The sequence below is a fragment of the Pseudomonas sp. RA_105y_Pfl2_P56 genome, assembly GCF_963970845.1.
GTDB lineage: Bacteria > Pseudomonadota > Gammaproteobacteria > Pseudomonadales > Pseudomonadaceae > Aquipseudomonas > Aquipseudomonas baetica_A.
The window spans coordinates 1-46,783 of sequence record NZ_CAXAPL010000046.1 but is presented as its reverse complement, the minus strand read 5'-3'; the positions used below and the strand labels follow the sequence as shown (position 1 = coordinate 46,783).

41 protein-coding genes and 1 pseudogene are annotated in these 46,783 nt (G+C 59.1%); 24 read left to right on the top strand and 18 right to left on the bottom strand.

The features are described from left to right. Positions 1-182: 182 nt before the first annotated feature. On the bottom strand, positions 183-815 hold the full coding sequence (gene ycaC / locus AACY11_RS24260; RefSeq protein WP_339433754.1) for an isochorismate family cysteine hydrolase YcaC: 633 nt from the start codon (positions 813-815) through the stop codon (positions 183-185). A 390-nt stretch (positions 816-1,205) separates the two neighbouring features. Between ycaC and AACY11_RS24255 the strand changes: the two genes are divergently transcribed. From AACY11_RS24255 to katG, 6 genes are all read left to right on the top strand, one after another. Next, positions 1,206-1,811, top strand: coding sequence for an SCO family protein (locus AACY11_RS24255; RefSeq protein WP_339433753.1), 606 nt, complete (start codon positions 1,206-1,208; stop codon positions 1,809-1,811). After that, positions 1,811-2,290, top strand: a complete 480-nt coding sequence (locus AACY11_RS24250; protein ID WP_339466413.1) for a copper chaperone PCu(A)C — start codon at positions 1,811-1,813, stop codon at positions 2,288-2,290. The genes AACY11_RS24255 and AACY11_RS24250 overlap by 1 nt, the downstream gene beginning before the upstream one ends. 149 nt (positions 2,291-2,439) lie before the next feature. After that, positions 2,440-2,814 (top strand): hypothetical protein, encoded by a 375-nt coding sequence (locus AACY11_RS24245; protein WP_339466415.1) that lies wholly within the window; start codon positions 2,440-2,442, stop codon positions 2,812-2,814. Beyond that, entirely contained in the window at positions 2,811-3,005 is a 195-nt protein-coding gene (locus AACY11_RS24240; RefSeq protein WP_339466416.1) for a helix-turn-helix transcriptional regulator, read from the top strand. The genes AACY11_RS24245 and AACY11_RS24240 overlap by 4 nt, the downstream gene beginning before the upstream one ends. Before the next feature lie 337 nt (positions 3,006-3,342). Continuing rightward, a complete protein-coding gene (locus AACY11_RS24235) occupies positions 3,343-5,553 on the top strand; it encodes an LTA synthase family protein (protein ID WP_445261967.1) in 2,211 nt (736 codons plus the stop codon). A 131-nt stretch (positions 5,554-5,684) separates the two neighbouring features. Further along, positions 5,685-7,955, top strand: coding sequence for a catalase/peroxidase HPI (gene katG / locus AACY11_RS24230; RefSeq protein ID WP_339495885.1), 2,271 nt, complete (start codon positions 5,685-5,687; stop codon positions 7,953-7,955). 110 nt (positions 7,956-8,065) lie between these two features. Here katG and pepN read toward each other — a convergent pair whose 3' ends face one another. From pepN to AACY11_RS24200, 6 genes are read right to left on the bottom strand one after another with little or no spacing between them, the layout of a single operon-like run. Further along, positions 8,066-10,723, bottom strand: coding sequence for an aminopeptidase N (pepN, locus tag AACY11_RS24225; protein ID WP_339495884.1), 2,658 nt, complete (start codon positions 10,721-10,723; stop codon positions 8,066-8,068). A 10-nt stretch (positions 10,724-10,733) separates the two neighbouring features. Beyond that, positions 10,734-11,564, bottom strand: coding sequence for a DUF2797 domain-containing protein (locus tag AACY11_RS24220; protein WP_339433748.1), 831 nt, complete (start codon positions 11,562-11,564; stop codon positions 10,734-10,736). Then, positions 11,561-11,821, bottom strand: coding sequence for a YeaC family protein (locus tag AACY11_RS24215; RefSeq protein ID WP_320328438.1), 261 nt, complete (start codon positions 11,819-11,821; stop codon positions 11,561-11,563). The genes AACY11_RS24220 and AACY11_RS24215 overlap by 4 nt, the downstream gene beginning before the upstream one ends. 34 nt (positions 11,822-11,855) lie before the next feature. Beyond that, the gene (locus tag AACY11_RS24210; protein ID WP_339495882.1) at positions 11,856-12,725 is read right to left on the bottom strand and encodes a rhomboid family intramembrane serine protease; all 870 of its coding nucleotides are present in this window, start codon (positions 12,723-12,725) and stop codon (positions 11,856-11,858) included. Next, positions 12,722-13,696, bottom strand: a complete 975-nt coding sequence (locus AACY11_RS24205; protein WP_401159898.1) for a metallophosphoesterase — start codon at positions 13,694-13,696, stop codon at positions 12,722-12,724. Before AACY11_RS24205 ends, AACY11_RS24210 begins: the two co-directional genes overlap by 4 nt. Beyond that, entirely contained in the window at positions 13,693-14,583 is an 891-nt protein-coding gene (locus tag AACY11_RS24200) for an NAD(+) kinase (protein ID WP_221733429.1), read from the bottom strand. The genes AACY11_RS24205 and AACY11_RS24200 overlap by 4 nt, the downstream gene beginning before the upstream one ends. Positions 14,584-14,698: 115 nt before the next feature. Here AACY11_RS24200 and AACY11_RS24195 point away from each other — a divergent pair, with 115 nt between their 5' ends. Beyond that, positions 14,699-15,649 carry a DUF1853 family protein gene (locus AACY11_RS24195; RefSeq protein WP_339495880.1) on the top strand — a complete coding sequence of 317 codons (951 nt, stop codon included), beginning with the start codon at positions 14,699-14,701 and terminating at the stop codon, positions 15,647-15,649. 61 nt (positions 15,650-15,710) lie between these two features. Here AACY11_RS24195 and AACY11_RS24190 read toward each other — a convergent pair whose 3' ends face one another. Beyond that, complete coding sequence (locus AACY11_RS24190; RefSeq protein ID WP_339433744.1) at positions 15,711-16,994, bottom strand: arsenic transporter; 1,284 nt, start codon at positions 16,992-16,994, stop codon at positions 15,711-15,713. A 161-nt stretch (positions 16,995-17,155) separates the two neighbouring features. After that, positions 17,156-17,713: an NADPH-dependent FMN reductase gene (locus AACY11_RS24185; RefSeq protein WP_339495879.1), complete on the bottom strand. Its 558-nt coding sequence runs from the start codon at positions 17,711-17,713 to the stop codon at positions 17,156-17,158. A gap of 183 nt (positions 17,714-17,896) precedes the next feature. On the opposite strand from AACY11_RS24185, the gene AACY11_RS24180 reads away from it, so the two are divergent. Together AACY11_RS24180 and AACY11_RS24175 are read left to right on the top strand one after the other, a co-directional pair. After that, positions 17,897-18,133, top strand: coding sequence for a hypothetical protein (locus AACY11_RS24180; protein ID WP_221733433.1), 237 nt, complete (start codon positions 17,897-17,899; stop codon positions 18,131-18,133). An 85-nt stretch (positions 18,134-18,218) separates the two neighbouring features. Then, the gene (locus AACY11_RS24175; RefSeq protein WP_339495878.1) at positions 18,219-19,112 is read left to right on the top strand and encodes a LysR family transcriptional regulator; all 894 of its coding nucleotides are present in this window, start codon (positions 18,219-18,221) and stop codon (positions 19,110-19,112) included. Here the strand turns inward: AACY11_RS24175 and AACY11_RS24170 are convergent. The 5 genes from AACY11_RS24170 to AACY11_RS24150 form a co-directional block, all read right to left on the bottom strand. Continuing rightward, positions 19,078-19,692: a GNAT family N-acetyltransferase gene (locus AACY11_RS24170; RefSeq protein WP_339433741.1), complete on the bottom strand. Its 615-nt coding sequence runs from the start codon at positions 19,690-19,692 to the stop codon at positions 19,078-19,080. The two genes, AACY11_RS24175 and AACY11_RS24170, sit on opposite strands and share 35 nt — an antisense overlap. Positions 19,693-19,706: 14 nt before the next feature. Continuing rightward, complete coding sequence (locus AACY11_RS24165) at positions 19,707-21,962, bottom strand: Orn/Lys/Arg decarboxylase N-terminal domain-containing protein (RefSeq protein WP_339495876.1); 2,256 nt, start codon at positions 21,960-21,962, stop codon at positions 19,707-19,709. Between the two features lie 125 nt (positions 21,963-22,087). Then, a complete protein-coding gene (gene dnaQ, locus AACY11_RS24160; protein ID WP_339433739.1) occupies positions 22,088-22,846 on the bottom strand; it encodes a DNA polymerase III subunit epsilon in 759 nt (252 codons plus the stop codon). A gap of 90 nt (positions 22,847-22,936) precedes the next feature. Continuing rightward, positions 22,937-23,398, bottom strand: coding sequence for a ribonuclease HI (gene rnhA, locus AACY11_RS24155; protein ID WP_339433738.1), 462 nt, complete (start codon positions 23,396-23,398; stop codon positions 22,937-22,939). 94 nt (positions 23,399-23,492) lie between these two features. Further along, positions 23,493-24,251: a class I SAM-dependent methyltransferase gene (locus AACY11_RS24150; RefSeq protein WP_339433737.1), complete on the bottom strand. Its 759-nt coding sequence runs from the start codon at positions 24,249-24,251 to the stop codon at positions 23,493-23,495. A gap of 66 nt (positions 24,252-24,317) precedes the next feature. Here AACY11_RS24150 and gloB point away from each other — a divergent pair, with 66 nt between their 5' ends. From gloB to AACY11_RS24100, 10 genes are all read left to right on the top strand, one after another. Beyond that, positions 24,318-25,085 (top strand): hydroxyacylglutathione hydrolase, encoded by a 768-nt coding sequence (gene gloB, locus AACY11_RS24145; protein WP_339495874.1) that lies wholly within the window; start codon positions 24,318-24,320, stop codon positions 25,083-25,085. A gap of 99 nt (positions 25,086-25,184) precedes the next feature. Continuing rightward, positions 25,185-26,648, top strand: a complete 1,464-nt coding sequence (locus AACY11_RS24140) for a transglycosylase SLT domain-containing protein (protein ID WP_339495872.1) — start codon at positions 25,185-25,187, stop codon at positions 26,646-26,648. Between the two features lie 175 nt (positions 26,649-26,823). Further along, positions 26,824-28,656, top strand: coding sequence for an extracellular solute-binding protein (locus tag AACY11_RS24135; protein ID WP_339433734.1), 1,833 nt, complete (start codon positions 26,824-26,826; stop codon positions 28,654-28,656). Beyond that, on the top strand, positions 28,653-30,494 hold the full coding sequence (locus AACY11_RS24130; RefSeq protein ID WP_339495870.1) for an extracellular solute-binding protein: 1,842 nt from the start codon (positions 28,653-28,655) through the stop codon (positions 30,492-30,494). Before AACY11_RS24135 ends, AACY11_RS24130 begins: the two co-directional genes overlap by 4 nt. A 4-nt stretch (positions 30,495-30,498) precedes the next feature. Further along, positions 30,499-31,572, top strand: coding sequence for a microcin C ABC transporter permease YejB (locus AACY11_RS24125; RefSeq protein WP_095190979.1), 1,074 nt, complete (start codon positions 30,499-30,501; stop codon positions 31,570-31,572). A gap of 1 nt (position 31,573) precedes the next feature. Next, positions 31,574-32,593, top strand: a complete 1,020-nt coding sequence (locus tag AACY11_RS24120; protein WP_339495869.1) for an ABC transporter permease — start codon at positions 31,574-31,576, stop codon at positions 32,591-32,593. Position 32,594: 1 nt separating this feature from the next. Continuing rightward, the gene (locus AACY11_RS24115) at positions 32,595-34,205 is read left to right on the top strand and encodes an ABC transporter ATP-binding protein (protein ID WP_339495868.1); all 1,611 of its coding nucleotides are present in this window, start codon (positions 32,595-32,597) and stop codon (positions 34,203-34,205) included. 19 nt (positions 34,206-34,224) lie between these two features. Beyond that, positions 34,225-35,019 carry an enoyl-ACP reductase FabI gene (gene fabI, locus AACY11_RS24110; RefSeq protein ID WP_007910591.1) on the top strand — a complete coding sequence of 265 codons (795 nt, stop codon included), beginning with the start codon at positions 34,225-34,227 and terminating at the stop codon, positions 35,017-35,019. A gap of 242 nt (positions 35,020-35,261) precedes the next feature. Continuing rightward, entirely contained in the window at positions 35,262-36,638 is a 1,377-nt protein-coding gene (locus AACY11_RS24105; RefSeq protein ID WP_339433730.1) for a cystathionine beta-synthase, read from the top strand. Beyond that, a complete protein-coding gene (locus AACY11_RS24100) occupies positions 36,635-37,807 on the top strand; it encodes a cystathionine gamma-synthase (protein ID WP_339433729.1) in 1,173 nt (390 codons plus the stop codon). The genes AACY11_RS24105 and AACY11_RS24100 overlap by 4 nt, the downstream gene beginning before the upstream one ends. Before the next feature lie 404 nt (positions 37,808-38,211). Here the strand turns inward: AACY11_RS24100 and AACY11_RS24095 are convergent, their stop codons facing one another. Continuing rightward, positions 38,212-39,210, bottom strand: a complete 999-nt coding sequence (locus tag AACY11_RS24095; RefSeq protein WP_339466437.1) for a bile acid:sodium symporter family protein — start codon at positions 39,208-39,210, stop codon at positions 38,212-38,214. Between the two features lie 84 nt (positions 39,211-39,294). Here AACY11_RS24095 and AACY11_RS24090 point away from each other — a divergent pair, with 84 nt between their 5' ends. After that, a complete protein-coding gene (locus AACY11_RS24090) occupies positions 39,295-40,083 on the top strand; it encodes an AraC family transcriptional regulator (RefSeq protein WP_339495866.1) in 789 nt (262 codons plus the stop codon). A gap of 172 nt (positions 40,084-40,255) precedes the next feature. Beyond that, entirely contained in the window at positions 40,256-41,236 is a 981-nt protein-coding gene (locus AACY11_RS24085; RefSeq protein WP_339433726.1) for a TerC family protein, read from the top strand. A 41-nt stretch (positions 41,237-41,277) separates the two neighbouring features. Here AACY11_RS24085 and AACY11_RS24080 read toward each other — a convergent pair whose 3' ends face one another. After that, entirely contained in the window at positions 41,278-42,378 is a 1,101-nt protein-coding gene (locus AACY11_RS24080; protein ID WP_339495864.1) for a polyamine ABC transporter substrate-binding protein, read from the bottom strand. A gap of 250 nt (positions 42,379-42,628) precedes the next feature. Further along, positions 42,629-43,315: a cytosine permease gene (locus tag AACY11_RS24075; RefSeq protein WP_339433724.1), complete on the bottom strand. Its 687-nt coding sequence runs from the start codon at positions 43,313-43,315 to the stop codon at positions 42,629-42,631. Positions 43,316-43,639: 324 nt separating this feature from the next. On the opposite strand from AACY11_RS24075, the gene AACY11_RS24070 reads away from it, so the two are divergent. From AACY11_RS24070 to AACY11_RS24060, 3 genes are all read left to right on the top strand, one after another. Further along, positions 43,640-44,125: a flavin reductase family protein gene (locus AACY11_RS24070; protein ID WP_339495863.1), complete on the top strand. Its 486-nt coding sequence runs from the start codon at positions 43,640-43,642 to the stop codon at positions 44,123-44,125. A gap of 153 nt (positions 44,126-44,278) precedes the next feature. Continuing rightward, positions 44,279-45,322, top strand: coding sequence for an LLM class flavin-dependent oxidoreductase (locus tag AACY11_RS24065; protein ID WP_339466441.1), 1,044 nt, complete (start codon positions 44,279-44,281; stop codon positions 45,320-45,322). A gap of 101 nt (positions 45,323-45,423) precedes the next feature. Continuing rightward, on the top strand, positions 45,424-45,657 hold the full coding sequence (locus AACY11_RS24060) for a hypothetical protein (RefSeq protein WP_339495862.1): 234 nt from the start codon (positions 45,424-45,426) through the stop codon (positions 45,655-45,657). A gap of 208 nt (positions 45,658-45,865) precedes the next feature. On the opposite strand, the pseudogene AACY11_RS24055 reads toward AACY11_RS24060, so the two are convergent. Continuing rightward, positions 45,866-46,516: pseudogene (locus tag AACY11_RS24055) on the bottom strand (DUF2931 family protein); the annotation flags it as partial. Positions 46,517-46,783 lie beyond the last annotated feature (267 nt).

The following is a 46,783-nucleotide window of genomic DNA, read 5'->3' as shown; positions in this document are numbered from 1 at the left end:
TCTACTTGGTCGACAACTGACAATTTAAAAGTCAGCGTGTAATCGCGCTGACTACGTTTTGCGCCCGTATCCATTGCACCCTCCTGATAAGAAGCCAGAAGGTGTAAACCTTATTCAGGACGAGACATTGCGACGTAAAAAGCCTGCTTTTCAGGGCAGGCTTTTCGTGTGACGCGGCTCGCTTACTTCTGTTGAGCCGTCAGCGCCGCATAGCCATTCATCAAATTGCGGTAGTTCGGAATCCGCTGCGACAGCAAATGACCCAGGCCTTCAATGTCGTTGCGCCAGTCGCGGTGAAGCTCACAGGCCACCGAGAACCAGTTCATCATCTGCGCGCCGGCCTGGGTCATGCGACTCCACGCGGCTTGTTGCACGGTGGTGTTGAACGTGCCGGACGCATCAGTCACCACGAACACATCAAACCCCTCCGCCAGCGCCGACAGGGTCGGAAACGCTACGCACACATCCGTCACGACACCGGCGATGATGATCTGTTTGCGACCGGTGGCTTTGATTGCTTTGACGAAGTCTTCGTTGTCCCAGGCGTTGATCTGCCCTGGACGAGCGATGTAAGGCGCATCAGGGAACATCTCTTTCAACTCCGGTACCAGCGGACCGTTCGGGCCTTGCTCGAAACTGGTGGTGAGGATGGTCGGCAACTGGAAGAACTTCGCCAGATCGGCCAGCGCCAGCACGTTGTTCTTGAACTCGTTCGGCGAGAAGTCCTGCACCAGAGAAATCAAACCGGTCTGGTGATCAACCAGTAGCACTACGGCGTCGTCTTTGTTGAGGCGGTTGTAGGTTGGAGTGTTCATCTGTGCATTCCTTTTTAGTTGTGGGGGGTCTTGTTGCGTTCAAGATGGGCACAGATTACTGACGCACCGCGGCGAGATAAATCGGCTGAAAAGCGTTTAACTGTCAACTCAGAAAGGACAATTGGCATTGGATAAAGGGCGGTGACTACAGAGCCAATCTATTCGAACTCCTGTCACGGACCCGTCCTCAGCGACGACCTCGCAACGTCAAATCTGCAGGAGGCTATCGCGCTATCTCTCGTCACTTTTTCTTACACCTTTTGTCACCCTGCGACACCCTGTCCGCCGATCCGCAGCCGGCGTCTGCCTTCAGTTTGGTATGATGCGCCGCTTTTACGGTTAACCCCCCGCCAGTCCTGCCGACTGACGGGCTGCAAAAGGCGGTATTAGATGACGGCTTTGTTGACTCGCCGCAAGGTGCTTGCGGGAATGGGCGTGCTCGGGCTTGGCCTGCTCGCCGGCTGCGACACCCGCGGCCAATTGTCGTACAAGTACGGCAAGGATCTGAGTAACAAGATCATGGGACGCACCTTCAAACTGAAGAACACCGACGGCGAAACCATGACCCTGTCGAGCTTTCGCGGCCTGATGCCAATGGTGTTCTTCGGTTTCACCCAGTGCCCGGCAGTCTGCCCGACGACCTTGGCCCGTGCGGCAAAAATCAAAAAACTCATGGGCCGGGACGGCGATCGCTTGCAGGTGATCTTCATCAGCCTCGACCCCGAGCGCGACACGCCAGAGATTCTCGATGCCTACATGAAGGCCTTCGACCCGACCTTCGTCGCGCTGTACGGCACGCTTGAAGAAACCAAGGCCACGGCCAAGGAATTCGACGTGTTCTTCGAGAAGGTGCCGGCCGGCGACACCTACACCATCTCGCACACCGCCACCAGTTATGTCTACGACTCGCGCGGCGAACTGCGCCTGGGACTGTCCACCTCACTTTCGGCAGAAGAATGCACGGAAGATTTGCTAACTGTTATGGAGGTTTGCTGATGCACCCCGTTCTGAACAACATCAAACGCACCGTTTTCGCCCTTTCGTTGATGGGTCTGGCGTTTCAGGTCTCGGCGCAGACCAAGGTCGACGACGCCTGGGTACGTGCGACCGTGCCAACCCAGACCGCCAGTGGCGCGTTCATGACCCTCACCGCCGACAGCGACAGCAAGCTGCTCAGCGTCGCAACGCCCGTGGCCAACGACGTGCAGATCCACGAAATGACCATGAAGAACGACGTCATGAGCATGGGCCCGGTGAAGTTCGTCGAACTGCCGGCCGGCAAAGCCGTCAAGCTTGATCCGAACGGCTACCACGTAATGCTGATGGGCCTGAACGGCCAGCTCAAAGAAGGCGAAAGCGTGCCGCTGACCCTGACCGTTGAGAACGCCAAGGGCGAGAAAGAAACCATCGAGGTTAAAGCGCCGGTACGCGCGCTGACCAACATGGAAGGTCACGATCACAGCAAGATGCATTGATCTGACTTTACGGCAATAAAAAACGGGGCGGCATGATAGACGATCATGCCGCCCATTTTTTTGCGGATGTAAAGTTTATGGAAAGCGTGCTTTACACCAAAGAATTCATCAGAGAGGATGTAAAGGGTCTTTTACACAGGAAGTGAAGCATGAAGAGTTTTAATCGCGAAATGGCCGCTGCGATGGCGCTGTACATATTGGTATTGCTGACATCGCAATTTGCCTTGCTGTATTTCGCCGACGCCAGCTTTTGGCTGCGTACCGTCATCACCCTGTTGCCCATTATTCCGGTCGGTCTGTTCTGCTGGACTATCGTGCGTGACATGCGCCGTCTCGACGAAATGTACCTGCGCATCCAGTTCGAAGCCCTGGGCTTTTCTTTCGCCGCCTCAGCCCTGCTGACCTTTACCTACGGCTTTCTGGAGACCGTCGGTGCACCGCACATCCCTTGGTTGTGGGTCTGGCCGGTGATGGGCCTGATGTGGATGATCGGTTTGCGCTTCGCCAAGCGTCGCTACCAATGAAAAACCGCCTCAAGCAATTACGCGCCCAGCGCAAATGGTCCCAAGTCGATCTGGCGGAGCGCCTGAACGTGTCGCGTCAGACGATCAACGCCATCGAGAATGAACGCTACGACCCGAGCCTGCCGCTGGCGTTTCAGATTGCCCGGGCGTTCGAGATGACGATTGAAAGCATCTTTGATGATGAAGCTTGAGCCGATAACTCGCACAAAAGACAGGCACTCTGCAGAACGGCGTGGCAACCACCACGCCGAAGTGGTCGTGTGAATCGCAGCGTTTAACACATGCTGTCATGCCGGTTCTAAGGCGCACTAAATAAGATGAAACAATAAATCTGCTGCCGAGATACTGCATCAACATCGCCGATTGCCAGCCAACACCAACGTCAGCTAGAGCTTATGGCGTTTCGCGTAACCCCAAACGGCTCCGAAAACCAATCAACTGCACGTTTAAAACAACGATCAGACCGCCCACCCTTGCTATCATCACCCACACTTTTTTTACGATTTGATGACTGGAAGGTCTTTTTTTGTGAGCGCTCTTTTGAACGGGTTTCGACACCCACACGCCCGCCTCTTTTCCCTGATCGTTCTGGTGCTGATCGTGCCAGTGTGCCTGCGCGCGGCACTCGGCTGGTCGACTCCGCTGGGTTATTTGTCGGATCTGGCGATCGGCAGTTCGCTGGTGATTTTGTTGCATCGTCGCGCGTGGTGGCTGGCATTGCCGCTGCTGCTGTTCTGGGGCTTGCTCGCGGTGGCGACCGCCGAACTGGTCAGTGCCGTCGGTCGCCTGCCCAATCCTTCCGATCTGCATTACCTGTTCGATCCGCAGTTTGTCGAGAACTCCAGTGGCGCAGGACTGGCGCATCCGGCGGTGGGCATTTCGTTGCTGCTGGCACTGTTGCTTTGGCTGCTGGCGCAGTTTGCCGCACGCGGCATTGTCCGTCCTGCCCTGCCCCGTGCGTTCTGGAGTGTGCCGCTGGTGCTGTTCGCTGTGCACTGGGGCGCACAGAACCTGTGGCCGAGCGAGGCCGATCCTTGGCGTTTGTACAGCCTTTCGCACCATTTGCTAGCCACTGAGGTCGCCGATGTGCAGATCCGGGCCGAGCAATGGCTGGACGGCGATGTTGTGGAAACCACACCGGTCATGACCGGACTCACCGACGTCGACCTCAACGGGCAGAAACTGCTGAATGCACCGGGTCGGGCACGCAACGTGCTGATCATCACCCTGGAAGGCATTCCCGGCGCTTACATCCGCGCCAACCGCGAGGCCATTGGCAGCCATTATCAGGAAGACCTGATGCCCAATCTCAGTCGCTGGGCCGAGCGCGGCATGAACACACCTGACTACGTTGTGCACACACACCAGACCATTCGCGGTCTGTACGCCATGCTCTGCGGCGATTACGACAAGCTCAACAACGGCACGCCCAAAGGCGTGGAAATGCTCACCCTGAACGAGCGCAATCAGGCTTGTCTGCCGGCGCAACTGCGCGCGCACGGTTTCAGCACCCACTATCTGCAAGGCGCCGGCCTGCGTTTCATGGCCAAAGACAAGATCATGCCGCACATCGGTTTCGATGCGACCCATGGCCTGGAGTGGTTCACCAACGCCAACTATGTGGAATTTCCGTGGGGCAAGGATGACAAGGCATTCTTCGAGGGCGCGCTGAGTTATGTCGGCCAACTGGAAAAGCAAAAAAAGCCGTGGATGCTGACATTGCTGACCGTAGGCACGCACCAGCCCTACTCCGCACCGGAAGAATATCGGGAGCGCTACGAAACGCCGAAGCAGGCGGCGGTCGGTTATCTCGACGATGCACTGGAGCAGTTCCTCAGTGGCCTCGAACGCCAGGGCGTGTTGAAAGACACGCTGGTGGTGATCACCTCCGATGAGTCCCACGGCATTGATGGCGTGCGCCTGGCTTCGTCATGGGGTTTCAATCTGACGTTGGCACCCGAGCAGGAGCAACTCCCGCGCCTCAAGGCCGGGGTGTATGGCCATGTTGATTTGAGCACCTCGATCCTCGACTACTTCGCCCTGCCAGTACCTCACTCATTGAGCGGCCGTTCGCTGTTTCGCGATTACGATTCCGGTCGTGAAATGATGTCGTTCACCAACGGCAAGCTGCGCTATCACGATGGCCACGGTATGTTCTCCGAATGTGACATGCCGCGCCGCTGCCGCTATTACGAAAGCGCCGGTTTCATAGCCGACAGTGCCACGTTCAAGGGCACCTACAGTGGCCATCGCGCCCGACAGATCGCGGCGCGCGCCGATGCGCTGGACCTGTCCCTGCTGCGCACGCCGCTCAATCACCGCTATCAGTTCGGCAGCACCAACGTCATCGCGCTGCAGGCACAGATCAATAATGACTGGGCCGACAATCTGATCGGCGCGCAATACCTGGAAATGCCCAAGGGCTCGTACACCCGCGTACGCATGACTGTCCGTTCGCTTGATCCGCACCAGGTCGCGTACATTCAGCTCAAAGCCAAGGAATTCGAAAAAGAGGTGCAGATCGGGTTGCCGCCAGAAATGGTCGCCACGGCGGATCAGCCGCTGGAGATGGATTTCAGCTTCGATAATCCGCAAGACCGCAAGGCTTTCTCCTTCCATTTGCTGGGTTATGGCTCGGGCGCTGTTGAAGTCACGGATTTCAGTGTGATCACCGAGCTGCCAGGGCAAGAGGATCTGCTGGATGAAGTGCCGGAGGATGAGGCCGCACAGTCGAGTTGACACCGCGTTAAGAGGTTCTGCCTATCAGCGTCCAATAGTCGGGCTATTAGCCGACTCGTCAAGTCGGGTCTAGCCTTACAAGTCCGAAGTCGGCACGAGCCGGCCGTAGACGACCTGATAAGGACCCGAACATGGCAAACGAATCGAAATGCCCGTTCAACCACGCCGCTGGTGGTGGTACGACGAACCGTGACTGGTGGCCGAATCAACTCAACCTGAAGATCCTGAGTCAGCACTCGCCCAAGTCCGACCCACTGGGCAAGGACTTCGACTACGCCAAAGCCTTCAAGAGCCTGGACTTCCAGGCGCTGAAACAAGACCTCAATGCGTTGATGACCGACTCCCAGGACTGGTGGCCGGCGGACTTCGGCCACTATGGCCCGCTCTTCATCCGCATGGCCTGGCACAGCGCCGGCACCTATCGCACCGCGGATGGCCGCGGTGGTGCCGGATCGGGCCAGCAGCGTTTCGCCCCGCTCAACAGTTGGCCGGATAACGTCAGCCTCGACAAGGCCCGCCGCCTGCTTTGGCCGATCAAACAGAAATATGGCCGCAACATTTCCTGGGCCGACCTGATTGTCCTCACCGGTAACGTCGCGCTTGAATCCATGGGCTTCAAGACTTTCGGTTTCTCCGGTGGCCGCCCTGATGTGTGGGAACCGGACGAAGACGTGTACTGGGGTTCGGAAAATGAATGGCTGGGCGGTGATAGCCGTTATGGCAAGGACAAGGCCGCCATGCAGGAACCCGGTGACGGCACGCTGGTAGCCGAACCGGATCTGCACGGCAAAGAAGAGAGCCGCACGGATCAGGGCGAGCGCACTCTGGAAAACCCGCTTGCAGCGGTGCAGATGGGCCTGATCTACGTCAACCCGGAAGGTCCTGAAGGCAACCCTGACCCCGTGGCCTCGGCCCACGACATTCGCGAAACCTTCGCCCGCATGGCCATGAACGATGAAGAAACCGTGGCCCTGATTGCTGGCGGTCACGCCTTTGGCAAAACCCACGGTGCCGGCCCTGCCGATAATGTCGGCCCGGAACCGGAAGCCGCCGGACTAGAAGAACAAGGCCTCGGTTGGCGCAACGCGTTCGGCACCGGCAAGGGCGGCGACACCATCACCAGCGGCCTCGAAGTGACCTGGACCACCACGCCGACCCGGTGGAGTAACAACTACCTGGAAAACCTGTTCGGTTTCGAGTGGGAACTGACCAAAAGCCCGGCCGGTGCGCATCAGTGGATTCCGAAAAACGGCGCGGGTGCAGGCACCGTTCCCCATGCCCATGACCCGAGCAAAAAACTCTCGCCAACCATGCTCACCTCTGATCTGGCGTTGCGCTTCGACCCGGCTTACGAGCAGATCTCCCGGCGTTTTCTGGCCAATCCCGATCAATTGGCCGACGCCTTCGCCCGCGCCTGGTACAAACTGATCCACCGCGACATGGGTCCCCTCTCTCGCTATCTCGGCCCGGAACTGCCCAACGAAGAACTGCTGTGGCAAGACCCGATCCCCGATGCCACTCACCCACTGATCGATGAAAACGACGCTGGCGCATTGAAGAGCAAAGTGCTGGCATCCGGTCTGTCGGTTTCGCAACTGGTCTCGACGGCCTGGGCTGCCGCTTCGACGTTCCGTGGCTCGGACAAGCGCGGCGGCGCCAACGGTGGCCGTCTGCGCCTGGAGCCGCAGAAGTCCTGGCACGCCAACCAGCCGGAACAACTGGCCAGCGTGCTGAAAACCCTTGAGGGCATTCAGAACGCGTTCAATGGTGGTGCATCGGGCAAGAAAGTCTCGCTGGCAGACCTGATCGTGCTGGCCGGCAATGCCGGGGTCGAGCAAGCGGCGAAAAATGCCGGGCACTCCGTCACCGTCCCATTCACACCGGGGCGTACGGACGCCTCGCAAGAGCAAACCGATGTGGATTCATTCGGTTTTCTCGAACCAATCGCCGATGGCTTCCGCAACTACAGCAAAGGCAAATACACGGTGTCGGCCGAGGCGCTGCTGATCGACAAGGCACAACTGCTCACCCTCACCGCGCCGGAAATGACCGTGCTGCTGGGTGGGTTGCGGGTGTTGAACACTAACGTCGGGGGAAGCCGTCATGGCGTGTTCACCCACCAGACCGAAGCGTTGACCAACGACTTCTTCACCCACCTGCTGGACATGGGCGTTGAGTGGAAACCAACGTCAAAAGCGGCGGACGAGTTCGAGGGCCGCGACCGTAAAACCGGCAGCGTGAAATGGACGGCGACGCGGGTTGATCTGGTGTTCGGCTCCAACGCAATATTGCGGGCGCTGGCGGAGGTGTATGCCAGTTCGGATGCGAAGGAACAGTTCGTCAAAGACTTTGTCGCCGCCTGGACAAAGGTGATGAACCTCGACCGGTTTGATCTGAAGTAACGCAAAAACTATGGGAGCGGGCTTGCTCGCGAAGGCGGTGTGTCAGGTAACAACTCTGTGCCTGACACACTCTCTTCGCGAGCAAGCCCGCTGCCACATTTAGATCCGCGTTAAGCCAGGCTTTTGCTGACCACCTCATAGACGTCGCTGGACAACTGACCTGAAGCCAGAATCCGCTCCAGTTCGGTTTTCATCAGCGCCTGCCGCGCGCTGTCGTATTTGCGCCAGCGCGTCAGTGGCGCCAATTGCCGCGAGGCGATCTGCGGGTTGAAGCCGTTCAGTTCGATCACCAGATCCGCCAGGAAGCGATAACCCGAGCCATCCGCCGCGTGGAAGTTGATCAGGTTCTGTCCGGCAAACGCGCCGACCAGCGCACGCACCTTGTTCGGGTTTTTGATGTTGAACGCTGGGTGCTGCATCAACGCCTTCACGCGCTCCAGACCGCCCGGCAACGCGCTGCCGGCCTGCACACTGAACCACTGATCCATGACCAACGGATTGTCCTTGAAATGCTCGGCGAAACTCGCCAGCGCCACGGCTTTCTGTTCTTCGAACGGCGAGTTGACCAACACTGCCAGCGCCGTCAGGCGCTCGGTCATGTTATCGCTGGTGTCGAACTGTTCCAGCGCCGCCGCCAACACTTCTGGCTTGCCGCTGAGCATCAGGTACGACAGCGCGATGTTCTGCAACGCACGACGGGCGAAATGCTCGGCCTCGGCCACATACGGGGTGTTCTTCGACAGGTCGCGGTTGGCCTGATAACGCAGCCACAGCGCTTCGAACAGGTTGTCCGCCAGTTGTTTGCGGGCAAATTCGCGCGCGATATGGATAGCTTCGACATCCGCTATTTCGCTGATTTCGGTGAGATACGCCTCACCCGGCAGCGAGAGCATTTCCGCGACCATCGCCTGATCCAGCGATTCGTCGCACAGCACTGTGCGCAACGCGGTAATCAAGCGCGGGTCAAGCACCAGGCTTTCGCCCTTCTGCTGTTGAGTGATCAGCTCTTGCAGCACCTGCACCGACAGTTGCTGGCCGGCATCCCAGCGGTTGAAGCCGTCGCTGTCGTGCTGCATCAGGAACATCAGTTGATCGCGGCTGTACGGGAAGCTCAGTTTCACCGGCGCCGAGAAACCACGCAGCAGTGACGGCAACGGCTGTTCGCTGATGTCGATGAAAGTGAAGGTCTGCTCGGCTTCGGTCACGGAAATGACGCGAGTGGAGCCTTGGGCAGCGGCTTCACCAGCCAGCCGCAGGGCAATCGCGTTGCCCTTGCTGTCGAGCAGGCCCAGCTCCACGGGAATCAGGAACGGCAGTTTTTCCACCTTGTCCGGTGTTTCCGGGCAGCTCTGCCGGAACGTCAGGCTGTAGGTTTTCGCGGCGGCGTCGTAAGACTCGCTCACCGCCAGACGCGGTGTGCCGGCCTGGCTGTACCAGCGCTTGAACTGGGTCAGGTCGACGCCATTGGCATCTTCCATGGCTTTGATGAAGTCGTCGCAAGTCACGGCCTGGCCGTCGTGGCGTTCGAAGTACAGATCGCTGCCCTTACGGAAGCCTTCGGCGCCGAGCAAGGTGTGGATCATGCCGACCACTTCCGAGCCCTTTTCGTACACGGTCAAGGTGTAGAAGTTGGAAATTTCGATGAAGCTGTCCGGACGCACCGCGTGGGCCATCGGGCCGGCATCCTCGGCGAACTGATGGGTACGCAGGTACGCCACGTCCTGTATGCGCTTGACCGTGGCGGAGTTCATGTCGGCGGAGAAACCGGAATCACGGAACACGGTGAAGCCTTCCTTGAGCGACAGCTGGAACCAGTCGCGGCAGGTCACGCGGTTGCCCGACCAGTTGTGGAAGTATTCGTGCGCGACAATCGCCTCGACCCGCTGGTGCGCGGCGTCGGTGGCGGTTTCGGCGCGGGCCAGTACGGCGCTGGAGTTGAAGATGTTGAGGCCTTTGTTCTCCATCGCGCCCATGTTGAAGTCGTTCACGGCGACGATCATGAAGATGTCCAGATCGTACTCGCGACCGTAAACCTCTTCGTCCCAGCGCATCGACTTCTTCAGGCTGTTCATCGCGTGCTGGCACTTGTCGATGTTTTCCGGCTCGACGTAAATGCGCAGCGCCACATTGCGCTCGGTCATGGTGGTGAACGTGTCTTCAACGCACCACAAGTCACCGGCCACCAGCGCGAACAGGTACGCCGGCTTCATGAACGGGTCTTCCCAGGTCGCCCAATGCCGGCCGTCTTCGCCCGGGCCGGAAGCAATCGGATTGCCGTTGGACAGCAGCACCGGATAGCTGTGCTGTTCGGCGACCACCGTGGTGGTGAACTTGCTCATCACGTCCGGGCGGTCGAGGTAATAGGTGATCTTGCGGAAACCTTCGGCCTCGCACTGGGTGCAGAACATCGTGCCGGACTTGTACAGGCCTTCCAGCGCGGTGTTGGTTTCCGGATGGATCTTGACGCTGGTGTCGAGCGTGAAGGTTTCGCTGGTCGGTTGCAGGGTCAGTTCGTTTTCACTGAGCTGATAGTCCGCAGCGCTCAGTTCCTGATCGGCCAAGGTCACCGACAGCAATTCCAGTTGCTGGCCATCGAGCACCAGCGGCGGCAGGCCCGGGCCACGCGCCGGATTGCGGCGCATCACCAATTGCGCGTGGACCAGGCTGTGATCCTCGAACAACTCGAAGGTCAGGTGCGTTTCGTCGATCAGGTACTCGGGCGCCTGATAGTCCTTCAGGTAAATCATCTTCGGTTGTTCGGTGCGCATGCTGGAGTCCTTACTGATGCACGGCGAGCTGATAAGCCGTGTACTTACGAATGTTGATCACGCCGGTGTCGAAGATCAGGTACTGGCCCTTGATCCCCAGCAGCGTGCCTTCGGCAATCGGGTTCTTGTCCAGGTTGAAGCTGACGATTTTGGCCGGGTATTGCACGACCGGATAGCGGATTTCCAGCGGTTCGACATCGGGAATCGTCTGAATGGCCTGTAGGCCGAATCGCTCCTGCAAGCCTTGCAGGCCCTCGGCGCAGGTGTCGAGCAACTGATCACGCACCTGTGCCAGATCCACGGCGACGGCATCGCCCTTGAGCAGTGCACGCCAATTGGTCTTGTCAGCCACTTGGCTACGCAACAGATCTTCGACGAAGCCCGATTGCTGCCGCGTGGCGACGCGGATGATCGGCAACGCCTGACTGGCCCCCTGATCGAGCCAGCGCGTCGGCAATTGGGTAGCACGAGTGATGCCAACCTTGATCCCCGACGAATTGGCCAGGTAAACCACATGGTCCGTCATGCAGAACTGCTCGCCCCACGCCGGATCCCGGCAGGTGCCGGCATCATAGTGGCAGCGCTCCGGGCTCATGATGCAGATATCGCACTGCGCCAGCTTGGTCATGCACGGATAGCAATAGCCCTGACTGAAACTGGTTTTGGTCTTGCGCCCGCAATGGGTGCAATGGATCGCCCCCAGGTATTCAAGACGCACCGTGGTGCCGATCATGGGATTGACCGGCACCTCGACGTCATCCAGACGAAACGCGTATTGCACGTTCGGCCCGTCCAGGCGCGCCGACATTTTGCTGATTGCACCGCGGCCAATCTCGATCAATGGATGGCATCCGACTTGAACAGAATATTCGGCACTTCGATCGACTTCGACGCACATTCCTGCGGGCCCATGTAACCGGTGCGCTGTTCTTCAGGCAGGTTCTGGATTTCCCAGGCGATCATCGCCTGCAGCGACAGTTCGCGCTGTTCGGCGGTGAGTTTGCCACCGTCCGACCACTTGCCGATTTCCACGGCCAGCTTCAGGCTCTCGTAGATGTCCGGGGTAATGTTGTTGATCATGTCGTTAAAAGAGGACATCAGGGTCTCCGTGCTCTTTATCTACAGAAAAATTTCAGGCGGCCAGTTTACGGCGGTTATACAAACCACCCAACAAACCGGTGAAGCATCCGATGAGTAACCCGCCGACGTGGGCGGCGTTGGCGATTTCGCCGAAACCGATCATCGAGATCAGCCCGGACATGCACACCAGCAACCACACCAGCATCATCACCAGCACGCCACGCGGCAGACGATAGGCCGGGTTCGGCGCCAGCAACTGGAAGATCCAGCAATGCCCGAGCAAGCCGTACAGCACGCCGGACAGGCCGCCGAACAGGGTCGCGCCGCTCCAGGCAAATTGCGCGTAGTTGGAGACAAGGCTGAACAGCAGCGTCAGGCCGATCAGGTTGATGCTGCCCTGACGCGACTCGATACGCCGGCCCAGCTCCCAGTACCACATACCGTTCATGGCCAGGTGGAGAATGCCGAAGTGAATCAGCATTGGCGTAAACAAGCGCCACCACTGCCCCGCCGCCAAGCTATCAGCCAGCGGCGTGAAATGGATGTAATCGCCGACCACCCGAAAATCGAGAAAGGTGAGCCAGCGCAAGGTCTGCAGGTTTTCGCCCAGGTAAGTCAGGCCGCCCACAATCAGGCACAGCAGCAGGATAAACCCCGTGGCTTTGGCATATTTCAACTGTTCGACGAAGCTTGGACGCTTGAGTGTCTGGGCCACGGGAATGTCCAGTTGCTGATCTGGATCGCCGGCCGGGAAGCGTTCGTAAAGCGAGCGCACGTCTTCGCTGATTTCCGCAGGCGCCCACAGCACTTGCTCGCCCGCCTCTTCGCTGACTCGATGTGGCACTTGCATCCGTTGCAGCAACTGGACAAAACCACTCAAATCCACCGCCAGTGGCAAACGCAATACCGCTATCGCACTCATTGCAGCACCTCCGGCCGCTCGACATCGACCCAGACGAATTTAGCCGGATCGAGGCGGGTTTCCTGATCCAGACGATAGGCGACGAGTTTGCCGTAGAGCACCGCGCTGTAATCCAGACACGCGAGGTTGGGGCGGATCGGCGCCGGTTTGCCGCTGCGCCAGTAGTGGCCGACGAACAGCAACGGCTCGTCGACGCCATAGCGCAGCAGGGAGTTTTTTTCGGTAGAGGTCAGCGGCGTCCGTGCCACCGGTTCCGGCAGCGCATCAGGCTGGAAGACGATGTCGCCGTAGGTTTTCGGATCGTCTTCCCAGAACTTGGTGCGGAAGAACGAACGCACCAGACCGTCGCCACTGGTCATGGTCTGGCCCCCGGGCAGGCGCATGTCGGTGCCACGCAGGAGGCGGTCGAACACCGTGCAGGCAAAGCTGCCGGGCACCGCCGAAGCCTGGAGGAAATGCTCATCGATACGCGCATCGGGAAACAGGCCGCGCAACGGTTCGATCAGGCCGGCGTCCCAGCAGGCATGCACGACACGGAAACGCCCGGCGTCCACCACCAGCGGCAGTTCATAGAACCACTGCTGAAAGTCGTGCCAGTCGCCGGGATGATCTTCGAACTGAGTCAGGGTTTCATGAAGCAAACGCGCATGACGCGGCGTGTGCTCACGCACGAACTGCTTGCCGCTGCCCGGAGGCGCCGGGGTGCTCCAGCCCAGCGCATTGAATTCGTGGTTGCCCATGATGCACAACGCCTGACCGGCCTCGACCATGTCATGAACGATGTGCAGCGCCTCGCGAATCCGCGGGCCACGGTCGATGATGTCGCCGACGAACACGGCCATGCGCGATGGATGCCGCCAGACCCCGCCCTGCTTGTGATAACCGAGTCGGTCAAGCAAGTGTTCCAGGGTCAGGGCGCATCCGTGCACGTCACCAATCAGGTCATAACTGCGCGCGGGATCGAGCATCAGTCGCCTCCACCACCCAGCTTGCTGCCCCAGCCGAGCTTGGTGCGGCAGACTTCGTAGTAGTTGTGGTCGAGCGGGTGAATCAGTCGCAGCTTCTGCGCTTTCTTGCTGACGGTGATGGTGTCGCCCGGCGCGCAGGTGAAGTGGTTCTGCCCATCGCAGGAGACCTGCGGGTAGATCTGCATGTTTTTCGACACGACGATTTTCAGCTCACTGTTGCCATCGACCACAATTGGCCTGCTCGACAACATATGGGGGTACATCGGCACGATCACAATGGCATCGAGTTTGGGATGCATGATCGGTCCGCCGGCAGACAGCGCATAGGCGGTAGAACCGGTGGGCGTGGCGACGATCAGGCCGTCAGCCTTCTGGCTGCAGACGAACTGGCCGTCGATGTACAGCTCGAACTCGATCATCCGCGTCGACTTGCCAGGGTGCAACACCACGTCGTTCAGCGCATCGCCCTGGCCGATGGCTTCGGCATGGCGGCGGACTTCGGCTTGCAGCAAAAAGCGGTTTTCCACCAGGTAATGGCCGTCGAGCACCTTGGCGACTTCGACTTCCAGCTCATCGGGGCGAATGTCGGTGAGGAACCCGAGGCTGCCACGGTTGATCCCGAGCACCGGAATGTTGTGCCGCGCCAGCGCCCGGGCAGCGCCGAGCAGGCTGCCGTCGCCGCCGACGACGATGACCATGTCGCAGACTTCGCCGAGCATCTTGCGCGACGAAGTTTGCAGGCCGTGGCCGGGCAGAACTTCAGCAATGGTGTCTTCGAGGATCACATGCAGGTGACGATCGAGCAGAAACCGTTTCAGTCGGCGGACGGTATCCAGCACCTGGGAACTGCCCAGGCGACCGATGATGCCGATATTGCGAAATTGCTCCATGGGACCTCTGCGGACAATCGAAAACGCGAAAAGCACGATTATGGGCGAAAGCCTGCGATAGACAAAATCCTTTCAGCCTCAAGGGTGTGCCCGTGTTTAAGGCTATGCTCGCAAGATGATCCTATTTCCTGACTTGCTCCAGTTGCCCCACCAGTTACGCCATCCCGAAGTGCGCGATCTGGCGTGGGTGATCCTCGCCCCGCCGATGCTGGCCACAACGCCATGGCCGCAGCGTCATCCGCTGGCCGGCAGCGATTGGGTCGCCGATCCCGAGCGCCTGGAACACTGGCTGCGTCAGCTCGACCGTGACAGTTACGGATTGCTGCACTGGCTGTCCCAGGCACGCACGCGGCGGTTGGGCCTTTATTACGAGCGGTTGTGGCAGTTTGCTGTGCAACATGCACCGGGTATCGAACTGATCGCCGCCAACCTGCCGATTCGCCGGGGTGGCCATACCCTCGGCGAACTGGACATGTTGCTGCGTGACCGCGACGGCGTGCATCACCTGGAGCTGGCAATCAAGCTCTACCTCGGCCCGCAAAACGGCGATGGTCATGATCCGGCGCAATGGCTGGGGCCCGGTTGCCATGATCGACTGGATCGCAAGCTGGCGCATCTGGCCGAGCATCAACTGCCGATTTCCACGCGCCCGGAAAGTCGCGAAGTCCTGGCAGCGCTGGATATCGAGGTGTTCAGTGCGCAGCTGTGGCTCGGTGGTTATCTGTTGTATCCGTGGCCGGGGCAAGCGCAATCGCCGCGGGGTGCCCACCCACAACATTTGCGCGGCAGTTGGTTGCATCAGAAGGATTGGCCGGCGTTCGTCGCGCAACGCCCGGCCGGACGCTGGCAACCCCTGCCCCGCCATGCCTGGCTGGCACCGGCGCACTACCCGGTGGAACAGACCTGGAAGGAAGAACACTTGCAAATGTGGCTGGAGGGTTTGGAACCGCTAGCCCCGGCGCAGTTGATGGTGCGGCTGATTGAGAATGCGCGCGGGGAATGGGAGGAAGCGGAGCGGTTGTTTCTGGTCTCGGATCTTTGGCCGAATGTGCCTGGCCAAGCCTGAAAATTTGCAGTGCCTGTTCGCCACCCATCGCTGGCAAACCAGCGATGGGTGCCGACTCGGTCTAAAGGGATAACCGCACAGCCAAAGCCGCCAACGTCACCAATAAAACCGGTGCCGTCAGCACAATCCCCACCTTGAAGTAATACCCCCAGCCAATCCTGATCCCCTTGCGTTCCAGCACGTGCAGCCACAGCAACGTCGCCAGACTGCCAATCGGCGTGATCTTCGGCCCCAGATCACTGCCGATCACGTTGGCATAGATCATCGCCTCCTTGACCACCCCGCTCGCCTGACTGGCATCAATCGAGAGCAGCCCGATCAAAACGGTCGGCAGATTGTTCATGATCGAGGACAACAACGCGGTCAGCACACCGGTGCCCATTGCCGCACCCCATACGCCATGACCGCCGAAAACATCCAGCCAACCCGCCAGATACCCGGTCAACCCGGCATTGCGCAGGCCGTAGACAACCAGATACATGCCTAGCGAGAAAATCACGATCTGCCACGGTGCTTCTTTCAGCACCTTGCGCGTTGAAATCTTGTGACCACGGGCGGCGATACCCAGTAACAGCGCGGCGCAGACCGCCGATATCGCGCTGATCGGGATGCCCAGTTGTTCGAGGAAGAAGCAGCCGATCAACAGGATCACCAACACCCCCCAACCGGCGTAGAACGTCGCTTTGTCGTGAATCGCAGTGTGCGGCAGTTCAAGCTGTTCGGGGGCGTACGCCTTGGGAATGTCACGACGGAAAAACCACAGCAACATCGCCAGCGTCGCGGCGACGCTGACAACGTTCACCGGCACCATGACCGCCGCATAGCGATTGAAGCCGATATTGAAAAAGTCTGCCGAAACGATGTTGACCAGATTCGACACCACCAGCGGCAGGCTCGCGGTATCGGCAATGAACCCGGCACCCATGACGAACGCAAGGGTGGCCGCCGGAGAAAAGCGCAGCGCCAGCAACATCGAAATCACAATCGGCGTGAGGATCAGTGCGGCACCGTCATTGGCAAACAATGCCGACACCAGCGCACCGAGCAACACCATAAAGGCAAACAGCTTGCGCCCGCTGCCCCGCCCCCATCGCGCCACATGCAGCGCGGCCCAGGCAAAAAACCCGGCCTCATCGAGTAACAGGCTGATGATGATCAGCGCGACGAAGGTGCCGGTGGCGTTCCAGATGATTTGCCATACCAGGGGGATGTCGCTCAGATGCACCACGCCGAAGATCAGCGCCAGCACGGCGCCCAACGTCGCACTCCAGCCGACGCCAAGACCTTTGGGTTGCCAGATGACAAGGGTGATGGTCAGCAGGAAAATCAGTGACGCAGCGAGCATTCTCGACAGCCTTCAACAATCAAATGGTTAGGGATCCACATGTGGGAGCGGGCTTGCTCGCGAAGGCCGCAGGTCAGACAAAAAGTTGCTATCTGACACTACGCTTTCGCGAGCAAGCCCGCTCCCACAGTTTCCGGTGTACATCCGGAGAAACGATTAACTCATTTCTTGTGTTGTGCCACAAAGAGCCCGTACGCATCGATGAACTTCTGCAGAAACGGTTTCACCGTCTCACTCAGCTTGCCCGCCTCATCAAACGCCGACCCCGCACCGCCCAGATAGGCCTCTGGCTGCTGCATGCAGGGCACGTCGAGAAACACAAACGACTGACGCAGATGCTGGTTCGCGCCGAAACCGCCGATCGCACCTGGCGAAACACTGATCACCGCGCCCGGCTTGCCGCCCCAGACGCTCTTGCCGTAAGGCCGCGAGCCAACGTCGATCGCATTTTTCAACGGTGCAGGCACCGAGCGGTTGTACTCCGGCGTCACAAACAGCACCGCGTCGGATGAACCCACCTTTTGTCGAAAAGTGCTGTAGGCTGCCGGCGGTGAATCACCGTCAATGTCTTCGTTATAGAGTGGCAGATCGCCGATTTCGACAATCTCAAGCTTGAGGTTAGCCGGAGCCAGCTCGGCCAGTGCAAGGGCGACTTTACGGTTGATCGACGCTTTGCGAAGACTACCGACCACTACGGCGACGTTGTAGACATTGCTCATGGAAGACTCTCGATTGTCAGTGGAAGAAGCCAGTAGTTATAGATGATTCGATGACAGTTTCACCAGCGGACTCGGGAAATACCCGCGTGCTGATTATTTTTCTCCTGTAGGAAAACTTACAGGCCTTGATGACGGTCTACCAAGCCGCAAATCAAGCGTTTTATCTCCAGAGGTTCTAAGCAGATGGCAGCAGTACTGGTCGGTCAGTTCCATGCAAGAGATGCGGAAGGCCGCGTTTATTCGGTGCATGAGTTCCAGGAATCCACTCCGTCAGCGGACGGTTTTACCGGCTCGGAGCCTGTCACCACATACAAACTGGCCATTGGCGATCGCGTCAACAAGGTCAGTGACAACGAGTTTTTGCTGGTTCAATCGGGTGTCACCCTGACTCGCGAACCTGAACCAACCGTCGCTTCATAACTGACTGTTATGAGCAGAAGTCATATGCGCAGACTTGGGGTAGGATTCAGCCACTGACCCCACCTGCTGAACATGGACTTCACGCATGCGTTTACGTCATATCGAAGTGATTCAGGCGCTTTTGCAGGCCGGTCATATGGGCACTGCCGCCGAATGGTTGCAGTTGCCGCTGGCCGAGGTCGAAGAGCGTTTGCGCGAGGCCGAGAGTCATTTGGGGTTCATGCTGTTCGCCAGCGTTCGCGGGCGCCTGCAACCGACGCCCGAGGCTCGGGCGTTGCAGGTGGAAATCGCTCACGTCTATGAAGCGCTGGAACCTGTGCAACGCCTGGCCAGCAGCCTCAAACAATACCTCGCCCCGCCGGTGCGCATCATCGGCACCCCTGCGCTGGCCCAGCAATTATTGCCACAAAGCCTCGCCTCACTGCGTCGACGCCTGCCGGATGCACCTTGCAGCCTGTTGAGTGCCCCGACCCGGGACATCGTCCGCAGCCTTTTGCTGCGTGAATGTGATCTGGGTTTGAGCCTGCACGATCCCGACCATCCCGACATTCATTGCCAGCCATTGGCCCAAGGCAAGCTGCAATTGCTTGCGCCTCATGGCTGGCTGCAACCGAAGCAGAAGTACATTTCCCTGCAGGACCTGGCGGGACAGGCGATGATCGGCCTCGAACGTGAGGATCCGCTGAGCCCGGCACTGGAAAACAAACTCCAGGCCTTACGCCCGGCGCCGAGCATCCAGACCCGCGTGCAAACCCATCAAATGATGCGCAGCATGGTCGAGGCCGGCGAAGGTCTGGCCATTGTCGATCCGTTCACCGCATTGGGCGCACGCTCCGCCGGGCTTGATACCTGCCCGCTATCGCCCGCCATAACGATCAGCCTCTACGCCTTGACCTTCAAGCACGCCGCGCCGTCATCGGCGATCCAGACCTTACTGGCCATCGTCACGGAACAAGCCGAGGCGATGCTGACGAGCTAACTGAATTTTCCAGCGGATTATCGAACAGTCGATACCAGAACAGCGCCACCTCGGCGGTGTTCGGGTCGATGCCGCGATAGCGTAACTGGTCGACACCACCGATCACATACCCACAGCGCTCATAAAGCCGACAAGCACCGAGGTTATTGTTCTGGGTTTCCAGCATGATCCCCGGCAGCTTCTTTTTGCGACTCCAGAATTGCGCCACATCCAGCAACGCCTTCGCTACACCGTGGCGACGGGCCGGCGCGTGCACCGCCAACTCATCGATATGGGCAAAGCCATTCCAGTTGGTGCTGATGACCAGATGGCCGACCGGTTCGTCGTCGAGGTATGCCATGAAAATCGCGCTGTCCGCCGCATCGCGGTAGCTGCTGAACTCCTCCGGATCAATGCCGTAACACTTGCGGTAAGGGACAATCGTCGTCATCGACCACTGCTCCACCGGCTTGCCGATCACCGCGGCGCCATACGCTGCGACCTCAAAGCTGAAGTCGCTGCCCCAGATATAAGCTGCAAAGCCTTCATCGGCGACACGCACCGACAGCCCTGGGTATTTCGGATTCATGACCGGTTGCATACTGGGAAAAGTCCTCATTCCTTGACGCAATCGACGGTGTAGTGCCGTCCATTGCCTTGGTCTTCATGTTGCAGTCCATGCACATCGGCGACAAAACCGGGAAAGCTGCTATCGAACGTGCGGGCAAATTTCAGGTAATCGATGATCGAGCGAGTCGACTCGCTAAAACGCTCGCCGGGCATGATCAACGGGATTCCCGGTGGATACGGTACCAGCATCACCGCAGCAATCCGCCCTTCCAGCTCGTCGATCGGTACGGCCTCGACTTCACCGCGCACCAGATGATCATAGGCATGGGCAGGCTTCATGGCGATTTGCGGCATTACGGTGTACATGCGCTTGAGGTGTTTGGCAGTGGCATTGCTGCGATAGCAGGCATGCAATTGATCGCACAAGTCACGCAGGCCCATACCGCGATAGCATGCGGTGTCCTCCTGTGCAACGCACGGCAGGCACGTTGCCAGACCGACATTAGCGTCGTAACTGCGCTTGAACTCCAGCAACTCGGTGATCAGCGTGCTCCATTTGCCTTTGGTGATGCCCATGGAGAACAGCACCAGAAACGAGTACAGACCGGTCTTCTCCACCACCAGCCCGCGCTCCCAGAGGAACTTGCTGACCACGGCGGCCGGAATCCCCCTCTCGCTCAACGCGCCACCGGCATTCAACCCCGGCATCACCAACGTGACCTTGATCGGGTCAAGCAGTACATAGTCGTCGCTGACCTCGCCGAAACCGTGCCAGTCAGCATCCGGTTGCAGCAACCAGTCTTCGGTTTGCACACGGTCGATGCCCTCGACACCTGGCGGCTGCCAGATCGAGAACCACCAGTCATCAGCAGCGATGTGCTGACGCAGATTGGCCAGCGCCCGACGGAAACTCAGCGCTTCGTCGAAGGTTTCCTGCAACAGCGAGCGCCCGGCCGGGCCTTCCATCATGGCCGACGCCACGTCGAGCGAGGCAATGATGCTGTACTGCGGCGAAGTGGAGATGTGCATCATGAACGCTTCGTTGAAGCGGTCGCGATCCAGTTGCCGCGCACCGCCGTCCTGCACATGAATCATCGAAGCCTGACTGAACGCAGCGAGCAGCTTATGGGTGGAGTGGGTGGTGAACACCAATGGGCTGTCGGCGCTACGCGAAGTGGCCATGCCGTAACGTCCGGCGAAGAATTCGTGAAACGCTGCATAGGCGTACCACGCCTCGTCGAAATGCAGTACTTCGACGCTGTTGCCAAGGCTTTGCTTGATCAATTCGGCGTTGTAACAGAGGCCGTCGTAGGTCGAATTGGTCACCACTGCCAGTTTGACTTTCGGCGCACGACCCTGGGTCAGCGGGCTGGCGTCGATCTTCGCCTGAATCGATTCGCGACTGAACTCGCTCAGCGGAATCGGACCGATGATCCCCAGTTCGTTGCGCTCCGGACACAGGTACAACGGGATCGCGCCGGTCATGATGATCGCGTGCAGCACCGACTTGTGGCAGTTGCGATCCACCAGCACCAGATCGTCGCGCGCCACCATCGAATGCCAGACAATCTTGTTGGCCGTCGAGGTGCCATTGATCACGAAAAAGGTGTGATCAGCGCCGAAATTGCGTGCTGCACGCTCTTCCGCTTCAGCGAGCGGCCCCGTGTGATCAAGCAATGAACCGAGCTCTGGCACCGAAACCGACAAATCCGAACGCAGGGTATTTTCGCCAAAGAACTGGTGAAACGCCTGCCCTACCGGACTCTTGTGATACGCCACGCCGCCGCCATGACCGGGGGTGTGCCAGGAATAATTGGAATCGGCGGTGTGCTGCACCAGCGCCTTGAAAAACGGCGGTAGCAAACCGTCGAGATACTTGCGCGCCGCCCGTGCGACTTGTCGGGCCAGGAACGGCACCGTGTCTTCAAACAGGTAAAGGATGCCGCGCAATTGATTGAGTTCGGCCATGGCATCGGCCGGGGCGTTTTCCAGCGTGACCTGTTCACCCAGGGCAAAGATCGGCAGGTCCGGCGCGCGCACCCGGGCCAGGCCGATCAGTTCGGCCATGTTCTGCAACAGATGTGAATTGGTGCTGGCGTCTTCGGCGGCGATCAGCATGCACGCCAGACCATGATGAGTCGATGCCACCAGGCGCCCTTCGGCATAGTCGGTGGCCGAAACGATATTGAAACCTTCCTGTTCCAATTCCCGGGCGATACCGCGAATACGCTCGCCGGCGACCGTATCGGCCTTGATGTCGCGATGGACGATCAACACCGGAAACTTCAAATCTTTGTACATGAGGCTCAGTGTCCTGAGGCGGCGGATTTGAATCCACCCATGCACTCAGGGTAGAGGGTTGCAGCGAAAGTGGCGAGGGTGGCGAGGGTGGCCACTTGTCAGTACTTCCACGAGGCGATGATCTTTCAGCCCTGTGCGTCCGCTTCTGCGATTTGCGTCCAAAGCGCCGGGCCACCGGCCGACTTGGCGATGATCTCCAGGCGTACCTGGTGTGCCGCCAGTTCATCTTCCGTCGCACGAATGATTCGTGCCGGCTGACGATCGGCCGGCAGCCGACGGATTTCCGTGGCGGAGTTGTCCGCGCCATCACCCGTACCATTACCGTCGGAAGCATTGCCGGCCAGCGACAGGCTGGTCTGGCCACCGGTCATGGTCAGGTAAACGTCGGCGAGAATCTCCGAGTCGAGCAAGGCGCCGTGCAGTTCACGACCGGAGTTGTCGACGCCATAACGTTTGCACAACGCATCGAGGCTGTTGCGCTGCCCCGGGTGACGCTCCCGGGCCATCATCAGGGTATCGAGGATCGAACAATGCTGCGTGATGTCGGCACGATCCTGCTGACCCATTAAGGCAAATTCGTTGTTGATGAAGCCAACGTCGAACGCCGCGTTATGGATGATCAGTTGTGCGCCTTTGATGAACTCGAAGAACTCATCAGCGACTTCGGCAAACCGCGGTTTGCCCACCAGAAATTCATTGGTGATGCCGTGGACGCCGATGGCGCCTTCGTCACTCTCGCGATCCGGTTGCAGGTAAACGTGAAAGTGCCGGCCCGTCAGGCGCCGACCGATCAGTTCGACACAACCGATTTCGATAATCCGGTGACCATCGGTCACCGGCATGCCGGTGGTTTCGGTATCGAGTACAACGGATCTGGTGGCCATCAGTGTTCAGCTCTCAACGGGGGCAATCGTGCAAAAGCGGCGATGTTAACACGCTCACCAAGGTGTTTCAGGTACACCGTTTCGGTGGAATCAGGTCTGCTTGTAGCCGCGCACGTCGTCTACACCACGGTTGGCCAACTGGTCAGCCCGTTCGTTGCCGTGATGGCCGATGTGCCCACGCACCCACTTCCAGGTGACCTTGTGGCGATTGACTTGTTCATCCAGCTCTTTCCACAGATCGGCGTTCTTTACCGGCTCTTTCGCAGCGGTTTTCCAGCCGCGCTTTTTCCAGTTGGCCATCCACTCGTTGATGCCCTTCATCACGTATTGCGAGTCGGTCACCAGCAGCACTTCGCACGGACGCTTCAATGCTTCGAGGCCACGGATGGCACCAAGCAGCTCCATGCGGTTGTTGGTGGTATTGGCTTCGCCGCCCCACAGTTCCTTTTCGACGCCCTTGCATACCAGCAACGCGCCCCAGCCGCCCGGTCCGGGGTTGCCCTTGCAGGCGCCGTCAGTGAAAAGTTCTACGCTATCGACGCTTTCGCTCATACCAATCTATCCAGAAAAAAATGCGTGGCCCCACCCATCGTGGATCGATGATGGCCGCGGCCGGAGCGAGTCCGGCCACTTAGAAAAAGAAGGTTTACGGTTCGATACGGCGACGATTGACCTTGGCCATCGGCAGCGGAATCAGCTTGCCCATCGGTTCGCGACGTTGCTGGCGCACCGGCCGCAGACCGACCACAATCTTGCGCGCCACCAACAAGTAGAAGCCGCCGCCCGACAGCTGCCAGTCACCGGCCTTGCGTTCCCAACCCGCCAGACGGGCCTGCCACTTGGGCGACGCGAGCGGCGGACGATAGCACCCGAAGCGGCGTTTCTCCAGCGCAAAGCCGAGCAGATTGAGCCAGTCGGCAACCCGTGAGGGCGAGATGCAGCGAGCCTGGCGCAAGGCGTCATGGGCGAATACGTGACGCAAACCCCAAGAGCTCCAGGGATTGATGCCGATGATCAGCAGATGCCCGCCGGGGCGCACGCTGCTCGCCGCTTCACGCAACAGGCCGTGGGGCGACAGACAGAAATCCAGCCCATGCTGCATCACCACCACGTCGGCGGCATGCTCGCTCAGCGGCCAGGCTTGCTCTTCGCAGACGATCTCGACACCGGGCAATGGCGCACCAAGACGGACGTTGCGCTGCACCTGCGGTGCCGAGGGCGGATTGTCGGCGGACGGGCCGTAATGCACCAGGTAGCCCCCAAAAAAGCGACCCAACTCGTCTTCGAGCATGCGCCGCTCTTCATCCAGCAGAAATTGCCCGATCGGGCTCGACAGCCATTCACGGGCGGCGCTGATCAACGCCAGCCAGTCCGGATCAGCCTGAGCGAACGCTTTATCGGTCATGTCATTCTCCAACGCGCCAGGAACCACTAAGATGCGCCAATGTTTTCCGCTTGGCGAATTCCGACGATGATACAGATCAGTGCCCTGCCCGCCTTCACCGACAACTACATCTGGTTGTTACAGGATCACCGTACCCAGCGTTGTGCCGTGGTCGATCCGGGCGATGCCGCGCCGGTCCAGGCGTGGCTTGCTGCCCATCCGGGCTGGGTGTTGAGCGACATTCTGATCACCCACCATCACCACGACCACGTCGGCGGCGTCGAGCGCTTGAAGAACGCCTGCGGCGCAACCGTTTACGGCCCGGCCAGCGAAAACATTCCAGCGCGGGATGTGGCGCTCAATGACAACGACACCGTCAACGTGCTCGGCTGGGACTTCGATGTCTACGCGGTGCCCGGTCACACACTGGGACACATTGCCTATTACCACCACGGTTTGCTGTTCTGCGGCGACACCCTGTTCGCCGCTGGTTGCGGCCGGTTGTTCGAAGGCACGCCGCAGCAGATGCACCACTCGCTGAGCCGCCTCGCCGCTTTACCGGAAGATACGCTGGTCTATTGCACCCATGAATACACCCTGAGCAATCTCAAGTTCGCCGCAGCGGTCGAGCCGAGCAACCCGGACATCGCCGCTCGTCTGGAAAAAGTCATTCAGCAACGGCAGAACAACGTCATGACCCTGCCTTCGACCCTGGCCCTTGAAAAACTCACGAATCCCTTTTTGCGCACCGGAGAAAGATTGGTTACACAAAAAGTGGACGAACGGGAAGGCGCTCAAAACCGGGCGCCGAGTGAGGTTTTTGCGGCTCTGCGGGCCTGGAAAGATAAGTTCTAAGTACCTCACCGCTTGGTACAAAAATTCTGAAAGGTTGACCTCAGGGGGTGTGCTTTCTAGAATCGCCCGACATTTTTGCCCGGAACTTACTTCCAGCCAATGTCGTCATCAATACGTAAGTCCGTCAATTCAGACGCATTGACCCGCTTGGCGCAAGCCATCGCGGTGGCTGTGTCCGCCACGCTGGCGGGCTGCTCCAGCCATGCACCGCAGACTGAAGCGACCCATACGCCGAACATCGCTGCGCGAGCCAAACAGAAGCCGATCTGGCTGACCGAAAAGGCCAGCCAACAGGCGCCTCAGGATGTCTGGGAGCGCATGCGCGAAGGCTTCCAGTTGCAGGATGGCCTGGGCGTGAACCCGCGCATCGAGCAGCAGCGCCTGTGGTTCGCCAGCAATCCCTCTTTCCTCGAAAATGCCGGCGAACGCGGCAGCCTCTACATTCACTACATCGTCGAACGCCTCGAAGAACGCAACATGCCGCTGGAACTGGCCTTGCTGCCAGTGATCGAGAGCGCCTACAACCCAATGGCCTACTCCCGGTCCAATGCGGTGGGCCTCTGGCAATTCATCCCCTCCACCGGGCGTTACTTCAACCTGCGTCAAACCCGCTTCTACGATGGCCGTCGAGACATCACCGCCTCGACCACGGCGGCGCTGGATTATCTGACCCGCCTGCACGACATGTTCAACGGTGACTGGTTGTTGGCCCTCGCGGCCTACAACGCCGGTGAAGGCACGGTCAGCCGCGCGATCGAGCGCAACGAGAAACTCGGCCTGCCAACGGATTACTGGAACCTGCCATTGCCAGCGGAAACCCAGGCGTACGTGCCAAAGCTTCTCGCACTGTCGCAAGTGGTGCTGACGCCGGAAGCCTACGGTGTGAACCTCAACCCGATCGCCAACGAACCCTATTTCCAGGTCGTCGAAATCAACCACCGCATGGACCTGTCCAAGGTCGCTGCCGTTGCCAACATCGACGAAGACGAACTGTTCCAGCTCAACCCGGCCTTCAAGCAGCGCACCACCATCGACGGTCCTCAGCATCTGCTGGTGCCGACGTCCAAGGCGCAACTGCTGACCGCCAGCCTGCAGACCATGCGACCTGAAGAGCTGATGAGTCCTCGTTCGTTGAAGCCGGTATTCGACGGTGCCGACCCTGGCGAAGTGGCCCAGCTCAAGCGCGCCTATCGCGTGAAGCGTGGAGACAACCTCGGTTCCATTGCCAAGGCCAACAAGGTCCAGGTGAAGGACCTGCAACGCTGGAACAAACTGACCGGCCATAACCTCAAGATCGGCCAGACCCTGGTCATGCGGGACACCACCAGGCGCAGCCCTTCGCGCAGCATTGGCCGGGTCAACACCGTTGTCGCCGCCAACAGCAAGACCAAAGGCAAAAACGCCAGCAAGCAGCGGACCCAGTACAAGGTCAAGCAAGGCGACTCGCTGTACAGAGTGGCCAAGCGTTTCAACGTTGAGATGCAGCACCTCAAGCGCTGGAATCCGGGCACTGGCAAGGCCTTGAAGCCTGGGCAGATGCTCACGGTTTATCAGCCGCATTGATTTGATATCAAAAGATCGCAGCCTTCGTCAGCGCCTGCATTGACCCCGACAGGCGCTGACGAAGGCTGCGATCTTTTTTTGTATTAACACAGCATTAAGCCGCTATCTTTTTCCTGTCCATACAAGCTGTTACTGTACGGCCCACAAAGCCCCAGCCGCCTGGATCGGATCTGACTTGAAGCGTCCCCTCCTCCTGCTCCTGATCAGCCTGGCCTTGAGCTCACCCGCAAGCGCGACGATTACCGAAAGTCACGGTTATGCGCAATTCGGCACGCTCAAGTACCCGGCCAGATTTACCCACTTTGACTGGGTCAACCCGCAAGCGCCCAAGGGCGGTACGTTGCGGGTGATGGCGTTCGGCACCTTCGATACGGTCAATCCATACACATTCAAAGGCACCAGCCCGGTCACTACCGCGAATTTTCTCCAATACGGCATCAACGAGCTGAATGAGCCGTTGATGGTCGGTACTGGCCAATACTCGCCGTCCGGTGATGAGCCGGCGTCCAGCTATGGACTGATCGCACAATCGGTGGAGTACAGCGAAGATCGCAGCTGGGTGGTATTCAATCTACGCCCGCAAGCGCGTTTCCACGACGGTACGCCGATCACTGCCTACGACGTGGCGTTCTCCTACCGCTTGTTGCTCAAAGAAGGCCATCCGCTGTATCGCACGGCCCTTCAGGAGGTGTTGCGGGTCGACATCCTCAACTCGCAGCGCATTCGTTTCGTGCTCAAACGCTCCGGCAACCCGCTATTGATTTTGCGCCTCGGTGAATTGCCGGTGCTGGCGCAACATTACTGGAAAGACCGCGACTTCAAGGCCACCACCTTCGAACCACCTCTGGGCAGCGGGCCATACCGAATCACCTCGGTGACGCCGGGTCGGCAGTTGATTTTCGAGCGGGTCAAGGATTACTGGGGCAAGGACCTGGCGGTCAATCGCGGCAAATACAACTTCGATCGCATGGAGGTCGAGTTCTACCGCGACAGCGACGTGGCGTTCGAGGCCTTCAAGGCCGGTGAGTTCGACATCTACATCGAGCATCAGGCGAAGAACTGGGCCAACGGCTACAACTTCCCCGCAGTACGCCGCGGCGACGTGATCAAGGCACAGATCCCGCATCAGATCCCGACCCAGAGCCAGGGCCTGTTCATGAACACCCGGCGCACGACGTTCGCCGACGTCAAAACCCGCGAAGCCCTGGGCTTGATGTTCGACTTCGAATGGACCAACCGCGCCTTGTTCAGCGACGCTTATAAACGCACGGCCAGCTACTACCCCAACAGCGAATTCACCGCCAGCGGCCTGCCGATCGGGCATGAATGGCTGATGCTCAAGCCCTACAAGGATCAACTGCCGGCCAAACTGTTCACCGAGCCGTTCACGCTGCCGCGGACCGACGGGCGTGGTATTCCTCGAGAAACCATGCGTAAAGCCCTGGCACTGCTCGCCGAGGCTGGCTGGAAGCTCAATGGCCAGCGTTTGCAGAACGCCGCCGGGCAGCCACTGAGCTTCGAGCTGTTGCTGGTTAACCCGAATCTGGAACGCATCCTCCAGCCGTACATCGAAAACCTCAACAGCATCGGCATCGACGCCCGCCTGCGCACCGTGGATCGCGCCCAGTACAAACAACGTCTGGATCAGTTCGATTTCGACATGATCCTGATGACGCTCAACCAGACCCTCAGCCCGGGCCTTGAGCAATGGCAGTATTTCCACTCCAGTCAGGCCGGGGTCAAGGGCAGCAAGAATTACGCCGGCATCGCCAACCCGGTGGTCGATCACCTGCTTGAACAATTGCTCGCCGCACGCACCCGCGATGAACAAATCGCCGCCGGCAAGGCACTCGACCGTGTGCTGCTGTGGCAGCACTACAGCATTCCCAACTGGTACCTCAATTATCACCGTTTGGCCTACCGTAGCCGGTTGGCCTTCGTCACCACGCCGCCCTACACCCTGGGCCTGAGCGCGTGGTGGCTGAAATCTTCGGAGAAAGATCAATGAAACCTTTCCGCGCCCTGATCGTGCAGGCCAGCGGCTTGTTGTTTGCCGGGCTGGCCTGCGCTGCGCCGCAACACGCACTGACCCTGTACAATGAGCCGCCCAAATACCCGGCCAATTTCAAGCATTTCGACTATGTGAACCCCGACGCGCCCAAGGGCGGAAGCTTCCGTCAGGCCGGATTCGGCAGCTTCGACAGCCTCAACCCGTTCATCAGCAAAGGTGTGCCGGCCGATGACATCGGCCAGATCTACGACACCCTGACCAAGCACAGCCTCGATGAGCCGTTCACCGAGTACGGGCTGATCGCCGGCAAGATCGAAAAGGCTCCGGACAACAGTTGGGTGCGTTTCTACCTGCGCCCCGAAGCACACTTCAGTGATGGCCACCCGGTGCGCGCCGACGACGTGGTGTTCAGTTTCCAGACCTTGACCAAGGAAGGTTCACCGCTGTTTCGCGGCTACTACAAAGACGTTGCCGAAGTCATTGCCGAGGACCCGCTCAAAGTCCTGTTCAAGTTCAAGGACACCAACAACCGCGAATTGCCGTTGATCCTCGGCCAGTTGCCGGTGCTGCCAAAACACTGGTGGGCCGGTCGCGACTTCACCAAGGGCAATCTGGAAATCCCGCTGGGCAGCGGCCCCTACAAAGTGGCCGAAGTGAACGCTGGCCGTTCCGTGCGTTATGAACGGGACAAGAACTACTGGGGCAAGGACCTGCCAGTCAATCGTGGTTTCTACAACTTCGACTCGATGACCACCGACTACTACCGCGACAACACCGTCGCACTGCAAGCGCTGAAGGCTGGCCAGTTCGATTACTGGCTGGAAATGACCGCGAAGAATTGGGCCAACGCCTACAACGTCCCCGCCGTCATCGAAGGCCGATTGATCAAGGAGCAGATCCCCAACGGCAACCCGACCGGCATGCAAGGCTTCGTCTACAACCTGCGTCGTCCGGTATTCCAGGATATACGGGTACGTCGTGCATTGAGCCTTTTGCTCGATTTCGAATGGACCAACAAGCAATTGTTTAACAGCGCCTACGTGCGCACACGCAGTTATTTCGAGAACTCGGAAATGGCCGCCACCGGCCTGCCCGACGCCGAAGAACGGGCGATTCTTGATCCATTGCGTAGCAAGCTGCCGGCCCAGGTGTTCAGCGAAGCCTTCGAAAACCCCAAGACTGACGCCAGCGGCATGATTCGCGCTCAGCAACGCGAGGCCTATCAACTGCTGCAAGAAGCGGGCTGGAAGGTCGTGGACGACAAAATGGTCGATGCCACCGGAAAACCGGTGGTGATCGAGTTTCTGCTGGCCCAGACCGAATTCGAACGGGTGCTGCTGCCGTTCAAGCGTAATCTCGCCGACCTGGGCATTGATCTGGTGATCCGTCGCGTCGACGTTTCGCAGTACATCACCCGTGTGCGTTCGCGCGACTTCGACATGATCGTCGGCAGCTTCCCACAGTCCAATTCGCCAGGTAACGAACAGCGCGAATTCTGGATGAGCGCCGCCGCCGACCGGCCCAGCAGCCGCAACACCATGGGCTTGAAGGATCCGATCGTCGATCAACTGGTCGAGAGCCTGATCAATGCCGATTCGCGCAAAAGCCTGGTCGCACACGCCCGTGCGCTGGATCGCGTGTTGCAGTGGGGCTACTACGTGATCCCCAACTGGCACATCAAGACCTGGCGCGTGGCGTACTGGAACCACATCGGTCACCCGAAAGTTTCCCCCAAGTACGACATCGGCATTAATACCTGGTGGGTCAAGCCGGAAACGAAGCCAGCCGTAGAAATCGAAACCCAACCGCAAGCCGACCCTGCGGGCACGGAGTAATCAGATGCTGGCGTATATTTTTCGGCGACTGCTGCTGATCATTCCCACCCTGTTCGGCATTTTGCTGATCAACTTCGTGATCATCCAGGCCGCGCCCGGTGGGCCGGTGGAGCAGATGATCGCCAAACTCGAAGGCTTCGAAGGCGCCACCAGCCGCATTGCCGGCGGTGGCGCCGAAGTGTCGGTGGCGGGCTCCTCCTATCGCGGCGCGCAAGGCCTGGACCCGGCGCTGATCAAAGAAATCGAGCACATGTACGGGTTCGATAAATCGGCGCCGGAACGGCTATGGATCATGGTCAAGAACTACGCGTCGCTGGACTTCGGCGACAGTTTTTTCCGCGATGCCAAGGTCATCGACCTGATCAAGGAAAAGATGCCGGTGTCGATCTCCCTGGGGCTGTGGAGCACGTTGATCATGTACCTGGTGTCAATCCCGCTGGGGATCGCCAAGGCCACACGACACGGCAGCCATTTCGACGTCTGGACCAGTTCGGCAATCATCGTCGGCTACGCGATCCCCGCGTTCCTCTTTGCGATTCTGTTGATCGTGGTGTTTGCCGGCGGCAGTTATCTGGACTGGTTTCCGCTCAGGGGGCTGACCTCGAACAACTTTGATGAGCTGAGCCTGGGCGGCAAGATCCTCGATTATTTCTGGCACCTGGCATTGCCGGTGACCGCGCTGGTCATCGGTAACTTCGCGACCATGACCCTGCTGACCAAAAACAGCTTCCTGGACGAGATCAACAAGCAATACGTGGTCACCGCCAAGGCCAAGGGCCTGACCCGCCATCGCGTGCTTTACGGCCATGTGTTCCGTAACGCCATGCTGCTGGTGATTGCCGGTTTCCCGTCGGCGTTCATCGGCATCTTCTTTACCGGCTCGTTGTTGGTGGAAGTGATTTTTTCCCTCGATGGCCTGGGCCTGATGAGTTTTGAAGCGGCGATCAACCGCGATTACCCGGTGGTGTTCGGCACCCTGTTCATCTTCACCCTGCTGGGGCTGGTGGTGAAACTGATCGGCGACCTCACCTACACCCTGGTCGATCCGCGCATCGACTTCGAAAGCCGGGAGCATTGAGATGAACCTGTCCCCTCTCAACCGCCGCCGCTTCGAATTGTTCAAGGCCAACAAACGTGGCTGGTGGTCGCTGTGGCTGTTTCTGATCCTGTTCGGGTTGAGCCTGGGCGCCGAGCTGATCGCCAACGACAAACCGCTGGTGGTGCATTACGACAACAATTGGTATTTCCCGGCAATCAAGCGCTACCCGGAAACCACCTTCGGCGGCGAATTTCCGCTGGAAGCCAACTACAAGAGCCCGTACATCCGCAAACTGCTCGAAGCCAAAAAGGCTTGGGTGCTGTGGGCGCCAATTCCGTATAGCTATCAAAGCATCAACTACGACCTGAAAGTCCCGGCCCCGGCCCCACCGTCGGCGGACAACCTGCTGGGCACTGACGATCAGGGCCGCGATGTGCTGGCGCGGGTGATTTACGGCTTCCGTATCTCGGTGCTGTTTGCCCTGACGTTGACCGTACTCAGCTCGATCATCGGCGTACTTGCCGGGGCCCTGCAGGGCTTCTACGGCGGCTGGGTCGATTTGGCCGGCCAGCGTTTTCTGGAAATCTGGTCGGGTTTACCGGTGCTGTATTTACTGATCATTCTCGCCAGCTTCGTCCAGCCCAATTTCTGGTGGTTGCTGGGGATCATGTTGCTGTTTTCATGGATGAGTCTGGTCGACGTGGTACGTGCCGAGTTCCTCCGTGGCCGCAACCTCGAGTACGTGCGCGCAGCCAGGGCACTGGGCATGCAGAACGGCGCGATCATGTTCCGCCACATCCTGCCCAACGCCATGGTCTCGACCATGACTTTCATGCCGTTCATCCTCACCGGCGCCATCGGCACCCTCACCGCGCTGGACTTCCTGGGTTTCGGCTTGCCGGCCGGCAGTCCGTCGCTGGGTGAACTGGTCGCTCAGGGCAAATCCAACCTGCAAGCGCCGTGGCTGGGCATCAGTGCCTTCGCCGTGTTGGCGCTGATGCTGAGTTTGCTGGTGTTTATCGGCGAGTCCGCTCGCGATGCCTTCGACCCGAGGAAGTGAAATGAGTCAGGACAATCTGATCGAAGTGCGCGACCTCGCCGTCGAATTCGGTTTCGGTGAGCGCGTACACCGGGTCGTCGAAGGTGTGAGTTTCGACATCAAGCGCGGCGAAACCCTGGCCTTGGTCGGCGAATCCGGCTCGGGCAAATCGGTGACAGCGCATTCGATTCTGCGCTTGCTGCCCTACCCGATGGCCCGCCATCCGGCCGGCAGCATCAATTACTCCGGGAAAAATCTGCTGAGCCTGAGCGAAAAGGCCCTGCGTCACATCCGCGGGAACCGCATCGCGATGATCTTTCAGGAGCCGATGACGTCGCTCAACCCACTGCATTCGATTGAGAAGCAGATCAACGAGGTGCTGGGCATCCACAAGGGCCTGACCGGCAAAGTCGCGACCCAGCGCACGCTGCAATTGCTGGAGATGGTTGGCATCCCCGAGCCCCACAAGCGCCTCAAGGCCCTGCCCCACGAATTATCCGGTGGCCAGCGCCAGCGGGTGATGATCGCCATGGCCCTGGCCAATGAGCCGGAACTGCTGATCGCGGACGAACCGACCACCGCCCTGGACGTGACCGTTCAGCTGAAAATCCTCGATTTGCTCAAGGAGCTTCAGGCGCGATTGGGCATGTCGCTGCTACTGATCAGTCACGATTTGAACCTTGTGCGAAGAATTGCGCATCGCGTATGTGTCATGCAGCGCGGTTGCATCGTCGAACAGGCATCGTGCGAAGAGCTGTTCCGTTCGCCGCAGCACCCGTACACTCGGGAATTGCTCGGCGCAGAGCCCAGCGGAGGCCCGGCGACCAATGAAATCGGGGCGCCGCTGCTTGAAGTCGAGAACCTGAAAGTCTGGTTTCCGATCAAGAAAGGCTTGCTCAAGCGCACGGTGGATTACGTCAAGGCAGTCGATGGTATCCATTTCAGCTTGCCTCAGGGGCAGACGCTGGGGATTGTTGGCGAAAGCGGATCAGGTAAATCCACGCTGGGTCTGGCGATTTTGCGGCTGATCGGCAGCAAAGGCGCGATCCGCTTTGAAGGCAAGCAGCTAGACTGCCTGACGCAGAACGAGATTCGTCCGTTGCGTCGGGAGATGCAGGTGGTGTTTCAGGACCCGTTTGGCAGCCTGAGCCCACGAATGTGCGTGAGCGACATCGTTGGCGAAGGCCTGCGGATTCACAAGATGGGCACCGCCGCCGAGCAGGAAGCGGCGATTATTGCGGCATTGAAGGAGGTAGGTCTGGATCCGGAAACCCGGCACCGCTACCCCCACGAATTTTCCGGTGGGCAACGGCAGAGAATCGCCATTGCCCGGGCTTTGGTGCTCAAACCGGCGCTGATCCTTTTGGACGAGCCGACGTCGGCGCTCGACCGGACGGTGCAGCGGCAAGTGGTGGAGCTCTTGCGTTCACTGCAAGCCAAGTACAACCTGACGTATTTGTTCATCAGCCATGATCTGGCTGTCGTCAAAGCGCTGAGCCACCAGTTGATGGTGGTCAAGCATGGCCAAGTGGTCGAACAGGGGGACGCGCAAAGTATCTTTGCCGCCCCTCAACATCCGTATACACAGCAGTTGCTGGAAGCCGCTTTTTTGGCACCAGCCACTGCGCAATAACCTGAAAGAGGAGCAACACATGGGTTTTCTCGCCGGTAAGCGCGTACTGATCGTCGGTGTCGCCAGCAAGCTGTCCATCGCATCCGGCATCGCTGCCGCCATGCATCGCGAGGGCGCTGAGCTTGCCTTCACTTATCAGAACGACAAACTCAAAGGTCGTGTCGAAGAATTCGCCCAAGGCTGGGGTTCGAGCCCTGAGCTGTGCTTCCCGTGCGACGTGGCCAGCGATGAAGAAATCGCCAAGGTCTTCGAAGCATTGAGCAAGAAGTGGGACGGCCTGGACTGCATCGTCCACTCCGTTGGTTTCGCCCCGGGCGATCAACTGGACGGCGACTTCACCGAAGCCACCACCCGTGACGGTTTCCGCATCGCTCACGACATCAGCGCCTACAGCTTCGTGGCCCTGGCCAAAGCTGGCCGCGAAATGATGAAAGGCCGCAACGGCAGCCTGCTGACCCTGTCGTACCTGGGCGCAGAGCGCACCATGCCGAACTACAACGTGATGGGCATGGCCAAGGCTTCGCTGGAAGCGGGCGTGCGTTATCTGGCCGGTTCCCTGGGCCCGGACGGCACCCGCGTCAACTGCGTATCGGCTGGTCCGATCCGCACCCTGGCCGCTTCCGGCATCAAGAACTTCCGCAAGATGCTGGCCGCCAACGAAGCGCAAACCCCACTGCGTCGCAACGTCACCATCGACGAAGTCGGCAACGCCGGCGCCTTCCTGTGCTCCGATCTGGCGTCGGGCATCAGCGGTGAAATCATGTACGTGGACGGCGGTTTCAACACCACCGCCATGGGCAACATCGAAGAGTGATCTTCGGTTAGCCGATAAAAAACGCCAATTCAGATGGCGTGAAAACCTGGCAATCGGCTAAGTGCTCAAAAAAATGCTCCGTATCGAAAGATGCGGAGCATTTTTCGTTATGGCCTGAGCCCGGTCAGCACTTTCCCGATGAGACTGTTCAAAGGTTGCGGGCAAGTCTGTCCGGGCCTATGTTGCAAACGAGGCTTTTCCTCGCGAACGGAACGCGATCCATCACCAACAAGAGGTGAAGAATGTCAAAGGAATCCCGCCCCGCCGTCCTTGGGCTGATAGGAAATACACCGCTGGTACAAGTCACCCGCTTCAATACCGGGCCATGCACGCTGTTTCTCAAACTTGAATCACAAAACCCCGGCGGCTCGATCAAGGATCGCATCGGCCTGGCGATGATCGACACCGCCGAACGTGATGGTCGCCTGCAACCCGGCGGCACGATTGTCGAAGCCACGGCCGGCAATACCGGGCTGGGCCTCGCACTAGTCGGCCGCGCCAAGGGTTATCGCGTGGTGCTGGTGGTGCCAGACAAAATGTCCACCGAGAAAGTCCTGCACTTGAAAGCCATGGGTGCCGAGGTGCACATCACCCGCTCGGATGTCGGCAAGGGTCATCCCGAGTATTACCAGGACGTCGCGGCGCGGTTGGCGAAAGACATTCCCGGCGCGTTTTTCGCTGATCAGTTCAACAACCCGGCCAACCCGCTGGCCCATGAGTGCAGCACCGCGCCGGAGATCTGGGCGCAGACCGAGCATGATCTGGATGCGATTGTGGTCGGCGTCGGTTCGGCCGGCACGCTGACCGGACTGACCCGCTTCTTCAAACGCGTGCAACCGGATCTGGAGATGGTTCTGGCCGATCCGGTGGGCTCGGTGATGGCTCAATACAGCCGCGACGGCACGCTGCCCAAACCCGGTTCCTGGGCGGTTGAAGGCATTGGCGAAGACTTCATTCCGTCGATCACCGACCTCTCCAGCGTCCGCCACGCCTACTCGATCAGCGATGAAGAAAGCTTCGATCACGCCCGCCAATTGCTGCGCGCCGAGGGCATACTCGGCGGCTCGTCGACGGGTACCCTGCTCGCAGCGGCCTTGCGTTATTGCCGCGAACAGACCGAACCGAAACGCGTGGTGAGTTTCGTCTGCGATACCGGCACGCGCTATTTGTCCAAGGTCTACAACGATCAGTGGATGACCGATCAGGGCCTGTTGCAGCGCAAGGGCTACGGCGACTTGCGCGATCTGATCGCACGGCGTTTCGAGGACGGCCGGGTGATCAGCGTCGGCCCCGGCGACACGTTGCTGACCGCGTTCCAGCGCATGCGCCTGGCGGATGTCTCGCAGTTGCCGGTACTGGTTGAAGGCAAGGAACTGGTCGGCGTGATCGACGAATCGGACATCCTGCTGGCCGTTCACGAAGATGCCGCTCGCTTCAGCCAATCGGTCTCCAGCGTGATGACCGACAAACTGCAAACCCTCGCCCCCGGTGCGCCCCTCGCTGAGCTGGAATCAGTGCTCAGCCGCGGCCTCGTGGCAATCATCGCCGATGCTTCAGGCTTTCATGGCCTGATCACCCGCACCGACATGCTTAACCAATTACGGAGATCCCTCGCATGAGTCAGCACGACAAGAATGCCCAAGGTTTCGCGACCCGGGTGATCCATGCCGGGCAGGAACCGGACCCGACCACCGGCGCGCTGATGCCGCCGATCTATGCCAACTCCACTTACCTGCAAGACAGCCCCGGCGTGCACAAGGGTTTTGACTACGGCCGCTCGCACAACCCGACGCGCTTTGCGCTGGAACGCTGCGTGGCGGATCTGGAGGGTGGCACCCGTGCATTTGCGTTCGCTTCCGGGCTGGCGACGATCTCCACGGTACTGGAATTGCTCGACGCGGGTTCACACGTCATTTCCGGCAACGACCTGTACGGCGGCACCTTCCGGCTGTTCGACAAGGTGCGTCAACGCAGCGCCGGGCATCGTTTCAGCTACGTCGATCTGACCGACCTCTCAGCGTTCGAAGCGGCGCTGCAGGAGGACACGCGTATGGTCATGGTCGAAACACCGACCAACCCATTGCTGAGCCTGTCGGATCTGGCCGCCATTGCCCGCCTCTGCCGGGCCCGCGGGATCATCACGGTTGCCGACAACACCTTCGCCAGCCCGTATATCCAGCGGCCGCTGGAGCTGGGTTTCGACATTGTGCTGCACTCGACCACCAAGTACCTGAACGGTCACTCCGATGTGATCGGCGGCATCGCGGTCGTCGGGCAGAACGCCGAACTGGCCGAGCGTTTGGGCTTTTTGCAGAATGCGGTCGGCGCGATCGCCGGGCCGTTCGATGCGTTTCTCACGTTGCGCGGGGTGAAAACCCTGGCGCTGCGCATGGAGCGTCATTGCAGCAATGCGCTGGATCTGGCGCAGTGGCTGGAGCATCAGCCGCAGGTCAAGCGTGTTTATTACCCGGGCCTGCCATCCCACCCGCAGCACGAACTGGCCAAGCGACAGATGCGCGGCTTCGGCGGGATGATCGCCGTGGACTTGAACAGCGATCTGGCCGGTGCGCGGCGTTTTCTGGAAACCGTGAAGATCTTCGCCCTGGCCGAAAGCCTCGGCGGCGTCGAAAGCCTCATCGAGCATCCGGCGATCATGACCCACGCCACCATTCCACCTGAAACCCGCGCAAAACTGGGCATTGGTGATGGGCTGGTGCGTTTGTCCGTCGGTGTCGAAGACATCGAGGACTTGCGCGCCGATCTGGCCCAAGCACTGACGAAAATCTAGTCCGGCAAGCACGACAAAGCCCGCACGATGCGGGCTTTGGTATTCGAGTAGGCGGCCAGTGCTGGTCTCTGGCTTACAAGGTTTATCAGGCTTCTCACAGTACCGGACCAAATTGAAAAGGTACGGTCTCGGCTGCTTCACACGGCGTAAGGGCTGGATCTCAGCGCGGAGATCTTTCTAACCGTGTACCCTTCGGAACGCGCCCCACGTCCCCTTGCTATCCGCTTGCGCATCAGTCTGCGTCTTCGCCTACATCTTTGTAGCCTAGCAAAGCGACGCGAGCACGGATGAGTGTTTTTAGACTGATTGGTTCTTGCGGCTGCCTGCAAGGAAGCGAACGCTCTATCTTCAAACATCATCCTCACGGAGTGCGGCGCCCAGAAAATCAGGGCGTTCGGTTTTGATCACGGATCCACCTGCGCCATCAATTCCGGCACCGACTCCGGCCGTTTCGCATAGCGCTGCGCCAACACCGCGCAGACCATCAGTTGAATCTGATGGAACAGCATCAGCGGCAGGATCAGCACGCCGATGGTGCTCCCGGCAAACAACACCTGCGCCATCGGCACGCCGGTGGCCAGGCTCTTTTTCGAGCCGCAGAACAAAATGGTGATGCGGTCTTCCTGGCTGAAGCCAAACGCCTTGCCCAGCAGCGTCGACGCCACCAGTACCAGCGCCAGCAAGATGCAGCACACCACCACCAGCCCCAGCAGATCGGCGATTGGGATCTGATGCCAGATACCTTCGTTGACGGCTTCACTGAACGCGCCATAAACCACCAGCAGAATCGAGCCTTGATCGACAAATTTCAGCCAGTTTTTGTTGCGCCCCACCCACGCACCAATCCAGCGCCGTGCGACCTGCCCGGCAATGAAGGGCAGCAGCAGTTGCACACTGATTTTCAGGATCGCATCGAGGGTCGAACCGCCGTCGCCCTGCACGTCAAGCAACAACGTCACCAGTAACGGCGTGAGGAAAATCCCGAACAGGCTGGACGCCGCTGCGCTGCAAATCGCCGCTGGAATATTGCCCCGCGCCAGCGAAGTGAAGGCAATGGCCGACTGCACCGTGGCTGGCAAGGCGCACAGGTAAAGCATGCCCATGTACAGCTGATCACCGATCAACGGTGACAGCAGCGGTTTCAGCGCCAGACCCAATAGCGGGAAAAGGACAAACGTCAGGCCGAACACCAGCAAATGCAGGCGCCAGTGACCCGCACCGGCAATAATCGACTCGCGGGAAAGTTTGGCGCCGTGGAGGAAAAACAGTAGCGCGATGGCAATGTTGGTCAACCAGCCAAAACCGACCGCGACCTGGCCGCTGGCGGGCAGAAAACTGGCCAGCAACACAACGCCAATCAGCGTCAGGGTGAAGTTGTCGGGCAAAAATCGTGGGCGCGTCATGGTGTGTTCATCCGGGGGTTGCCAGTGCGTGCCGACGACTCTAACGTGACAGGCCATTACCGACTAACGCCGAAGAGCCCGCAGATGCCGCCTAAAGGACACACAAAGAGCATCCGACGCAGCATTCCCGGGCTGCCCAGCCTGCCGCGCCCACTGTACGGGCGCACCGAATCGCTGCCCAATCGTGCGCTGACCCGTCGCCACAGCCACCCTTGGGTGCAACTGTCTTACGCCATTCAGGGCTTGCTCGAAGTACAGACCAGCGCCGGACGTTTCGTTGCGCCGCCGGAGCGCGCCGTGTGGATTCCGGCCGGCGTGCCGCACCGGGTATTCAGCTCACCGCACACCGAGATGCGCAGCCTGTACATCGATTGCAGTGTCGCCGGTTGGGCGGTTGGGCATTGCCATGTGCTGGGCGTCAGCGATTTGCTCAGGGAGCTGATCCGCGCGTTCAGCCGGGTGCCTGTGGAATACGACCAGAACGGCGCCCATGGACGCTTGGCGCAAGTGATCCTCGATCAATTGGCCGAGGCACCCCAGATTGATCTGATGCTGCCGCTGCCTCAGGACGCACGTTTGCGGCAGATCTACCAGAGCCTGGAGCAGCATCCGGAACAGCAAACCACACTAAGCCACTGGAGCGAGAAATTCGGCGTCACCGAAAAGACCCTGACACGCCTGTTCCTGCGCGATACCGGCCTGACCTTTCGTGCCTGGCGCCAGCGCTTACGCCTGCTCGGCGCCCTGACGCCATTGGAGAAAGGTGAACGCGTTACCGACGTCGCGCTGGCCTGTGGCTACGATTCGACCTCGGCGTTTATCGCGGCGTTTCGCCAACAGTTCGGCGAAACGCCAGGGGAGTTTTTTCGTTAATCAGCGAACCGCCAGCGACTCCAGAAGATCGCCGCTGCGACCCGACACTTCGTTTTTTACGAACTCTCCCCCAGAAATAAACGATTTTTCTTTGGCGCAAACTCGTCGCTAGCATGGCCTCGTCTGACCCTCACTCAAACAAAGCTCGTACAACAAAGACAGGGAGCGCGACATGCCTGCCACGAACATCAATATCGGCGAACCCTGGATGTGGGGCGCCTTCATCGTCTTCGTACTCGCCATGCTGGCACTGGATTTGTTTGTGTTCGGGGGGCGCAAGGCGCATCGCGTCTCGGTGCGCGAAGCCTTGTCCTGGGTCATTGCCTGGTGCTTGTTGGCATTGAGTTTCGCGGGGTTGCTCTGGTGGTACCTGAACGGCACGTTCGGCGGCGAAATCGCCCGGCAGAAAACCCTCGAATTCCTCACCGGTTACCTGATCGAGCAATCGTTGTCGATCGACAACATGTTCATCTTCGTGATGATCTTCAGCTACTTCGCCGTGCCGCCGGAGTTGCAGCGCCGGGTGCTGCTGTACGGCGTGCTCGGGGCGATCGTGATGCGTGCGGTGATGATTTTTGCCGGCGTGTGGCTGGTGTCGCAGTTCGAGTGGCTGCTGTATGCCTTCGGCGTGTTTTTGATCATCACCGGGGTCAAGATGCTGGTGTTCGCCGAGCAACAACCGGATCTGGAAAAAAACCCTTTGCTGCGCTGGGTCCGCGGGCACATGCGGATCACCAAGGACTTTCATGGCGAGCGCTTTTTCGTGCTGCAAAACAGCGTGCGCTGGGCCACACCGATGTTTCTGGTACTGGTGTTGATCGAAGCGAGCGACCTGATGTTTGCGGTCGACAGCATCCCGGCGATCTTCGCCGTCACCACCGACCCGTTCATCGTGTTCACCTCGAACATCTTCGCGATCATGGGCCTGCGGGCGCTGTATTTCCTGCTGGCAGACATGGCTGAGCGCTTTCATCTGCTCAAGTACGGGCTGGCGATTGTGCTGGTGTTCATTGGCGCCAAGATGACGTTGATGCCGTGGCTCCACATGCCGGTGGAGTGGTCGCTGGCGGTGGTGGGTGTGGTGATTCTGGGCTCAGTGTTGTTGAGCCTGATGATGACCAGAGAAAAAACGCCGGAAAAACAATCTCCGTAAATCCATGTGGGAGCAAGCTGCTCCCACAAGGTTATGTGCTGCTATTTATCGGACTTGATACTGGTCCAGACGCGGGTGCGGACGCGCTCAAGCTTTTGCGGCAATGGCTGAACCACGTAGAGCGTTTTCAGCGCTTCGCTGGTCGGTGTCAGGTTCGGGTTGCCGGTGATGTCCTTGTTGATCAGCGCCATCGAATCCTTGTTCGCGTTCGGGTAACCGAGGAAATCGCTGATCGGTGCAATCACCTTCGGATCCAGCAAAGTGTTGAGGAATTCGTGGGCCTCGGCGACGTTCTTCGCGCTCTTGGGAATGGCGAAGGTGTCGAACCAGATCGGCGCGCCTTCCTTTGGCAAGCGCCAGTCAACCACTACGCCGTTTTTCGCCTCCTTGGCGCGATTGCCGAACTGGTAGAAGCTGCCGGAGTAACCGATGGCCACGCAGATGTCGCCGTTGGCGATGTCGGTCATGTACTTGGCCGAGTTGAAATAGGTTACGTAGGGGCGAACCTTGAGCATCAGCTCCTTGGCTTTTTCATAGTCGGCCGGGTTCTGGCTGTTCGGATCGAGGCCCAGGTAATGCAGGGCCAGCGGCAGGATTTCTGTCGGCGAATCAAGCATCGCTACACCGCAGGATTTGAGCTTTTCCATGTTCTGCGGCTTGAACACCAGATCCCAACTGTCCACCGGCGCATTGTCGCCCAATGCAGCCTTGACCTTGGCCGGGTTGAAGCCGATCAGCACGGTACCGACCATGTAAGGCACGCCGTACTGGTTGCCCGGATCGTTCTTGCCCAGCAGTTTCAACAGATCCGGATCCTGGTGGCTCCAGTTCGGCAGTTTCGATTTATCCAGTTTCTGAAACACCCCAGTCTTGATCTGCGTTTCAAGGAACTGGTTCGACGGCACCACCAGGTCGTAACCGGAGTTGCCGGTCAGCAGTTTGGCTTCCAGCGATTCGTTGGTGTCGAAGGTGTCCCAGGTCACTTTGATACCGGTTTTCGCGGCGAAATCCTTGGGCACCGACGGCAGGATGTAGTCCGCCCAGTTATAGACGCGCAGCTCGCGCTGCTCGGCCTGAACGGCGCTGGCCAGCAGCGTCAGCCCACACACGGTGGCGCCCAGAATGCGTTTCATCGTGACCATGGTTGTTTCCCCAAAATGCGGCGTGAGTCGATGGTTTTTATGTTCTGTACACGGCAGCGGCTTTAAAGGTAGCCAAGGGTAATAAAGTTTCAGCGTCTCGTTGTGGCATTGATTCTTGCTGACAGCGGCGCCTGAGCACAGTGGGGGATGGGCCAAAAGGGGATCGATATGGCCAATTTGAATGACCACCGGGATGCGGAAACAACAATGCCCGGCAGTTTTGCCGGGCATTGTCAGGTCGAGGATCAACTCAGTCGGTGTAACCCAACTTGACCGCCCTGCTCTGCCCGGTCTGACTCTGGCCACGCGTCGCCAGGCAGTAATAAAGAGGAATCGTCACCACCAGGCCAACCAGCCACGACAGATCCGCACCGTCGACCAGATTGGCGTAAGGCCCGACGTACAGTGAAGTATTGGCGAACGGCAACTGCACGACGATGCCGATGAAATAGGCAATGATCGCGTGCAGATTGAAGCGTCCGTAAATGCCACCGTCAGCACGGAAAATCGAGGTGATGTCGTAGCAGCCGCGTTTGATCAGGTAAAAGTCGATCAGGTTGATCGACGCCCACGGCACCAGCAACAGCAACAGCGCCAGAATCAAACCGATGAACTCGGAAATGAGATCCGCCGAAGCGCCGAGTGCGACCATGCAGCATCCCGCCAGGATCACGTGCGGAATGCCCATGGGCGGGCCTTGTGCCGACGCCAGGGCGATCACCACGCCACCGATCATGTGCCCCAGCACAATCGCCAGCAGCCCCCAGAACAAGTCGAGATGGAACACCTGAACCACCATGGCGCCGGTGACGATGGGCAGTGGCGCAATGTTGGTGCTGAACCAAAGGGTGAAAAGGTCGCGGGCCTTCCCGTGGCGTTCCGCGAGTGGGACGTAGTCGACCGTGTGATTCTCGATCAACGGATCTTGCCGGGACATATGCATGAACTCGAGTTTGTCTGTTCTTATCGTTGTATGAAGCCAAACCGGGAGGACTCTTTGGTCGCCCCTAAGATGCAAGCCATATTATGGTATTCCAATAACCTCACAAGACTGGCCCGCAGTTCACGGTGCTATCTGATCCGCCATCCTCGCTGAAACAGCGGCCTGGCAAATAGCTTAAAAGCCCGTAAACGTTGAGTTTACGACGAACGCGGCACGTTCATCGGTTCAGCTTAAAAGCCCTTGCAAAGATAAAATTGTGGTATACCATCAGACCAATAAACACATAAAAACAGCGTCACACCACCCGAGGACTGTCCAATGATCGATGCCGCCATCTACAAACAAGTCATGGGCTCGTTCCCGTCCGGCGTAACCGTTATCACCACCCTGGACGATGACGGTCAGATTGTCGGTCTGACCGCCAGCGCCTTCAGTTCATTGTCGATGGACCCGGCGCTGGTGCTGTTCTGCCCCAATTACAGTTCTGATTCCTATCCCGTGCTGATCAAGAACAAACGCTTTGCGATTCACGTTCTGTCCGGCGGCCAACAAAGCGAAGCCTACGCGTTCGCCCGTAAAGGCAAGTACAAAGCGCAAGGCATCGAGTGGACGTTGAGCGAACTGGGCAACCCGATCCTGGCCAACGCGACGGCTATCATCGAGTGTGAGCTGTGGCGCGAATACGAAGGCGGCGACCACGCCATCATGGTCGGCGCGGTGAAGAATCTGATCGTCCCCGAGCAGCACACCGGGCCGCTGGTGTATTGCCACGGCAAGATGGGCGCCCTGCCCGTCCTGGCCTGAGCAAAGTTTCAGCCCCACACAGACCCACTGTGGGAGGGGGCTTGCTCCCGAAAGCGATGTGTCAGCCACCAGAGATTTCGATTGATCCACCGCATTCGCGAGCAAGCCCGCTCCCACACGTAGCCTCAACAACAAAAGATCCGAGGAAGCGTCATGAAATTTTCCCTGTTCATCCACATGGAACGCTGGGACGAAAGCGTCAGCCACCGCCAACTGTTCGAAGACCTCACCGAACTGACCCTGATGGCCGAGGCCGGTGGTTTCAGCACCGTGTGGATCGGCGAACACCACGCGATGGAATACACCATCTCGCCAAGCCCGATGCCGCTGCTGGCCTACCTCGCGGCGAAAACCACCACCATCCACCTCGGCGCCGGCACCATCATCGCGCCGTTCTGGCACCCACTGCGGGTCGCCGGTGAATGCGCGTTGCTCGATGTCATCAGCAACGGCCGCATGGAAGTCGGTCTGGCACGCGGCGCCTATCAAGTCGAATTCGATCGCATGGCCGGCGGCATGCCCGCATCAAGTGGCGGCCAGGCCCTGCGCGAAATGGTCCCGGTGGTCCGCGCCCTGTGGCAAGGCGACTACGCGCACAACGGCGACATCTGGAAATTCCCCACCTCCACCAGCGTGCCCAAACCGATCCAGAAGCCGAACCCGCCGATGTGGATCGCCGCCCGCGACCCGGACTCGCACAACTTCGCCGTGGCCAACGGCTGCAACGTCATGGTCACGCCGCTGATGAAGGGCGACGAAGAAGTCCTCGACCTGAAGAACAAGTTCCAGACTGCGCTGGACAACAACCCCGACGTGCCGCGCCCGCAATTGATGGTGCTGCGCCACACCCACGTGCACTCGGCTGATAACCCGGACGGCTGGAAAGTCGGCGCGAAAGCGATCTCACGGTTCTATCGCACGTTCGATGCGTGGTTTGGCAACAAGGAGACACCGGTCAATGGCTTCCTCGCCCCGAGCCCGGAAGAGAAGTTCGCCGGGCGTCCGGAGTTTGAGCTGGAAAGCCTGCACAAAACGGCGATGATTGGTACGCCGGAAGCGATCATTCCGCGGATCAAGTACTACCAGGAACTGGGGGTGGATGAGTTCAGTTTCTGGTGTGATAACAGTCTGCCGCATGAGGAGAAAAAGAAGTCGCTGGAGTTGTTTATCAAGCATGTGGTGCCGGCGTTTCGTTGAGATTTCTTCTAACGTCTCTCTCATGAAAACGCCCGAATCTCTTCGGGCGTTTTTATTTTTCACCATGGCTCCTGGCGACACGTCGACCAGTTGCTATCTGAATGAAAGCACGCAAGCGCCTGCTGGCGCGCATCGATGAGCCCGACAAGAATTGGAAGTTCAGCAAGGCCGACATCGCCGAGCGCGAGTACTGGGACGACTACATGCAAGCCTATGGACATGCCCTGGGCGCGACCAGCACGGCGGACTCGCCCTGGTTCATCGTGCCGGCCGACAACAAGCACAACGCGCGACGATCGTGTCGAAGATCGTGCTCAATGCATTGGAAGGTCTGAAGTTAAGTTACCCGGCGGTCAATGCGGCGAGGCGGCAGGAGCTGAAAACGATTCGAAAACAGCTTGAGAAGTGAGCAAGTGCACAGGATGGGGATTGGGGGGCATTTTTGGCTGGTAGCGGATCGCTTGACTGACAACCACCTAGAAAAACGCCGACCGACAGAGCACAAAGCAAGGTTAGGAGGCGTTTCACAGGCGACGGGCGACGACTACCGTACGGAATGCCGTACTTGTCGATGTAACGCTTGGCCTTTTCACTCACTGGATAAGCGTATTGACCGCCGTTCTTACCCTGCTCCGGCCCTAACGGCTCCAATTCTGCTTGGGCGCGGGCAACTTTAACTGGGCGTCGACATAAATCCCTCACCCAAACCTGTACGACTCCACCTGGTGAAAGTCCCAAATAGACCGATGCCATAAACCGCGCAGTTTTTTCCGATGTTTCGGGGCAACGTTGGTGAGTGGATATCTCCATCACTTGTCTCGCCTCTTCTGGGATATCGACCCAAGCCCGGTAGGTTTTTTGTTCTGGTATTGATTGCCAACGTACGAAAATACGCTTTGGTAGACCTGCCCCAATCACGGGTTTCCCGGTGCCGCCAACTCCAATCCAGCCACGGGCGGACTCTTTTCCATCATCAGGTTCGGCACCACTTGCATTGCCTCCCCCCGCACGCAAGAAAGTTTTGCCGTTGATGTCTTCCACCGAGCTGTCTTCAACCCACACGTTCATGAAATTGGGTTTGATGAACGCCAGCTCCCACCAAGGATATTTGGGGTCATTCTCGCCCGAGTTGGTGTTTGTGACCTGACATCCCGTGAGGAGTAAAACGCCCAATAAGGCTACGGCTATTCTCATTACCAGAGCTTCCAATCAGCTACGTGCGGATGTTGTACACGAATGCCATCCTCGGTAGGCGCGTTGATGTAAACAGCCCGCAGGCCGCTACCGTCCCTTCTGCCTTGGGGGTGATTCCAATTGGCAGAGGCCCCCGGTGTCCCCCGGTGTCAGGATAGTTGTCGCCTCTCCGGTTTTTCCAAAAAAAGCATATCGGGGGCGGAAAGAGACTGGTCGTGCCGTACTATTCACCTGAACGCAGAGCCGCATTACTTAAGATGCTGCTTC

What these genes read in the sequence shown, in the direction of transcription:
- ycaC (WP_339433754.1), bottom strand. Translation starts at nt 815, where the DNA reads ATGAACACTCCAACCTACAACCGCCTCAACAAAGACGACGCCGTAGTG.
- AACY11_RS24255 (WP_339433753.1), top strand. Translation starts at nt 1,206, where the DNA reads ATGACGGCTTTGTTGACTCGCCGCAAGGTGCTTGCGGGAATGGGCGTG.
- AACY11_RS24250 (WP_339466413.1), top strand. Translation starts at nt 1,811, where the DNA reads ATGCACCCCGTTCTGAACAACATCAAACGCACCGTTTTCGCCCTTTCG.
- AACY11_RS24245 (WP_339466415.1), top strand. Translation starts at nt 2,440, where the DNA reads ATGAAGAGTTTTAATCGCGAAATGGCCGCTGCGATGGCGCTGTACATA.
- AACY11_RS24240 (WP_339466416.1), top strand. Translation starts at nt 2,811, where the DNA reads ATGAAAAACCGCCTCAAGCAATTACGCGCCCAGCGCAAATGGTCCCAA.
- katG (WP_339495885.1), top strand. Translation starts at nt 5,685, where the DNA reads ATGGCAAACGAATCGAAATGCCCGTTCAACCACGCCGCTGGTGGTGGT.
- pepN (WP_339495884.1), bottom strand. Translation starts at nt 10,723, where the DNA reads ATGCGCACCGAACAACCGAAGATGATTTACCTGAAGGACTATCAGGCG.
- AACY11_RS24215 (WP_320328438.1), bottom strand. Translation starts at nt 11,821, where the DNA reads ATGTCCTCTTTTAACGACATGATCAACAACATTACCCCGGACATCTAC.
- AACY11_RS24210 (WP_339495882.1), bottom strand. Translation starts at nt 12,725, where the DNA reads ATGAGTGCGATAGCGGTATTGCGTTTGCCACTGGCGGTGGATTTGAGT.
- AACY11_RS24200 (WP_221733429.1), bottom strand. Translation starts at nt 14,583, where the DNA reads ATGGAGCAATTTCGCAATATCGGCATCATCGGTCGCCTGGGCAGTTCC.
- AACY11_RS24195 (WP_339495880.1), top strand. Translation starts at nt 14,699, where the DNA reads ATGATCCTATTTCCTGACTTGCTCCAGTTGCCCCACCAGTTACGCCAT.
- AACY11_RS24190 (WP_339433744.1), bottom strand. Translation starts at nt 16,994, where the DNA reads ATGCTCGCTGCGTCACTGATTTTCCTGCTGACCATCACCCTTGTCATC.
- AACY11_RS24185 (WP_339495879.1), bottom strand. Translation starts at nt 17,713, where the DNA reads ATGAGCAATGTCTACAACGTCGCCGTAGTGGTCGGTAGTCTTCGCAAA.
- AACY11_RS24180 (WP_221733433.1), top strand. Translation starts at nt 17,897, where the DNA reads ATGGCAGCAGTACTGGTCGGTCAGTTCCATGCAAGAGATGCGGAAGGC.
- AACY11_RS24175 (WP_339495878.1), top strand. Translation starts at nt 18,219, where the DNA reads ATGCGTTTACGTCATATCGAAGTGATTCAGGCGCTTTTGCAGGCCGGT.
- AACY11_RS24170 (WP_339433741.1), bottom strand. Translation starts at nt 19,692, where the DNA reads ATGCAACCGGTCATGAATCCGAAATACCCAGGGCTGTCGGTGCGTGTC.
- AACY11_RS24165 (WP_339495876.1), bottom strand. Translation starts at nt 21,962, where the DNA reads ATGTACAAAGATTTGAAGTTTCCGGTGTTGATCGTCCATCGCGACATC.
- dnaQ (WP_339433739.1), bottom strand. Translation starts at nt 22,846, where the DNA reads ATGGCCACCAGATCCGTTGTACTCGATACCGAAACCACCGGCATGCCG.
- rnhA (WP_339433738.1), bottom strand. Translation starts at nt 23,398, where the DNA reads ATGAGCGAAAGCGTCGATAGCGTAGAACTTTTCACTGACGGCGCCTGC.
- AACY11_RS24150 (WP_339433737.1), bottom strand. Translation starts at nt 24,251, where the DNA reads ATGACCGATAAAGCGTTCGCTCAGGCTGATCCGGACTGGCTGGCGTTG.
- gloB (WP_339495874.1), top strand. Translation starts at nt 24,318, where the DNA reads ATGATACAGATCAGTGCCCTGCCCGCCTTCACCGACAACTACATCTGG.
- AACY11_RS24140 (WP_339495872.1), top strand. Translation starts at nt 25,185, where the DNA reads ATGTCGTCATCAATACGTAAGTCCGTCAATTCAGACGCATTGACCCGC.
- AACY11_RS24130 (WP_339495870.1), top strand. Translation starts at nt 28,653, where the DNA reads ATGAAACCTTTCCGCGCCCTGATCGTGCAGGCCAGCGGCTTGTTGTTT.
- AACY11_RS24125 (WP_095190979.1), top strand. Translation starts at nt 30,499, where the DNA reads ATGCTGGCGTATATTTTTCGGCGACTGCTGCTGATCATTCCCACCCTG.
- AACY11_RS24120 (WP_339495869.1), top strand. Translation starts at nt 31,574, where the DNA reads ATGAACCTGTCCCCTCTCAACCGCCGCCGCTTCGAATTGTTCAAGGCC.
- AACY11_RS24115 (WP_339495868.1), top strand. Translation starts at nt 32,595, where the DNA reads ATGAGTCAGGACAATCTGATCGAAGTGCGCGACCTCGCCGTCGAATTC.
- fabI (WP_007910591.1), top strand. Translation starts at nt 34,225, where the DNA reads ATGGGTTTTCTCGCCGGTAAGCGCGTACTGATCGTCGGTGTCGCCAGC.
- AACY11_RS24105 (WP_339433730.1), top strand. Translation starts at nt 35,262, where the DNA reads ATGTCAAAGGAATCCCGCCCCGCCGTCCTTGGGCTGATAGGAAATACA.
- AACY11_RS24100 (WP_339433729.1), top strand. Translation starts at nt 36,635, where the DNA reads ATGAGTCAGCACGACAAGAATGCCCAAGGTTTCGCGACCCGGGTGATC.
- AACY11_RS24095 (WP_339466437.1), bottom strand. Translation starts at nt 39,210, where the DNA reads ATGACGCGCCCACGATTTTTGCCCGACAACTTCACCCTGACGCTGATT.
- AACY11_RS24090 (WP_339495866.1), top strand. Translation starts at nt 39,295, where the DNA reads ATGCCGCCTAAAGGACACACAAAGAGCATCCGACGCAGCATTCCCGGG.
- AACY11_RS24085 (WP_339433726.1), top strand. Translation starts at nt 40,256, where the DNA reads ATGCCTGCCACGAACATCAATATCGGCGAACCCTGGATGTGGGGCGCC.
- AACY11_RS24080 (WP_339495864.1), bottom strand. Translation starts at nt 42,378, where the DNA reads ATGGTCACGATGAAACGCATTCTGGGCGCCACCGTGTGTGGGCTGACG.
- AACY11_RS24075 (WP_339433724.1), bottom strand. Translation starts at nt 43,315, where the DNA reads ATGTCCCGGCAAGATCCGTTGATCGAGAATCACACGGTCGACTACGTC.
- AACY11_RS24070 (WP_339495863.1), top strand. Translation starts at nt 43,640, where the DNA reads ATGATCGATGCCGCCATCTACAAACAAGTCATGGGCTCGTTCCCGTCC.
- AACY11_RS24065 (WP_339466441.1), top strand. Translation starts at nt 44,279, where the DNA reads ATGAAATTTTCCCTGTTCATCCACATGGAACGCTGGGACGAAAGCGTC.
- AACY11_RS24060 (WP_339495862.1), top strand. Translation starts at nt 45,424, where the DNA reads ATGAAAGCACGCAAGCGCCTGCTGGCGCGCATCGATGAGCCCGACAAG.